The sequence below is a fragment of the Rhodococcus sp. 14-1411-2a genome (genome assembly GCF_002259485.1).
Taxonomy (GTDB): domain Bacteria; phylum Actinomycetota; class Actinomycetes; order Mycobacteriales; family Mycobacteriaceae; genus Rhodococcoides.
Genome location: NZ_NPGA01000020.1, coordinates 633593 through 691263, shown reverse-complemented (window position 1 = coordinate 691263; position 57671 = coordinate 633593). Strand labels below are relative to the sequence as shown.

General features: G+C 65.3%; 56 protein-coding genes and 1 pseudogene (2 of these 57 running past the window's edge). 50 read left to right on the top strand and 7 right to left on the bottom strand.

The genetic code is table 11. The features are described 5' to 3' along the window. From CH291_RS24205 to smc, 14 genes are all read left to right on the top strand, one after another. On the top strand, nt 1-904 hold the 3' portion of the coding sequence (locus CH291_RS24205; protein WP_094688807.1) for a DAK2 domain-containing protein. It extends 776 nt beyond the left edge of the window; only the last 904 of its 1680 coding nucleotides appear in the window; its start codon lies off the left edge, out of view; the stop codon is at nt 902-904. Between the two features lie 13 nt (nt 905-917). Then, the gene (recG, locus tag CH291_RS24200) at nt 918-3194 is read left to right on the top strand and encodes an ATP-dependent DNA helicase RecG (protein ID WP_094688806.1); all 2277 of its coding nucleotides are present in this window, start codon (nt 918-920) and stop codon (nt 3192-3194) included. A 257-nt stretch (nt 3195-3451) separates the two neighbouring features. Beyond that, on the top strand, nt 3452-6868 hold the full coding sequence (locus CH291_RS24195) for a pyruvate carboxylase (protein WP_094688805.1): 3417 nt from the start codon (nt 3452-3454) through the stop codon (nt 6866-6868). Next, nucleotides 6865-7419: a 16S rRNA (guanine(966)-N(2))-methyltransferase RsmD gene (rsmD, locus tag CH291_RS24190; protein WP_094688804.1), complete on the top strand. Its 555-nt coding sequence runs from the start codon at nt 6865-6867 to the stop codon at nt 7417-7419. Before CH291_RS24195 ends, rsmD begins: the two co-directional genes overlap by 4 nt. 36 nt (nt 7420-7455) lie before the next feature. Then, complete coding sequence (gene coaD / locus CH291_RS24185) at nt 7456-7944, top strand: pantetheine-phosphate adenylyltransferase (RefSeq protein ID WP_094642224.1); 489 nt, start codon at nt 7456-7458, stop codon at nt 7942-7944. A 119-nt stretch (nt 7945-8063) separates the two neighbouring features. Continuing rightward, nucleotides 8064-8855 carry a DivIVA domain-containing protein gene (locus CH291_RS24180; protein ID WP_094642222.1) on the top strand — a complete coding sequence of 264 codons (792 nt, stop codon included), beginning with the start codon at nt 8064-8066 and terminating at the stop codon, nt 8853-8855. Between the two features lie 91 nt (nt 8856-8946). Beyond that, a complete protein-coding gene (locus tag CH291_RS24175) occupies nt 8947-9555 on the top strand; it encodes a YceD family protein (RefSeq protein WP_179276646.1) in 609 nt (202 codons plus the stop codon). After that, the gene (gene rpmF / locus CH291_RS24170; RefSeq protein ID WP_032397784.1) at nt 9556-9738 is read left to right on the top strand and encodes a 50S ribosomal protein L32; all 183 of its coding nucleotides are present in this window, start codon (nt 9556-9558) and stop codon (nt 9736-9738) included. Nucleotides 9739-9764: 26 nt separating this feature from the next. Then, nucleotides 9765-10547, top strand: a complete 783-nt coding sequence (gene rnc, locus CH291_RS24165; protein WP_094688803.1) for a ribonuclease III — start codon at nt 9765-9767, stop codon at nt 10545-10547. Continuing rightward, on the top strand, nt 10547-11413 hold the full coding sequence (gene mutM, locus CH291_RS24160) for a bifunctional DNA-formamidopyrimidine glycosylase/DNA-(apurinic or apyrimidinic site) lyase (RefSeq protein WP_094688802.1): 867 nt from the start codon (nt 10547-10549) through the stop codon (nt 11411-11413). Before rnc ends, mutM begins: the two co-directional genes overlap by 1 nt. Nucleotides 11414-11504: 91 nt before the next feature. Beyond that, entirely contained in the window at nt 11505-11933 is a 429-nt protein-coding gene (locus tag CH291_RS24155) for an OsmC family protein (RefSeq protein WP_094642218.1), read from the top strand. Further along, entirely contained in the window at nt 11933-12199 is a 267-nt protein-coding gene (locus CH291_RS24150; RefSeq protein ID WP_094688801.1) for a hypothetical protein, read from the top strand. Before CH291_RS24155 ends, CH291_RS24150 begins: the two co-directional genes overlap by 1 nt. Further along, complete coding sequence (locus CH291_RS24145) at nt 12196-12471, top strand: acylphosphatase (protein ID WP_094688800.1); 276 nt, start codon at nt 12196-12198, stop codon at nt 12469-12471. Before CH291_RS24150 ends, CH291_RS24145 begins: the two co-directional genes overlap by 4 nt. Before the next feature lie 60 nt (nt 12472-12531). Next, nucleotides 12532-16194 (top strand): chromosome segregation protein SMC, encoded by a 3663-nt coding sequence (smc, locus tag CH291_RS24140; protein ID WP_094688799.1) that lies wholly within the window; start codon nt 12532-12534, stop codon nt 16192-16194. A 16-nt stretch (nt 16195-16210) separates the two neighbouring features. Here the strand turns inward: smc and CH291_RS24135 are convergent, their stop codons facing one another. Continuing rightward, nucleotides 16211-16843, bottom strand: coding sequence for a pyridoxamine 5'-phosphate oxidase family protein (locus CH291_RS24135; RefSeq protein ID WP_068049570.1), 633 nt, complete (start codon nt 16841-16843; stop codon nt 16211-16213). A 104-nt stretch (nt 16844-16947) separates the two neighbouring features. Between CH291_RS24135 and ftsY the strand changes: the two genes are divergently transcribed. From ftsY to trmD, 12 genes are all read left to right on the top strand, one after another. Continuing rightward, the gene (ftsY, locus tag CH291_RS24130; protein WP_094688923.1) at nt 16948-18357 is read left to right on the top strand and encodes a signal recognition particle-docking protein FtsY; all 1410 of its coding nucleotides are present in this window, start codon (nt 16948-16950) and stop codon (nt 18355-18357) included. Between the two features lie 202 nt (nt 18358-18559). Continuing rightward, on the top strand, nt 18560-19849 hold the full coding sequence (locus CH291_RS24125) for an ammonium transporter (RefSeq protein WP_179276672.1): 1290 nt from the start codon (nt 18560-18562) through the stop codon (nt 19847-19849). 72 nt (nt 19850-19921) lie between these two features. Continuing rightward, nucleotides 19922-20260 carry a P-II family nitrogen regulator gene (locus CH291_RS24120; RefSeq protein ID WP_019664269.1) on the top strand — a complete coding sequence of 113 codons (339 nt, stop codon included), beginning with the start codon at nt 19922-19924 and terminating at the stop codon, nt 20258-20260. Further along, nucleotides 20250-22781: a [protein-PII] uridylyltransferase gene (locus CH291_RS24115; RefSeq protein WP_094642435.1), complete on the top strand. Its 2532-nt coding sequence runs from the start codon at nt 20250-20252 to the stop codon at nt 22779-22781. Before CH291_RS24120 ends, CH291_RS24115 begins: the two co-directional genes overlap by 11 nt. A gap of 272 nt (nt 22782-23053) precedes the next feature. Next, entirely contained in the window at nt 23054-23974 is a 921-nt protein-coding gene (locus tag CH291_RS24110; RefSeq protein ID WP_094669803.1) for a M23 family metallopeptidase, read from the top strand. Nucleotides 23975-24101: 127 nt separating this feature from the next. After that, nucleotides 24102-25661 carry a signal recognition particle protein gene (gene ffh, locus CH291_RS24105; RefSeq protein ID WP_068049621.1) on the top strand — a complete coding sequence of 520 codons (1560 nt, stop codon included), beginning with the start codon at nt 24102-24104 and terminating at the stop codon, nt 25659-25661. 17 nt (nt 25662-25678) lie between these two features. Next, on the top strand, nt 25679-26785 hold the full coding sequence (locus CH291_RS24100; RefSeq protein ID WP_094688797.1) for an amidohydrolase family protein: 1107 nt from the start codon (nt 25679-25681) through the stop codon (nt 26783-26785). Continuing rightward, a complete protein-coding gene (locus tag CH291_RS24095; RefSeq protein ID WP_179276644.1) occupies nt 26782-27612 on the top strand; it encodes a CPBP family intramembrane glutamic endopeptidase in 831 nt (276 codons plus the stop codon). Before CH291_RS24100 ends, CH291_RS24095 begins: the two co-directional genes overlap by 4 nt. 188 nt (nt 27613-27800) lie before the next feature. After that, nucleotides 27801-28277 (top strand): 30S ribosomal protein S16, encoded by a 477-nt coding sequence (gene rpsP / locus CH291_RS24090; RefSeq protein ID WP_094688796.1) that lies wholly within the window; start codon nt 27801-27803, stop codon nt 28275-28277. Further along, nucleotides 28274-28516: an RNA-binding protein gene (locus CH291_RS24085; protein WP_027496687.1), complete on the top strand. Its 243-nt coding sequence runs from the start codon at nt 28274-28276 to the stop codon at nt 28514-28516. Before rpsP ends, CH291_RS24085 begins: the two co-directional genes overlap by 4 nt. A gap of 14 nt (nt 28517-28530) precedes the next feature. After that, the gene (gene rimM, locus CH291_RS24080) at nt 28531-29073 is read left to right on the top strand and encodes a ribosome maturation factor RimM (protein ID WP_094688795.1); all 543 of its coding nucleotides are present in this window, start codon (nt 28531-28533) and stop codon (nt 29071-29073) included. Nucleotides 29074-29076: 3 nt separating this feature from the next. Beyond that, nucleotides 29077-29757, top strand: a complete 681-nt coding sequence (trmD, locus tag CH291_RS24075) for a tRNA (guanosine(37)-N1)-methyltransferase TrmD (protein ID WP_068049592.1) — start codon at nt 29077-29079, stop codon at nt 29755-29757. Nucleotides 29758-29762: 5 nt separating this feature from the next. On the opposite strand, the gene CH291_RS24070 is transcribed toward trmD, so the two are convergent. Continuing rightward, nucleotides 29763-30716, bottom strand: coding sequence for a serine hydrolase (locus CH291_RS24070; protein ID WP_094688794.1), 954 nt, complete (start codon nt 30714-30716; stop codon nt 29763-29765). A 68-nt stretch (nt 30717-30784) separates the two neighbouring features. On the opposite strand from CH291_RS24070, the gene CH291_RS24065 reads away from it, so the two are divergent. The 13 genes and pseudogenes from CH291_RS24065 to CH291_RS24005 all read left to right on the top strand — a co-directional run bounded on the left by CH291_RS24065 (nt 30785) and on the right by CH291_RS24005 (nt 43988). Continuing rightward, a complete protein-coding gene (locus CH291_RS24065; RefSeq protein ID WP_094688793.1) occupies nt 30785-33124 on the top strand; it encodes a Tex family protein in 2340 nt (779 codons plus the stop codon). Nucleotides 33125-33241: 117 nt separating this feature from the next. Beyond that, nucleotides 33242-34096, top strand: coding sequence for a hypothetical protein (locus tag CH291_RS24060; protein WP_094688921.1), 855 nt, complete (start codon nt 33242-33244; stop codon nt 34094-34096). Between the two features lie 132 nt (nt 34097-34228). Next, nucleotides 34229-34570, top strand: coding sequence for a 50S ribosomal protein L19 (gene rplS, locus CH291_RS24055; protein ID WP_027496692.1), 342 nt, complete (start codon nt 34229-34231; stop codon nt 34568-34570). Nucleotides 34571-34778: 208 nt separating this feature from the next. Continuing rightward, nucleotides 34779-35531 carry a signal peptidase I gene (lepB, locus tag CH291_RS24050; protein ID WP_256980973.1) on the top strand — a complete coding sequence of 251 codons (753 nt, stop codon included), beginning with the start codon at nt 34779-34781 and terminating at the stop codon, nt 35529-35531. Continuing rightward, complete coding sequence (locus CH291_RS24045) at nt 35528-36289, top strand: ribonuclease HII (RefSeq protein WP_218829054.1); 762 nt, start codon at nt 35528-35530, stop codon at nt 36287-36289. Before lepB ends, CH291_RS24045 begins: the two co-directional genes overlap by 4 nt. Before the next feature lie 37 nt (nt 36290-36326). After that, nucleotides 36327-36632 (top strand): DUF2469 domain-containing protein, encoded by a 306-nt coding sequence (locus tag CH291_RS24040; protein WP_008717288.1) that lies wholly within the window; start codon nt 36327-36329, stop codon nt 36630-36632. Nucleotides 36633-37043: 411 nt separating this feature from the next. Next, the gene (locus tag CH291_RS24035) at nt 37044-37388 is read left to right on the top strand and encodes a histone-like nucleoid-structuring protein Lsr2 (protein ID WP_068049609.1); all 345 of its coding nucleotides are present in this window, start codon (nt 37044-37046) and stop codon (nt 37386-37388) included. Nucleotides 37389-37748: 360 nt separating this feature from the next. Beyond that, a complete protein-coding gene (locus tag CH291_RS24030) occupies nt 37749-38105 on the top strand; it encodes a YraN family protein (RefSeq protein ID WP_094688919.1) in 357 nt (118 codons plus the stop codon). Beyond that, a pseudogene (locus tag CH291_RS24025) lies at nt 38105-39609 on the top strand (YifB family Mg chelatase-like AAA ATPase). Before CH291_RS24030 ends, CH291_RS24025 begins: the two are co-directional and overlap by 1 nt. Continuing rightward, nucleotides 39606-40727 carry a DNA-processing protein DprA gene (gene dprA / locus CH291_RS24020; protein ID WP_068282569.1) on the top strand — a complete coding sequence of 374 codons (1122 nt, stop codon included), beginning with the start codon at nt 39606-39608 and terminating at the stop codon, nt 40725-40727. The pseudogene CH291_RS24025 and the gene dprA overlap by 4 nt, the downstream one beginning before the upstream one ends. Before the next feature lie 95 nt (nt 40728-40822). Beyond that, a complete protein-coding gene (locus CH291_RS24015) occupies nt 40823-41605 on the top strand; it encodes a siderophore-interacting protein (protein ID WP_094669808.1) in 783 nt (260 codons plus the stop codon). Between the two features lie 69 nt (nt 41606-41674). Further along, on the top strand, nt 41675-42601 hold the full coding sequence (locus tag CH291_RS24010) for a tyrosine recombinase XerC (protein ID WP_094642201.1): 927 nt from the start codon (nt 41675-41677) through the stop codon (nt 42599-42601). Between the two features lie 208 nt (nt 42602-42809). Next, nucleotides 42810-43988, top strand: coding sequence for a MinD/ParA family ATP-binding protein (locus tag CH291_RS24005; RefSeq protein ID WP_306437692.1), 1179 nt, complete (start codon nt 42810-42812; stop codon nt 43986-43988). A gap of 13 nt (nt 43989-44001) precedes the next feature. Here the strand turns inward: CH291_RS24005 and CH291_RS24000 are convergent, their stop codons facing one another. Beyond that, nucleotides 44002-44499: a M23 family metallopeptidase gene (locus CH291_RS24000; RefSeq protein ID WP_094688791.1), complete on the bottom strand. Its 498-nt coding sequence runs from the start codon at nt 44497-44499 to the stop codon at nt 44002-44004. A 346-nt stretch (nt 44500-44845) separates the two neighbouring features. Between CH291_RS24000 and rpsB the strand changes: the two genes are divergently transcribed. The 6 genes from rpsB (at nt 44846) to CH291_RS23970 (ending at nt 49924) form a co-directional block, all read left to right on the top strand. Continuing rightward, nucleotides 44846-45733, top strand: a complete 888-nt coding sequence (gene rpsB / locus CH291_RS23995; protein WP_068050290.1) for a 30S ribosomal protein S2 — start codon at nt 44846-44848, stop codon at nt 45731-45733. A gap of 160 nt (nt 45734-45893) precedes the next feature. Beyond that, nucleotides 45894-46718 (top strand): translation elongation factor Ts, encoded by an 825-nt coding sequence (gene tsf / locus CH291_RS23990; RefSeq protein ID WP_068050288.1) that lies wholly within the window; start codon nt 45894-45896, stop codon nt 46716-46718. Nucleotides 46719-46894: 176 nt separating this feature from the next. Further along, the gene (pyrH, locus tag CH291_RS23985; RefSeq protein ID WP_032397808.1) at nt 46895-47623 is read left to right on the top strand and encodes a UMP kinase; all 729 of its coding nucleotides are present in this window, start codon (nt 46895-46897) and stop codon (nt 47621-47623) included. 55 nt (nt 47624-47678) lie between these two features. Further along, nucleotides 47679-48236: a ribosome recycling factor gene (frr, locus tag CH291_RS23980; RefSeq protein ID WP_094642199.1), complete on the top strand. Its 558-nt coding sequence runs from the start codon at nt 47679-47681 to the stop codon at nt 48234-48236. A gap of 36 nt (nt 48237-48272) precedes the next feature. Next, a complete protein-coding gene (locus CH291_RS23975) occupies nt 48273-49187 on the top strand; it encodes a phosphatidate cytidylyltransferase (RefSeq protein ID WP_068050284.1) in 915 nt (304 codons plus the stop codon). After that, nucleotides 49160-49924, top strand: coding sequence for a class I SAM-dependent methyltransferase (locus CH291_RS23970; protein WP_094688790.1), 765 nt, complete (start codon nt 49160-49162; stop codon nt 49922-49924). The genes CH291_RS23975 and CH291_RS23970 overlap by 28 nt, the downstream gene beginning before the upstream one ends. Before the next feature lie 46 nt (nt 49925-49970). Here the strand turns inward: CH291_RS23970 and CH291_RS23965 are convergent, their stop codons facing one another. Both CH291_RS23965 and CH291_RS23960 read right to left on the bottom strand, forming a co-directional pair. Further along, nucleotides 49971-50813: an HpcH/HpaI aldolase/citrate lyase family protein gene (locus tag CH291_RS23965; RefSeq protein ID WP_094642195.1), complete on the bottom strand. Its 843-nt coding sequence runs from the start codon at nt 50811-50813 to the stop codon at nt 49971-49973. Nucleotides 50814-50915: 102 nt separating this feature from the next. Then, on the bottom strand, nt 50916-51335 hold the full coding sequence (locus CH291_RS23960; protein ID WP_094688917.1) for a LapA family protein: 420 nt from the start codon (nt 51333-51335) through the stop codon (nt 50916-50918). A gap of 159 nt (nt 51336-51494) precedes the next feature. Between CH291_RS23960 and rlmN the strand changes: the two genes are divergently transcribed. Then, a complete protein-coding gene (rlmN, locus tag CH291_RS23955; RefSeq protein ID WP_094642194.1) occupies nt 51495-52646 on the top strand; it encodes a 23S rRNA (adenine(2503)-C(2))-methyltransferase RlmN in 1152 nt (383 codons plus the stop codon). Nucleotides 52647-52654: 8 nt separating this feature from the next. Here the strand turns inward: rlmN and CH291_RS23950 are convergent, their stop codons facing one another. Beyond that, a complete protein-coding gene (locus tag CH291_RS23950) occupies nt 52655-52924 on the bottom strand; it encodes a DUF2631 domain-containing protein (RefSeq protein WP_068050271.1) in 270 nt (89 codons plus the stop codon). A gap of 216 nt (nt 52925-53140) precedes the next feature. Between CH291_RS23950 and puuE the strand changes: the two genes are divergently transcribed. After that, the gene (gene puuE / locus CH291_RS23945; protein WP_176460507.1) at nt 53141-54040 is read left to right on the top strand and encodes an allantoinase PuuE; all 900 of its coding nucleotides are present in this window, start codon (nt 53141-53143) and stop codon (nt 54038-54040) included. Between the two features lies 1 nt (nt 54041). On the opposite strand, the gene CH291_RS23940 is transcribed toward puuE, so the two are convergent. After that, nucleotides 54042-54563 (bottom strand): DUF1990 family protein, encoded by a 522-nt coding sequence (locus CH291_RS23940; protein WP_068050280.1) that lies wholly within the window; start codon nt 54561-54563, stop codon nt 54042-54044. On the opposite strand from CH291_RS23940, the gene dxr reads away from it, so the two are divergent. The 3 genes from dxr to ispG form a co-directional block, all read left to right on the top strand. Beyond that, nucleotides 54562-55824, top strand: a complete 1263-nt coding sequence (gene dxr, locus CH291_RS23935) for a 1-deoxy-D-xylulose-5-phosphate reductoisomerase (RefSeq protein ID WP_306437466.1) — start codon at nt 54562-54564, stop codon at nt 55822-55824. The two genes, CH291_RS23940 and dxr, sit on opposite strands and share 2 nt — an antisense overlap. A gap of 5 nt (nt 55825-55829) precedes the next feature. Next, nucleotides 55830-57041, top strand: coding sequence for a M50 family metallopeptidase (locus tag CH291_RS23930; protein WP_094688789.1), 1212 nt, complete (start codon nt 55830-55832; stop codon nt 57039-57041). Nucleotides 57042-57102: 61 nt separating this feature from the next. Further along, nucleotides 57103-57671, top strand: the beginning of a protein-coding gene (gene ispG / locus CH291_RS23925) for a flavodoxin-dependent (E)-4-hydroxy-3-methylbut-2-enyl-diphosphate synthase (RefSeq protein ID WP_068050276.1). 571 nt of this gene lie beyond the right edge of the window; the window shows 569 of its 1140 coding nt (coding positions 1-569); its start codon is at nt 57103-57105; its stop codon lies off the right edge, out of view.

Here is a 57671-nt window from a genome sequence, read left to right as displayed (position 1 = left end):
GCACGGCCCGAACGACGCGAGGGCGGCGAAACTTCGACGCGATCTGGCCGACATCGGAGACTCCGTCGTGGTCGCCGGAGACGGTTCCGGGGCATGGTCCGCCCATGTTCACACCACCGACCCCGGCAGTGCCGTCGATCTCGGCATCGCAGCCGGAGACGTTCGCGGAGTGCGTATCTCGTGTTTCGGATTCTCCGAGTTCGACGCAGCGGTGAGCCCCCGGGCGCACGACGAAGCAGCGTTGTCGGTGGGTCGCGATATTTTGGCGCTGGTGGCCGGTGAGGGTGCCGCGGATCTCTACGTTCAGGAAGGCGCGACGGTGGTGCGGTGCGACGAGGCGATCGACTCCTCGGTGCTGCATCGTGCGATCGTCGGGATGAAGCACCGCGAGGTGTTGGTGTTGCCGAACGGCGCGTTGTCCGCGCAGGAACTGGTTGCCGTCGGCGCAGCTGCCCGAGCGGACGGCAAAGACGTGGTGATGTTGCCGTGCTCGGCCATGGTGCAGGGTTTGGCCGCGCTCGCGGTGCACGATGCGGCGAGGGCTGCGGTCGACGATGCATTCACGATGTCCGAGGCGGCGGCGGGCACGAGATGGGGATCTCTGCGTATCGCGCGGGAGCGATCGCTGACGTGGGTCGGCACGTGTGAGCCGGGCGACTGCATCGGGCTCGCGGGGCAGGAAGTGGTGATCGTCGCCGCTCGTCCGCTCGATGCGGGGTGTCGGTTGATCGATCAGCTCCTGGCGACGGGCGGGGAGATGGTGACAGTGCTCGTCGGTGCCGAGGCCTCGGAGGATTTCGGCGATCAGTTGGCCGAGTACGTGGCGGGCGCACACCCCGGGGTCGACGTGGTGGTCTATACAGGTGGGCAGCCGGGGGATCTCGTGCAATTCGGAGTGGAATAGGGAATCTCGGACAATGGCAACGTTGGTGGACCGGCTCGATCACGTCCTCGGAGCCGCGGCGGCGACGCCGCTGGCCGACGTCTTCGGTATTCACACCGTCGAGGATCTGCTTCGGCACTATCCGCACCGCTACATGACGCACGGTTCGGAGCTGGGGGAGAAGGAGCCGCCCGAGGGCGAGCACATCACCATCGTCGCGACGGTCGAGTCCGCGACGCTGCGGTCGATGAAGAACCGCAACGGCCAGTTCCTCGCGGTGACACTCGCCGCCGACGGACAGCGCATCGAAGCCACCTTCTTCAGTCCGCACAAGCTCAAGCATGTGGTGGTGCCGGGGCGACGCGGGATGTTCTCCGGCAAGGTCAAGTACTTCGGCAAGCGGTGGAATCTCACGCACCCCAGCTACGTGATTCTCGGTGGCGACGACAACGACGGTGCCGTCGTGCCCGCAGGTCGAATCGTCGGCGGCGGCACCCTGGCCGGACTCGCTCGTGGCTCGGTCGATTCCTCCGGAGCCGTCGACATGTCGGTGTTCGATCGAGCATTCGTGCCCATCTACCCGGCCGCGAAGGACGTCGAGAGCTGGACGTTCATGCGCTGCGTGCGGCAGGTGCTCGACCAACTCGACGCAGTGGTCGATCCGCTGCCCGAGTCGGTACGTGCGCAGCGCGGTCTCGTCGACATCGACACCGCACTGCGGTCGATCCATTTCCCGGACACCGCACAGGACAAGGACTCCGCGCGCGAGCGGCTCAAGTTCGACGAGGCGCTCGCCGTTCAACTCGTCCTCGCCGACCGCCGACGCGACGCATCCACCCGGGTGGCAGCGCGATGCCCACCTATCACCGACGGTATCGCGGCGGAGTTCGATCGGCGTCTTCCGTTCGAGTTGACGGCCGGTCAGCACCAGGTCGCGGCCGAGATCGCCCACGATCTGTCGGCACCGCATCCGATGTCGCGGCTGCTGCAGGGTGAGGTCGGCTCGGGTAAGACGATCGTCGCGTTGCGGGCGATGCTGCAGGTCATCGACGCCGGACACCAGTGCGCGTTGCTGGCACCGACGGAGGTGCTCGCCTCCCAACATGCGCGTTCGATTCGCTCAATGCTCGGAAGCCTCGCAGCCGGTGGGGAACTCGGATCGCACGAGCTGGCGACCAAGGTCGCCTTGTTGACCGGCTCGATGTCCACTGCGGCCAAGCGGTCCGCGTTGCTCGATGCGGTCACCGGTGACGCAGGCATCGTGATCGGTACCCACGCCCTGATCGAGGACCGAGTGGAGTTCCTCGATCTCGCGATGGTCGTCGTCGACGAGCAGCACAGGTTCGGTGTCGAGCAACGAGATGCGTTGCGCGCGAAAGCTCGCGACAACACCAGTCCGCACTTGCTGGTGATGACCGCCACCCCCATCCCGCGCACCATCGCGATGTCGACCCTCGGCGACCTCGAGACGTCGGTGCTCACCGAACTGCCCCGCGGCAGATCGCCCATCGTCAGCAACGTGGTGCCCGCCAGGAGCAAACCGGGCTGGGTCGATCGAGCGTGGCAGCGTATTCACGAGGAAGTGGCAGCAGGTCGGCAGGCGTACGTGGTGTGCTCCCGCATCGGTGACGACGAGGACACCGAGACCGGGAAGAAGAGCGCTGCGAAGAAGAAGAGCGCGAGCGCGGAGGACGGCCCCGAGACGACCGCTGCGGTGGACCTGTACGAGACCCTCTCCTCCGGGCCGATGCACGATCTGCGCGTGGGGCTGCTGCACGGACGATTGTCGGGGGACGACAAGGACATCACCATGTCCGAGTTCAACTCCGGCGAGATCGACGTCCTGGTCTGCACCACGGTGGTCGAAGTGGGAGTGGACGTTCCCAACGCGACGGTCATGGTCATCGTGGACGCGGATCGATTCGGCGTGAGCCAACTGCATCAGTTGCGAGGCCGAATCGGCCGAGGCGGGCACCAGGGCCTGTGCATCATGATCAGCTATCTCAGCCCCGCGGGCGGCTCCTTCGCCCGGCTCGAGGCGGTGGCAGCGACCAACGACGGCTTCGAGTTGGCCAAGCTGGATCTGGCCACTCGTCGCGAGGGCGACGTTCTCGGTGCCGCACAGTCGGGCACGGTCAGCGGGTTGCGACTGCTCTCGTTCATCGACGACGAGGACATCATCGCCGACGCGCAGGACTGCGCACGATCGCTGTTCGCGCGGGACCCGTCGCTGGCGAACGATCCCGGCATCGCGTCGATGATGCGGTCGGCCTGGAGATCGGATCGAGTCGACTACCTGCAGAAGTCCTGACGGGGCAGGAGTGGAGCCTGCAGGAACGACAGGGGAAGGCAGGAGTGGAGCCTGCAGGAACGACAGGGGAAGGCAGGAGTGGAGCCTGCAGGAACGACAGGGGAAGGCAGGAGTGGCGCCTGCAGGAACGACCGGGAACGATCGGGAACGGCCGTCGGGACGCACTGCACCGTTTCAGAGGGCCGATTCGACCAATTCGTCTCGAATGGTGAGATCAGTACACCTCGGTGGCTCACTCTGCCGGGTAAGTTGAGCCAATGTTCTCCAAAGTTTTGGTTGCCAACCGCGGTGAAATCGCTATCCGCGCCTTCCGCGCCTCCTACGAACTCGGTGCCTCGACCGTTGCGGTGTTCCCGTTCGAGGACCGGAACTCGGTGCACCGGACGAAGGCCGACGAGGCGTATCAGATCGGGGAGAAGGGTCATCCCGTTCGCGCGTATCTCTCGGTCGACGAGATCGTGGCCGCTGCCAAGCGCAGCGGTGCGGACGCGGTGTACCCCGGATACGGATTCCTTTCCGAGAACCCGGATCTGGCCGCCGCGTGCGCCGAGGCGGGCATCACCTTCGTCGGCCCGTCGGCCGACGTGCTCGAACTGACCGGCAACAAGGCGCGGGCCATCGCGGCAGCCAAGGCGGCGGGACTTCCTGTGCTGGCGTCGTCGGAACCGTCGTCCGACGTGGACGAGCTCGTCGCGGCGTCCGAGACCATGACGTTTCCGTTGTTCGTCAAGGCGGTCGCCGGTGGCGGCGGTCGCGGCATGCGTCGGGTGGCCGAGCCCGAGCAGCTGCGCGAATCCATCGAAGCTGCTGCGCGCGAAGCGGAATCGGCCTTCGGTGATCCGACGGTGTTCCTCGAACAGGCCGTGATCGATCCTCGGCACATCGAGGTTCAGATCCTCGCCGACGGCCAGGGCAACGTGGTGCACCTGTTCGAGCGCGACTGCAGTGTGCAGCGTCGGCATCAGAAGGTCATCGAGCTCGCTCCGGCTCCCAATCTGCCCGAAGGATTGCGAGAGAAGATCTGCGCCGATGCCGTGGCGTTCGCGAAGCAGATCGAGTACTCGTGTGCCGGTACCGTCGAGTTCCTGCTCGACACCCGCGGCAATCACGTCTTCATCGAGATGAACCCTCGAATCCAGGTGGAGCACACCGTCACCGAAGAGGTGACCGATGTGGATCTGGTGCAGTCCCAGCTGCGGATCGCCTCGGGGGAGACGCTCGCGGATCTGGGTCTGCAGCAGGAGAACATCGTGTTGCGCGGTGCGGCGCTGCAGTGCCGCATCACCACCGAGGATCCGGCGAACGGATTCCGTCCGGACGTCGGGCGCATCACTGCATACCGCACGCCGGGCGGTGCCGGAGTGCGTCTCGACGGCGGAACCACGTTGGGTGCCGAGGTCGGGGCCTACTTCGACTCCATGCTCGTCAAGCTCACCTGCCGTGGCCGTGATTTCGACACCGCTGTGGCTCGTGCCCGACGAGCGTTGGCGGAGTTCAGGATTCGCGGTGTGGCCACGAACATTCCGTTCCTGCAAGCGGTTCTGGTCGATCCCGACTTCACGGCCGGTCGCGTCACCACCTCGTTCATCGAGGAGCGCCCCGAACTGCTCACCTCGCGATCCTCGGGCGACCGTGGCACGAAGATCCTCGCCTACCTCGCCGATGTGACGGTCAACAAGCCGCACGGCGAGCGTCCGTCTCCGGTGTACCCGCACGACAAGCTCCCCCCGGTCGACTTCTCGGCACCGATTCCCGACGGTTCGAGGCAGCGTCTGCTGGCGCTCGGACCCGAGGGCTTCGCTCGCGATCTGCGGAACCAGAAGGCTCTCGGCGTCACCGACACCACGTTCCGTGACGCACATCAGTCGTTGTTGGCGACGCGAGTGCGGACGAGCGGACTGCTCGGCGTCGCCCCGTACGTGGCGCGCACGACGCCGCAGTTGCTCTCGATCGAGGCGTGGGGCGGTGCCACCTACGACGTGGCACTGCGATTCCTGCACGAGGATCCGTGGGAGCGACTGGCGAGCCTGCGAGAGGCCGTGCCCAACATCGCAATTCAGATGTTGCTGCGCGGCAGGAACACCGTCGGCTACACCCCGTATCCGGAGAAGGTGACCCGCAGCTTCGTTGCCGAGGCCACCGACACCGGCATCGACATCTTCCGAATCTTCGACGCGCTCAACAATGTCGATCAGATGCGTCCGGCCATCGATGCCGTGCGCGAGACCGGCACGGCGCTCGCCGAGGTGGCACTGAGCTACACCGGTGATCTGTCGAACCCGAACGAGAACCTCTACACCCTCGACTACTACCTGAAGTTGGCCGAGCAGATCGTCGACGCGGGCGCGCACGTGCTCGCGATCAAGGACATGGCAGGACTGCTTCGCGCACCCGCAGCCAAGACCCTGGTGACGGCGCTGCGCTCGAATTTCGATCTACCCGTCCACGTCCACACGCACGACACCCCCGGTGGGCAGCTCGCGACGTACCTGGCGGCCTGGGAGGCCGGGGCGGACGCCGTCGACGGTGCCAGTGCGGCGATGGCAGGCACCACCAGCCAGCCCGCGTTGTCTGCGATCGTCGCGGCGGCGGCACACACCGAGCGCGACACCGGTCTGAATCTGCAGGCCGTCTGCGACCTGGAGCCGTACTGGGAAGCCGTGCGAAAGGTGTACGCGCCGTTCGAGTCCGGGCTGCCGGCACCGACGGGTCGCGTCTACACCCACGAGATTCCAGGTGGACAGCTCTCGAATCTACGGCAGCAGGCGATTTCGCTCGGGCTCGGTGATCGGTTCGAGACCGTCGAGGCCAATTACGCTGCAGCCGACCGCATGTTGGGCCGCCTGACCAAGGTGACCCCGAGTTCGAAGGTCGTCGGCGACCTGGCTCTGGCTCTGGTCGGTGCAGGTGCGTCCGCCGAGGAGTTCGCCGAGAACCCCGGTCGTTACGACATCCCCGATTCGGTGATCGGCTTCCTGCGCGGCGATCTGGGTACGCCTGCGGGCGGATGGCCGGAACCGTTGCGGACGAAGGCGCTGGAGGGGCGCGGCGAAGGCAAGCCGGTGACACCACTCACCGAGGAGGACGAGAAGAGCCTCGACGGAACGTCGGCTCAGCGCCGCGAGACTCTCAACCGTCTGCTGTTCCCCGGTCCCACAGCCGAACTCGCTGCTCATCGCGAGAAGTACGGCGATACGACGCGGCTGTCGGCCAATCAGTTCTTCTACGGCCTGCGGCAGGGCGAGGAGCATCGGGTGGCACTGGAGAAGGGCGTCGAACTGCTCATCGGGCTCGAGGCTATCTCCGACCCCGACGAGCGCGGGATGCGTACCGTGATGTGCATTCTCAACGGACAGTTGCGTCCTGTCTCGGTGCGTGACCGGTCCATCTCGAGTGAGGCACCCACTGTCGAGAAGGCGGACCGTTCCAATTCCGGTCATATTCCGGCACCGTTCGCCGGTGTCGTGACGCTCTCTGTCGAAGAGGGACTGAAGATCTCGGCCGGTGACACCGTCGCCACGATCGAGGCCATGAAGATGGAGGCCGCGATCACTGCACCTCGCGGCGGCACCGTGACCCGTCTGGCGATCTCGGGCGTGCAGCAGGTGGAGGGCGGCGATCTGCTCGTCGTCATCGGTGGGGGGTCGACGGGCGAAGAGGCCGGCAGCGAATGACGCGGATCGTGGCGGGTGTGGCGGGCGGTCGACGTTTGTCGGTACCCGGCCAGGGCACCCGCCCCACCTCCGAGCGAGTGCGCGAGGCGCTGTTCAGCTCCCTGGAGAGTCGGATGGAACTGGGTGGTGCCGCGGTGCTGGATCTGTTCGCGGGATCGGGGGCACTGGGGCTCGAAGCACTCTCGCGCGGCGCGTCGTCGGCGCTGTTGGTCGAGTCGGACGCCCGAGCGGCAGCGGTGGTGCGAAAGAACATCGAATCCGTGGGTCTGCCCGGTGCGTCGGTCCGGTGTGCCCCGGTGGCCTCGGTACTGGCCGGGGCCGCGGACGCGGCGTACGACCTGGTGTTGGCCGACCCGCCGTATGCCGTCACCGACACCGCCGTCGCCGGTCTGCTGGACAGGCTTGTCACCGGGGGGTGGCTCACCCCCGACGCGGTCGTCGTCCTCGAGCGCTCGTCGCGGTCGCCGGAGACCCGATGGCCGACCGGACTCGTTCCGGAGAAGTCGAAGAAGTACGGCGAGAGTCGAATCGAGATTGCGGCACGCGCGTGACGGGTGAGCCCGGGATCGGCTGATAGGTTCGCGGGCATGACTGGCGCACTCTGCCCTGGATCCTTCGACCCGGTGACCAACGGTCACCTCGACATCTTCGAGCGCGCAGCCGCCGCCTTCGACGAGGTGGTGGTCACGGTGATGGTGAACAAGAGCAAGAAGGGCATGTTCAGCATCGACGAGCGGATCGAGATGCTCGAGGTCGCCACGGAGCATCTGCCCAACGTCAGAATCGGTTCTTGGTACGGCTTGTTGGTCGATTATGCTCGGCAAGAAGGCTTTTCGGCGATCGTCAAAGGTCTGCGCAGTGCCAACGACTTCGATTACGAGTTGCAGATGGCGCAGATGAACAGAACGTTGACCGGTGTGGACACGCTGTTTCTTCCGGCGAATCCTGCGCACAGCTTCCTGTCGAGTTCGTTGATCAAGGAGGTCGCGACCTTCGGGGGAGACGTCACCGGCATGCTGCCGCCGTTCGTTCAGGACCGACTGCTGGCCCGTATCGCCGAGCGGGCGGCAGACTAGTTCGAGGAGCGACACACCGGGCCGGTATAGCGCAGACGCGCGCGTCGGCGGGCAGACTGGGTAGCGCAGCACTGCGAGTGAAGACCGCGCAGTGGCAGATTCGACGATTGGGGTAACCGGTGTACCGCGTATTCGAGGCGCTCGACGAGCTCGTCGCCATTGTCGAGGAGGCGCGCGGCGTTCCGATGACTGCCGGGTGTGTCGTCCCTCGCGGCGACGTCCTGGAACTGCTCGACGACGTCCGAGACGCCATCCCCGGCGAGCTGGACGACGCCCAGGACGTACTGGACCATCGCGACAAGCTCGTCGGCGATGCCAGGGCCACCGCGGAGAAGACGGTGAGCACCGCCAATGCCGAGGCCCAGGACACGGTCGAGAACGCCAGGGATTCGGCCGATCGCATTCTCGCCGACGCCAAGGCTCAGGCGGATCGCATGGTGTCCGAGGCGTCGGCGCACGCCGACCAGCTCGTGGCCGATGCCGAGGCAGAAGCAGAGCGCACGGTGCTGGAAGGCCAGCGTGAGTACGAGGCACTGACCGTTCGCGCCCGCACCGAAGCCGATCGGATGATCGAGTCCGGTACGGCGTCGTACGAGCGGTCGGTCGCAGACGGCACCGCCGAACAGAACCGTCTCGTGTCGGAAACCGAGGTCGTTCAGGCGGCCCACGCCGAGTCGGCTCGGGTGATCGACAGCGCGCACGCCGAATCGGATCGGATGCGCAGCGAGTGCGACGTCTACGTCGACACCAAGCTGGCAGAGTTCGAGGAGTTCCTCAGCGGCACCATCCGTTCGGTGGGCCGTGGGCGTCAGCAACTGCGAACCGGCTCGGGTGTACCGGAATACGGCAGCGAGCCGTACGGCGAATCGGCGTACGGAAGCCCGGAGCAGGGGCGTCGAAGCCGCCACTGAACGGCAGCAATTTGCCCTCGTATGCGTGTATGCGTATCGTTGTGAGGTTGCTTACCGACAGTAGGCATACCGACAGTAAGGAAGATCAGCCGTGCCCCCGCCCAAGAGAACGACCCGTCCGGAATTGGACGACGGATTCGTTCTGGACATTCTCAACCTCGGTCGTCGACCCGGGTCTACGAAGGCCATCGAGCGGACGGTTCCGGCTCCTTCCCGAATCGGCCTCGATGCCATTGCCATCGAAGCCGGTGTACCGGTCTCGCTCGATCTGCAGTTGCAGGCGGTCTCGGAGGGCGTTCTCGTCACCGGCTCCGTACTAGCAGCCACGGCCGGAGAGTGCACACGGTGCCTCGACCCGGTCAGTGGCAACGTCGACGTCTACCTGACCGAGTTGTTCGCTTACCCGAACAGCATCACCGAGGAGACCACCGATGCGGACGAGATTCACCGCATCGCCGACGACCTGATAGACCTCGAACCCGTCATCGTCGACGCGGTCGGTCTGGAGCTTCCACTCCACCCCGTCTGCAGTGACGAGTGCGAGGGATTGTGCCCAGAATGCGGCGTTCGCCTGGCGATTGCTGAATCCGGCCACTCTCACGATACAATTGATCCTCGCTGGGCTGGTCTTGCAGCCAAATTTGGCGTGGATCCAGAACCGAGCACAGAACTTGTGAACAACGAAGCCGAGGAGAAGTAAGTGGCTGTCCCGAAGCGCAAAATGTCGCGTTCCAACACGAGGTCGCGTCGTGCACAGTGGAAAACCACTGCGCCCACCCTCGTGACGTGCCCCAACCGCGGTTGTGGCGAGAAGACCTTGCCCCACATCGCGTGCCCCTCGTGCGGCACCTACAAGGGCCGCCAGGTCGTCGCAGCGGTCTGATTTCCGCTTACGTGACACACGAAGTAGTGGATCGGCACAACAGCGGTTCACAGAAGAATAGCTCCACTGCCGTCAGCGGCGGGGACGACCGAGAGTCGCTCCTCGCCGCTATCGGTGTTTCCCTGTCGGAACCGTTGTTGACATTGGCTCTGACGCACCGATCGTTCGCGTACGAACACGGTGGTCTGCCGACCAACGAGCGTCTCGAGTTCCTGGGGGACTCCGTCCTCGGTCTTGCTGTCACCGAGCACCTCTACGCGGTGCACCCCGCGAAGTCCGAAGGTCAGCTGGCCAAGATCAGGGCGAGCGTGGTCAACATGCATGCGCTGGCCGAGGTCGCGCGTGGACTCGGCGACGGCGGCCTGGGTCGCCACCTGCTGTTGGGCAAAGGTGAGGAGCAGACCGGTGGACGCGACAAGCCGAGCATCCTTGCCGACGGCATGGAGTCGTTGCTCGGTGCAATTCACCTGCAGCACGGCATCGACGTTGCGCGCACCGTCGTTCTGACGTTGTTCGCAGGCCTCCTCGACCGGGCTCCCAAGCTCGGTGCAGGACTGGACTGGAAGACGAGCCTCCAGGAATTGACCGCCGAACGTGCACTCGGCGTTCCCGCGTACGAAATCTCGTCCACCGGGCCCGATCACGACAAGGAATTCACTGCGACCGTGCTGGTCGGTGGATTCCCCCGCGGCGTCGGTATCGGCCGATCGAAGAAGGAAGCCGAACAGAAGGCTGCCAGTCTGGCGTGGAATGCGTTGTCGAACAACGACACTGCGATTCCGGCCGAGTCGGCCCCAGACCCTTCCTGATGCCGGAACTACCCGAGGTCGAGGTCGTCAGGCTCGGTCTGGAATCTCATGTCGTCGGCAAAACGATGCGGTCGGTGGAGGTGTTGCACCCCCGCGCCGTGCGGCGTCACGATCTCGGTGGTCTCGATCTGATCGGCCAGTTGCGCGGTCGACGCATCTCCTCCGCTCGACGGCGCGGAAAATACCTCTGGCTGGTGATGGAACCCGGCGATTTCGCGACCGTCGTGCACCTGGGTATGAGCGGGCAAATGCTGGTGCAGCCGCCGTCCGCCCCGGACGAGAGGCACCTGCGCATTCGTGCTCGACTCGACAACGGCACCGATCTGCGCTTCGTGGATCAGCGCACGTTCGGCGGCTGGGCACTCGCCCCGATTGTCACCGTGGACGGCACCGAGGTACCCGAACCGGTCGCACACATCGCCCGCGACCCGATCGATCCTCTGTTCGACGCCGAATCGGTGGTGAACGTGTTGCGCGGCAAGCACACCGAGATCAAGCGGGCACTGCTCGATCAAACCGTGCTCTCGGGCGTGGGCAACATCTATGCCGACGAGGCGCTGTGGCGTGCGAAGATCCACGGCAATCGAATCGCGGAGACTCTGACACGGCCGGCGCTGCGGCGCCTTCTCACAGCGGTGCACGCGGTGATGGGCGAGGCCTTGGCACAGGGCGGAACCTCGTTCGACGCGCTGTACGTGAACGTCAACGGTCAATCCGGCTACTTCGATCGATCCCTCGACGCCTACGGGCAGGAGGGCCTGCCCTGCTCGCGATGCGGAGCCCCGATCAGACGCGAGAAGTTCATGAACCGCTCGTCGTTCAGCTGCCCCACCTGCCAGCCGCGACCCCGACACGTGCGCGGCTGACCGGACGCAGGTCATTCCGCAGGCTCCTGTCCTGTCTTAATGGGTCATTCCGCAGGCTCCACTTCTGAACCGCCCGCCTAGTATTTCGGTCATGGCAGAACAGAGCACGCCGACCAACCTCTGGGTCGAGCGCACAGGCACACGTCGTTACACCGGCCGCAGCTCGCGAGGAGCCGAAGTGCTCATCGGGTCCGAGTCGGTCGAGGGCGTCTTCACCCCCGGCGAGCTGCTCAAGATCGCCCTCGCAGCGTGCACCGGGATGAGCTCGGACCTACCGCTCTCGCGTCGACTGGGAGACGACTACTCCGCCACCGTCGAGGTGTCAGGGGCCGCGGATCGGGAAAACGAGTTGTACCCGGAACTGAACGAGATTCTTCGGGTCGACCTGAGCGAAATGGACCCCGAGGCACAGGAGCGGCTGCTCACCGTCGTCCAGCGCGCCATCGACAAGGTCTGCACGGTGGGCCGGACCCTGAAGGCCGGCACGACTGTCACCCTGGACATCGACGTGGACGCCTGATGAAAGCCAGAGCAGCCGTGGACGTCACGGGTCTGCTCCTCGGCGCGGCGACTGCTCCGGCTCCCGCCGGATCGGGCGCTCTGCGTACCGCCGCTCCGAGCGGTGACCGGGGCACACTCGTTGCCGACGTCGATTCGCCGGGCAGACTGGTCACCGACGGTGACACGCTGTGTTTCACGACCGGAAACAGCGCTGCCGCAGGGCTTTTCGATACGCGAACCGGCACCGGTTTCGACGGAAACGTCCGAAAGTTGGCTCGCGAATGAGCGAAGAACGGCTGACGGCGTGGGTGCACGGGCTCGTTCAGGGCGTCGGGTTCCGGTGGTGGACGCGCTCGCGCGCACTCGAACTCGGACTGGTCGGTCACGCGACCAACCACGCGGACGGACGGGTCCTGGTGATAGCGGAGGGCCCACGTGAGCGTCTCGAGGCACTGCTGGCCTTGCTCCGAGGCGACCGGACGCCGGGAACGGTCACGCTCGTGGTGGAGAGTTGGGACAACGCCCGCGGAGATCTGGCGGGGTTCGTCGAACGCTGATCGTCCGTTGCGGGAGGCTCGGCGCGCTTTTGCGCAGCGTGCCGGTAAAGTACGGACGCTATGTATCTCAAGAGTCTGACGCTGAAGGGCTTCAAGTCCTTTGCTTCGGCGACGACTCTGCGTTTCGAGCCGGGAATCACCTGTGTCGTCGGCCCCAACGGCTCGGGTAAATCAAATGTCGTGGACGCCCTGACCTGGGTGATGGGTGAACAGGGTGCCAAGGCGTTGCGCGGCGGGAAGATGGAAGACGTCATCTTCGCGGGCACCTCGGGGCGCGCCCCGCTGGGCCGCGCAGAGGTCACTCTGACGATCGACAATTCCGACGGCGCACTTCCGATCGATTACTCCGAGGTCTCCATCACTCGGCGTATGTTCCGCGACGGCGCGGGCGAGTACGAGATCAACGGCAGTTCGTGCCGTTTGATGGACGTCCAGGAACTGCTCAGCGACTCCGGCATCGGCCGCGAGATGCATGTGATCGTAGGGCAGGGCCGGCTCGCCGCGATCCTGGAATCGCGGCCCGAGGACCGGCGAGCCTTCATCGAAGAAGCAGCCGGGGTACTCAAGCACCGCAAGCGCAAGGAAAAGGCCGTCCGCAAGCTCGACGCGATGCAGGCCAACCTGGCGCGGTTGACCGACCTGACGACCGAATTGCGCCGCCAACTCAAGCCTCTCGGCAGGCAGGCCGAGGTTGCGCGCCGCGCGCAGACCGTCCAGGCCGACCTACGTGATGCCCGATTGCGACTGGTGGCCGACGATCTGGTGGCCAGGCGCGAGGAATTCGCGAACCAGACCCAGGACGAGGAAGCGGCACGCGAGCAGTACGCGATGGTGCAGGACGCCCTCGAAGCCGGCTCGGTGGCACTCGGCGAACACGAGCAGGCGGTCGCCCGGCTGACCCCCAGTGCCGAAGCGGCCGGGCAGACGTGGTTCCGCCTGTCGGCCCTGGCCGAGCGCGTCAACGCGACGGTGCGCATCGCACACGAACGGGCTCGGCATCTCGACGCCGTTCGATCCACGGGTCGAGGGCAGGACCCGGACGAGCTCGAAGCGCAGGCCGAGCGGGTCGCCGAAGAAGAGATGGAACTCGTCGAAGCAGTCGAGATGGCACGTGAAACCCTCGAGGCGGCACGCGAGCAGCTGGCCGAGCGCGAAGCGGCCGCTGCGGCCGCCGAGCGCGCCCACCTCGCCGCTGTACGCGCGGTGGCCGACCGCCGTGAGGGGTTCGCTCGCCTGTCCGGCCGAGTCGACACCTTCCGAACCAAGGTCGAGTCGATCGACTCGGAGGTGGAGCGCTTGTCGGTGGCCATCGACGAGGCCCGAGAGCGGGGCGAATCGGCTCAGCGTGAGTTCGAGAGTGTGCAGGATCAGATCGGTACCCTCGATGCGAGTGAACTGAGCCTCGACACCAATTACGAACGAGCCGTCGCCGCGCTTCGACATGCCGACGCTCGAGTGACCGAACTGCAGGCCGAAGAACGCATCGCGGGCAAGAAGGTGGCGTCGTTCGAGGCCAGGATCGAAGCGCTCACGATGGGCCTCGAACGCAAGGACGGTGCCGGGTGGCTGGTGGAGAACCAGCAGGACGGTCTGTCGGGTCTGCTGGCCGGCCATCTCACGGTCGTGCCTGGCTACGAGGTCGCGGTGGCAGTGGCCATGGGTCCGGCCGCCGATGCCGCACACGCCGAGTCGTTCGACGCCGCGCGGGATGCCGTGCTGGCGCTGCGTGCGGCCGACGGCGGGCGCGCGTCCATCGTGCACGGCAGTGTCGCTGCAGCGCAGTCGTTTTCACGTCCGGAACTGCCGGACGGCGCTCGATGGGTGCTGGACCTGATCGAGTATCCGGACCGGTTGGCCGGAGCCATGGCGGCCCTGCTCGACGGTATGGTCGCCGTCGAATCGCTCGACGCTGCACACCGTCTCGTCTCCGAATCCGGTGATCTGCGTGCGGTGACCAAGGACGGCGACGTCGTCGAACCGGGTTGGGTCACCGGCGGCTCGGATCGTCGACCCAGCACTCTCGAAGTGCAGTCGGCGATCGATACGTCGACGGTCGAGTTGGCTGCGGCCGTGCGCCGTTCCGAGGAGCTCGATGCAGCACTCTCGGGAGCGTTGGAGGAGCAGCGCGACCGGCGCGAATCGGCTGAACAAGCGCTCGCAGCGCTGAACGAATCCGATGCCGCGATGGCCGCGGTGTACGAGCAATTGGGCCGATTGGGGCAGCTGGCGCGTTCGGCTCATGCGGAGTCGGCGCGATTGACGACGCAGCGTAGCTCTGCCGAGGCCAGTCGAGAAGAAGCGATTGCGCGGCTGGCCGAGCTCGAGGAAAACCTGCGGACGGCCGAGGACGAGCAATCGGGCTTCGCGGGAGACGGCGAGAGCGGTGACGCTGCGACCACCATGGAACGGGAGATGGCGGCAGCGGCGCTGACCGAAGTGCGTGCCGTGGAGGTCGAAGCTCGGTTGAACGTGCGGACCGCCGAAGAGCGCGCACAGTCCGTGCGCGGCAAGGCGGATTCGCTTCGACGGGCGGCGCGAGCCGAGCGTGAGGCCAGGGCGCGAGCCGAGCGTGAGAGCGCGGCGCGTCGGCATGCGGCCGCAGTGGCGGCGGCGGTCGGAGAATCGGGCGAGGAAGTCGCTGCGCGGTTGGCCACGGTCGTGGCAGCCGCTGCACGCAGGCGCGACGAGCTCTCTGCCGAACGTGCAACGCGCACAATCGAACTCGACAAGGTGAAGGAGCAGGTTCGAGCCCTGCAGGGGCAGCTGGCGTCGATCACCGACGCCGTGCACCGGGACGAGGTGGCCCGCGCCCAGGCCGCGCTGCGGATCGAACAACTCGAGACGACGATTCTCGAGCAACACGGCATCGGCCTCGACGATCTGGTGGCCGAGTACGGGCCCGACGTGGCCCTGCCACCCACCGAACTCGAGATGGCCGAGTACGAGGCAGCCAAGGAGCGAGGCGAGCAGGTGGTGGCACCGGCCCCGATGCCGTTCGACCGCGCCACTCAGGAGCAGCGCGCCAAACGCGCCGAGCGTGACCTCGCGACACTCGGCAAGGTGAACCCGCTCGCTCTCGAAGAGTTCGCCGCCCTCGAGGAGCGCTACAACTTCCTGTCCACGCAGCTCGAAGACGTCAAGTCCGCGCGCAAGGACCTGCTCGGCGTGGTCGCCGACGTCGACGAACGGATTCTGCAGGTCTTCACGGAGGCGTGGCTCGACGTCGAACGAGAATTCACCGGGGTGTTCGCCAAGCTTTTCCCCGGCGGCGAAGGACGACTGATCCTGACCGACCCGTCGGACATGCTCACCACCGGAATCGAGGTCGAGGCCCGCCCACCCGGCAAGAAGGTCAAGCGGCTCTCGCTGCTCTCCGGTGGCGAGAAATCGCTGACCGCGGTGGCCATGCTGGTGGCCATCTTCCGCGCCCGACCGTCACCGTTCTACGTCATGGACGAGGTCGAGGCAGCACTGGACGACACCAACCTGCGTCGACTGATCGGACTGTTCGAGCAGCTCCGCGAGAAGTCGCAGTTGATCGTCATCACGCACCAGAAACCGACGATGGAAGTGGCCGATGCGCTGTACGGCGTCAGCATGCGCGGCGACGGAATCACCACGGTCATCTCGCAGCGGTTGAACCGAGAACGCGTCGCAGTGGACGCAGTACAGCCGGACCCGACCGAGCCGGATGCGGTCGCTGAATCCGACACCGTCTCCTGAGCAGCGTCCTCCGTGGCTACTGCTTCGGGTAGAGCTGTTCGGCGTAGGACGGACCGTAGTATTCCCGCAGTTCCTCCACCGTCTCGGGAGCCTGAGGAATCAACGCTTTCGTCAGCGTCGCGACGTCGGGGATGGCGTCGGCATCCCAGGTCTCGGGCTGCCACAGCTTTGACCGCATGAACGCCTTCGCGCAGTGATGGAATACCTGCTCGATGTCGACGACCAGACACATGATCGGGCGGTGGCCCTTGACCTGCAGTTCGTCGAAGAACGGGGCGTCGGTGACCAAGGAAGCGCGACCGTTGACGCGGAGGGTGTCACCGCGACCGGGGACGAAGAAGTTCAGCCCGACGAACGGGTTCTCGAGAATGTTGCGATAGCCGTCCATCCGGCGGTTGCCCGGCCGTTCGGCGAGAGCGATCGTGGCGTCGTCGAGGACGTGCACCAGGCTCCCGGGCGGATCGCCCTTGGGCGAAACGTCGCATCGCCCGCTCGCGTCCGAGGTCCCGATGAGGCAGAACGGGGAGGCAGCGAGCCACTGCACGTCCAGAGGGTGCAGCGTGCGCCGGTCCTTGTTGGCGGCTCGGAAGCTCGGCTCTCCGAACATCTCGGTCAGTTCGGCGGCGTCGCGCACCGTGGTCCACTCCATGACCGTGAATGTTATCGACACGGACTTGCGGGCGGGAAGCGCATTTTCACGGTCGGTGCACCACCGGTGACGAACGGCCGCGATCGCCTGAGAGGATGTTCCACGTGAGTAACCAAGCGTGGATCATCGTCGCGGCGATCGCTGCCGTCCTGCTCGTCGTCCTCGTCGTCGGGCTGGTTCTCTCCCGTCGCCGGAGAGTGTCCCTCAAGTCGGACGAGGCAGCGCGAATCGAGGGCGCGGCCACCAAGGACAAATCCGGTGGCTACACCGCGGGTAGCGGCTTCTCGTTCAGTCAGGGAACGGCGACAGCCGAGCCTGTTGCCCCGAAGGCCCCCAGGCCCGAGCCGAAGCCGGTCGTGCCGAAGCCTGCCGAGGCGAAGCCGGTCGAGAACATTCCCGTCGAGTCCACGCCGGTCGAGCGGCCGCCGGTGGTACCCACGCCTGAACCGGTCGAATCGGAGACCGTCTGGATCGAACCGGAGGTGTCCGAGCCGGAGGCCCCGGCAACCGATGCCACCGTCGAAGATCCCGTTGCTCCCGAGCCGTCGGTGGCCGACACCGTTGCTCCCGCGCCTCGCCGCTTGGACACCATCGAACCGACCGAGGGACGACTCGACCGTCTCCGTGGCCGGCTGGCACGATCTCAGTCCGCGGTGGGCAAGAGCCTGCTCGGCCTCCTCGGCGGCGGCGACCTGGACGAGGACTCGTGGGAAGAGGTCGAGGACACCCTCCTGATCGCCGATATCGGTTCGGCCACCACCGCGGAGATCATGCGGACGCTGCGTGAGCAGATGGCGGCGCGCAGTATTCGCACCGAAGCCGACGCCAGGGCTCTGCTGCGCGAGATCCTCGTGGCGCAGCTGCACCCCGAGTTCGATCGTTCGATTCGCGCGTTGCCGCACGACGGCGCGCCCGCGGTGTTGCTGGTGGTGGGGGTCAACGGAACCGGCAAGACCACGACCACGGGCAAACTGGCTCGCGTGCTGGTCGCGGACGGGCGGCGGGTGTTGCTCGGTGCCGCCGACACGTTCCGCGCCGCTGCGGCCGATCAGCTGCAGACCTGGGCCGAGCGAGTGGGTGCCGAGGTGGTTCGCGGCAGGGAGGCCGCGGATCCGGCTGCTGTCGCCTTCGACGCGGTGAGCAAGGGGATCGAGAACGGCGTCGATGTGGTTCTGATCGACACCGCGGGACGATTGCACACCAAATCGGGTCTGATGGACGAACTGAGCAAGGTCAAGCGAGTCGTCGAGAAGCGTGCCCGCGTGGACGACGTTCTGCTCGTTCTCGACGCAACCGTGGGCCAGAACGGACTGACGCAGGCCCGTGTCTTCGCCGAAATCGTGAACATCACGGGAGTCGTGCTGACCAAGCTCGACGGAACCGCGAAGGGTGGCATCGTTTTTCAGGTGCAACGTGAACTCGGAGTGCCCGTCAAGCTCGTCGGTCTCGGCGAGGGTGCCGACGATCTGGCACCGTTCGAGCCGGGTGCCTTCGTCGACGCGTTGCTGGGCTGATCTCGACTCGGGGGCAGTTCCCGAACCGGGGCAAAAGCACAAACGCCAGCACGAAACCTTTTTGCAACAGAATTCGGTCATGCGTTCACATGCCCGAAACACCCGAGTGTCACGGATGAAACTTCGTGAAACCACTCTTCTTGCGTAACGGCGCGCCAACCGGTGTGCAGGAGAATGGAGGGTGTACGTGAGTCCCGAGGATATGTTGGCCAACTCCGGCAACGCCGCGTGGATGCTGATGGCAGCATCGCTGGTACTGCTGATGACGCCGGGCTTGGCGTTCTTCTACGGCGGTATGTCGCAGTCGAAGTCCGTGTTGAACATGATGATGATGTCGTTCGGAGCAATGGCCGTCGTCTCGATCATCTACTTCCTGTGGGGATGGTCGATGTCCTACGGAACCCAGGACATCGGCGGTGTCTTCGCCAACCCGTTCGAGTTCTTCGGACTCAAGGATTCGATCACCGATGCCGACGGTAACTACATCGCCGGCGCATGGGGCTACGCCAACATCATCGACGTGGCATTCCAGGTCACCTTCGCCATCATCACGGTGGCACTGATCAGCGGCTCGATCGCCGGCCGTGTCAAGTACGGCACCTGGCTCGCCTTCGCCGGTATCTGGGTCACCCTCGCCTACTTCCCGCTGGCTCACATGGTCTGGGGCGGCGGACTGCTCTCCGGATCCGAGAACGGGCTGGCGGCAATGATCTTCGGAACCACCGACGACGGAGAGGGCGGACTCGTCGCCAGCGTCGCTCCGATCGACTTCGCCGGTGGCACGGTGGTGCACATCAACGCCGGTATCGCCGGCCTGATTCTGGCGATCATCATCGGCAAGCGCGCAGGCTTCGGCAAGGTCGCCTACCGCCCGCACAACCTTCCGTTCGTCATGCTCGGCGCAGCGCTGCTGTGGTTCGGCTGGTTCGGATTCAACGCAGGCTCCGCCTTCGCCGCCGACGGCATCGCCGGCGTGGCCTGGGTCAACACCACCGCCGCCACGGCAGCCGCGATCGTGGGCTGGCTCATCACCGAGCGCATTCGTGACGGTCACGCCACCAGCCTCGGCGCCGCCTCGGGCATCGTCGCAGGTCTGGTCGCCATCACTCCGGCCGCAGGCACGCTCACGCCGGTCGGTGCCATGATCCTCGGCGTCGTCGCCGGTGTGCTCTCCGCACTCGCGGTCGGACTGAAGTTCAAGTTCGGCTACGACGACTCGCTCGACGTCGTGGGCGTTCACCTCGTCGCAGGACTGTGGGGAACGATCGGAATCGGCTTCCTCGCATCCGAGACCGGCCTGTTCTACGGCGGCGACTACAAGCAGCTCGTCGTGCAGATCGTCATCGCACTGTTCGCGCTGGTCTTCACCGCCATCGTCACCGCGGTCATCGCGTTCGCGCTCAAGCCCCTCGGCTGGCGCGTCTCCGACGAGGAGGAGACGAACGGCATCGACGAAGCCGAGCACGCTGAGACTGCATATGATTTCGCCTGACAAGGTAGAGATAGACGTGAACGCTGCACCGTACGACAACGGGCACTCGAGGTCTTGTGAAGGGAAGCAAAAATGAAGCTGATCACGGCAATCGTCAAACCGTTCACCCTGGAGGACGTCAAGACGGGGCTGGAGCAGGCCGGCGTACTCGGAATGACAGTCAGTGAAGTTCAGGGATACGGCCGCCAGAAGGGCCACACCGAGGTGTACCGAGGTGCGGAGTACTCCGTCGACTTCGTCCCGAAGGTCCGTGTCGAGGTAGTCGTCGACGACGCCGCTGTGGAGAAGGTCGTCGAGGTCATCGTCGAGGCTGCACGCACCGGCAAGATCGGTGACGGCAAGGTCTGGGTTTCCCCGGTCGACTCGGTCATCCGAGTCCGCACCGGAGAACGTGGCGCTGATGCACTCTGACCCCAAAGGGTCTCGGGCCGTGGGCCCCGGTTCTGGCGCGAAAGCGTCAGGATCGGGGCCTTCGGTCTCCATGGGCTCCGCATCGAAGGGCACGAGCGATGCTGCAGCAGATCTCGCTCGGGCCAGAAAACAATTGCTCGACGGCGGAACACGCAATCGTCGACTCGATGCACCCTCGCTCCGGCAGGCTCTGGTCGATCTGCACGAGTTCTGGCTGACCACCAAAGGTGCAGAGCTCGGGATCAAACCGGACTCCGGTTTCGCGATCGTCGCCGTAGGCGGTCTTGCTCGACGCGAACTGCTGCCGTACTCGGATCTGGACCTGATACTGCTGCACGACGATCTCGAACCACGCATCGTCTCCGATGTCGCCGACAAGCTCTGGTACCCGTTGTGGGACGCACACATCAAGCTCGACCACAGCGTGCGAACGGTGCCACAGGCTCTGCAGGTGGCGGCGGCCGACATGACGGCATCTCTCGGCATGCTCGAGGCGCGGCACATCGCCGGCGACGTCGAATTGAGCAACCTCCTCATCGGCGGCGTACGTCGCCAGTGGCGCAACGGTATTCGAGGGCGCTTCGACGAGCTGATCGAGCAGACCCGCGGGCGGTGGTCGCGCAGCGGTGAGATTGCACACCGCGCCGAACCCGATCTCAAGAGCGGCCGCGGAGGGCTGCGTGATGTTCAGTTGCTCGACGCCCTCTCCATCGCGCAGTTGACCGACGGCATGCCCGGGCTCGGGCCCGAATCGCCCGGTGGCGGTTTGGCCTTCGCACACGGACGCCTGTTGGACGTGCGCACCGAACTGCACCGCGTCGCCGGTCGAGCACGGGATCAACTGCGGGCGCAGGACGCCGACGAGATCGGTGCCGCGCTGCGGATCGGAGACCGCTTCGATCTCGCTCGCGTACTGAGCGATTCGGCCCGCACCATCAGCTACTCGGTCGACGTCGGACTGCGCACCGCCGGCAATTCGCTTCCCCGAAAGGGTCTTTCACGCCTTCGTCGAGTTCCGATCCGGCGGCCGCTGGACGAGGGGGTCGTCGAACACGGCGGCGAGGTCGTTCTCGCCCGCGACGCGCGGCCGAACAAGGATCCGGGTCTGATCATGCGTGTCGCTGCGGCGTCGGCGCAGACCGGAATGCCGATGTCGGCCTCGACCCTGAACCGACTGTCCGACAGCGCGCCCGAGCTCCGCGAACCCTGGCCGAAGGAAGCCCTCAACGATCTGCTCGTGTTGCTCGGATCGGGTCGCAAAGCCATCGCGGCCATCGAAGCTCTCGATCGAACCGGACTGTGGGGCAGGCTCATTCCGGAGTGGGGCGCGGTACGCGATCTGCCACCGCGAGATGCCGTGCACACGTGGACAGTCGATCGGCACCTGGTCGAAACTGCAGCCTACGCAAGCGCATTGACCACCCGAGTTGCGCGTCCGGACCTGTTGGTGCTCGGCGCGCTGATCCACGACATCGGCAAGGGACGCGGCGGCGACCACAGCGTCGTCGGTGCAGATCTGGCCATCCAGATCGGCAACAGGCTAGGACTGTGGCCGTCCGACGTGGCACTGCTGACGTCGATGGTGAGATACCACCTGCTGCTGCCGGAGACCGCCACCAGACGCGACCTCGACGACCCGGCAACCGTGCAAACCGTCGTCGACGCCCTCGGTGCCGACACCATCTTGCTCGAGCTGCTCCACGCACTGGCGGAGGCGGATTCGCTCGCCACCGGACCGGGGGTGTGGGGCGACTGGAAGGCCTCGCTCATCCGCGAGCTCGTGCGCCGTTGCCGATTGGTGATGGCGGGGGAGAGTCTGCCCTCTCCGGATCCACTCGACCCTGCGCACGTCGAACTCGCAGCGCGGGGAGGCGTCCATGTCGACATCGCGCCGACCGACGGGCTGCACACCTTCGTCGTCACCGTCATCGCCCCCGACACGCCCGGGCTGCTCTCCGACGCCGCAGGAGTCCTCGCGCTGCATTCGCTTCGCGTTCTCTCGGCCTCCCTCGGAAGTCACGAGGGATCGGCGATCAACTCGTTCGACGTCGCGCCGCTCTTCGGATCCCCGCCACAGGCCGGTCTGCTGCGGCAGGAAATCATCCGAGCCCAGGCCGGCGAACTCGACCTCGTCGCCGTGCTCGACGCCAAGGAACGCGACGCCAGAGCCGAAACCGTCGAGGACGATGCCGAGGATTCTGCAGTCCCGGTTCTCTACGCCCAAGCTCCGCCTCGGGTGCTGTGGTTCGACGACAACGAACCCGGGCAGGTGGTGCTCGAGCTACGAGCAGAGGACCGGCTCGGTCTGCTCTGCCGACTGGCCAGTGCGATCGAACAGCAGGGATCGGACATCCGGTGGGCCCGCGTCTCGACCCTGGGTAGCTCGGTGGTCGACTCCTTCTGCATCGACCTTGCGGGAGCCGACAGCAGGGCGGTTCGCGAGGACCTCGAGCGCGCGATCCTCGCGGTGGTACCTGCCCCGGAACCGCCCAAGCCCCCGGAAAAGCCCGAAGGCACCTGACCGCGGGTCGGAATGCGAGAGCAGACCGACTCGCGCTGGTGACTATTCACGAACTTCCGGCCACCGGGCCTTGCGCCGATGCCGATTTGTTACATTCGTCCCAGACGCAGAAACGACACTCTCGACCGTTCGAGCGACCACCACACTGCTCGAACCACGTCGTTCCTGCAGGCTCCACACTGCTCGAACCACGTCGTTCCTGCAGGCTCCACACTGCTCGAACCACGTCGTTCCTGCAGGCTCCACTCCTGATCTTTCGAGAGGCACCAACTGTGGGATCCCACCGACGGTCGACCGTCCACACACCGACCGACATCGCGGCGCGTCCGACGAGCGGCAGACACCGCGCCGTACAGGACACACCCGACCTCGGCCGACGGGCGGCAACCATCGTCGCCGCGACCGGCGCGATCGTCGTCGGCGCGACGACGATGGGTGCCGGTACCGCAGGTGCCGCGCCGATCCCCGAGGCACCCGCAGCAGGACTGCCGTTCGCCGTACCGGAGGGTCTGCTGCCCGCGGGATTCGAGCTGCCCCAGTTCGAGCTCCCGCAGTTCCTTCCCCCACAGTTCGCGCCCCCGCCCGCACCGTCGCAGCCGGCACCGCCCGAGGCCGCGCCTACCGCACCCGCGCCTGCACCGGCACCGGCACCGACCGCCGACCCACTGGCCTCGTTCGGAGTCGCCGATCCCGGTGCTGCCGCCCAGCAATGGCTCGACGACGTCGGCCTGGGGCAGTTGGGTGCGGAGTCTCCTCTCGACAGCCTGCGCTCGCTGAAGAAGGGCACAGTGCAGCCCGTGGCAGGAGTTTTGACGTCCAACTTCGGCTCGCGATGGGGAACCCAGCACAGCGGCCTCGACATCGCGGCACCCATCGGAACGCCCATCTACGCCGCCGCTGACGGCACCGTGTCCGACGCAGGACCGGCATCCGGCTTCGGTCTCTGGGTCAAGGTGCGGCACGACGACGGCACCGAGACGGTCTACGGGCACGTCAACGACTTCTCGGTTCAGCCCGGTCAGCGCGTGGCGGCCGGTGAGCAGATCGCAACCGTGGGCAACCGCGGCCAGTCGACCGGCCCACATCTGCACTTCGAGGTACACGATCCCTCCGGCGTCAAGGTCGACCCCGCGCAGTGGCTCGCGACGCGGGGAGTTGCAGTGACGTGGAACGATTCCGCGCGCCTGGCCTGACTCGACATCGCCACGTTCGACACGACAGTCGAACGCCCCAGAGACGGCGCGGCGTGCTGCCGCTAGTGTGGTGACCGTGCCGGATTCGGCTCGTTTTCGGTGATCGGCTAGCTCAGGAGTGCAATCGGTGTTCGAATCCCTTTCCGACAGGTTGACCGGGACTCTCAAGGACCTGCGTGGCAAAGGTCGACTGTCCGACGCGGATATCGACGCCACCGCCCGTGAGATCCGTCTTGCCCTGCTCGAAGCGGACGTGGCACTGCCCGTCGTACGTGAGTTCATCAGCCGAATCAAGGCCCGGGCCAAGGGTGCCGAGGTCTCGGGCGCGCTCAACCCCGCCCAGCAGGTAGTCAAGGTCGTCAACGAGGAACTGGTCGGCATCCTCGGCGGCGAGACTCGCAGGCTCGTGTTCGCCAAGAACCCGCCAACGGTGATCATGCTCGCCGGTCTGCAGGGTTCGGGTAAGACGACGCTGGCGGGCAAGCTCGCGAAATGGCTCAAGGGCCAGGGCCACACCCCACTGCTCGTCGCGTGCGACCTCCAGCGTCCCGGTGCTGTGAGCCAGCTGCAGATCGTGGGCGAGCGCGCCGGTGCCGCCGTCTTCGCGCCGCATCCGGGCACGTCCATCGGTGGCGGCGACAATGCACTCGGAGTCTCGGCCGCGGATCCCGTCGAGGTCGCTCGGGCCGGCATCGCCGAGGCTCGAAGCAAGCAGTACGACGTGGTCATCGTCGACACCGCTGGTCGCCTCGGCATCGACACCGAGCTGATGAGTCAGGCCGCGGGAATTCGTGACGCGGTCCAGCCGGACGAGACACTGTTCGTTCTCGACGCGATGGTCGGCCAGGATGCCGTCAGTACCGCCGAGGCGTTCCGTGACGGCGTCGGCTTCACCGGTGTCGTTCTCACCAAGCTCGACGGCGATGCTCGCGGCGGTGCCGCGCTGAGTGTCCGCGAGGTCACCGGCCAGCCGATCATGTTCGCGTCGACCGGTGAGAAGCTCGAGGACTTCGACGTCTTCCACCCCGATCGCATGGCCAGCCGCATCCTCGGCATGGGCGACGTGCTGAGCCTCATCGAGCAGGCCGAGCAGCACTTCGATGCCGAGCAGGCCGAGGCGACGGCCAACAAGATCGGCTCGGGGCAACTCACGCTCGACGACTTCCTCGAGCAGATGATGGCCGTCCGCAAGATGGGACCCATCGGAAACCTGCTGGGTATGCTGCCCGGTGCCGGGCAGATGAAAGAGCTCGCCAACGTCGACGAGAAACAACTCGACCGCGTGCAAGCGATTATCCGCGGCATGACGCCACAGGAGCGGAACGACCCGAAGATCATCAACGCGTCGCGTCGACTCCGTATCGCGAACGGCTCGGGCGTCAAGGTCTCCGACGTCAATCAGCTCGTCGACCGATTCTTCGAGGCGCGCAAGATGATGTCTGCGATGGCCGGTCGGATGGGAATGCCGGGCGCGCGCAAGCAGGTGCGGAACAACAAGAAGGGCAAGAAGGGCAAGAAGGGTGCACGCGGCCCGACGCAGCCGAAGATCCGCGGTGGATTCCCGGGCATGCCGGGCGGAATGCCTGCCGGAATGCCCGACCTGTCGTCCATGCCCAAGGGCCTCGACCAGTTGCCACCGGGGCTCGAAGGCATCGATCTGTCGCAGCTGAAACTACCCAAGAAGTAAGCGCGCACGTGTCGGCGATGCGGGTGCGGGGCCGCGGACTGCCGGACGGGTCCGAGATCGATCTGTGGATCGAGGGTGGCGTCCTGTCCACGGAGCCGATCGCGGATGCCGATCTCGTTCACGACGGCGGCTGGATTCTGCCCGGTCTGGTGGACGCCCACTGCCATGTCGGAATCGAGTACGGCGGGGGACACACGGACCTGATCGGGTCGATCCGCCAGGCCGAGACCGAGCGAGGCGTCGGCGCGCTGCTGTTGCGCGACGCCGGGTCTCCGGTGGACACGCGCGAGCTGGACGAATACGAGGACCTTCCCCGCATCATCCGAGCGGGCCGTCACATCGCATCACCGAAGCGCTACATCCCGGGTCTGGCAATCGACATCGAGGACGAATCGCAGCTGCCCGAGGCGGTGGCCCAACAGGCACGATTCGGCGATGGCTGGGTCAAGCTCGTCGGCGACTGGATCGATCGTTCGGTGGGAGATCTCCGACCGCTGTGGAACGACTCGATCCTCGTCGACGCCATCGCCGCTGCCCACGCCGAGGGCGCGCGGGTGACCGCACACGTCTTCGGTGAGGATGCCCTGCCCGGATTGATCGCGGCGGGAATCGATTGCATAGAACACGGCACCGGCCTGACCGACGAGACCGTCGAGATGATGGTCGATCACGGCACCGCACTGGTACCGACGCTGATCAACATCGAGACGTTCCCCGGCATCGCCGACTCCGCCACCCGGTATCCCGTCTACGCCCGGCACATGCGGGCGCTGCACGAACGCGTCGCCGATACCGTCGGACGAGCTCACGACGCAGGCATTCCGATCTACGCAGGCACCGACGCAGGCGGTTCGATCGCGCACGGTCGTATCGCCGACGAGGTCGCCGCACTCGCGGCCGTCGGACTCTCACCGACCGATGCACTCGGTGCCGCCTGCTGGGAGGCCCGGTCGTGGCTGGGTCGACAGGGGCTCGAACACGGCGCGCCCGCCGATCTCGTGGTCTACGTCGAGGATCCGCGAGGCGGACCGGATGTGCTGTCCAACCCGGATCTGGTGATCCTTCGCGGACGAGTGACCGACCGGCGTGGTCGCACGACGAGTGGATCGACGGTCCGGGGGTGACCGACCCGGGTGACGGCGCAGGACGAGCCGATCCCGACCGCCCCAGCTGGGCCGGTCTGGCTCCGATGAATCACGTTCATCAGCAAGGATCGGGACTGTCCGAAACCTACTGGCGCGCCGAGCAGGCCGCGCTCGAACGCAGACGCGGCCAACGGTGGGGACTGCCGGCCGCGGCACTGGTGCTGGGGCTCAATCTGGCCGGATTCCTGGTGCTCGGCCTCGTCGTGACGTCGGACGCCTCGGCCGTCTTCGTGGTGGGCATCATGATCCCGAGCCTGCTCGCCACGGGAGTGGCGGTGGCCATCTCGAAGTCGCGGGGCAACGGCCCCGTCGTCGACTTCGGCCTCCCCAGATCCATCCCCGAATTTCTCGGGCACCTCCGATCCGGGTTGGCGTGGGGTGGCGTCGCCGTGGTCGGCGGCATAGTGCTGGCTCTGATTCTGTTGTCCCGTATCGAAGTCGGCGACCCGACGCCCCTCGGCGCGGTCACGGATATGGCAGTCGGCTTGAAAATCGTTCTGGCCCTGTGGATTTGGCTCGGTGCACCGATCTGCGAGGAAACGATGTTCCGCGGCATGCTGTGGGGAGCGCTCGAGAAACGCACCCGCCCGATGCCGATGGCCTGGTTGGGCAACCGATGGGTGGTCCTGGCGATCACCGCGGTGTTGTTCGCGGTGTGGCACCGAGAGTGGTGGCGCCTGGTGGTGCTGTTGTGGGGAGGATTCGCAATCGGAATCGCTCGAATGCGTTCCGGTTCGATCGTCGCGTCGATCACGGCACACTCGTTGAACAACACCCTTCCTGCCCTGGTGGTCCTGCTCGCCTGACGGGAGTGGTTCTGCGGGCCCGATTCACCGATAGTGCGACCCGTCTGGCACAATGAACAGCTGTTCGCCCGTCATCCGGTTACGTACCGAGCGGCGGTCACAACACCCTTCAACGCAAAACCGGGTTCGCATGCCGTGCGGACCGCTGAATTGCGCCGTGACCAACTTTCGAAAGGCTCCACCAGAACATGGCTGTCAAGATCAAGCTCATGCGTATCGGCAAGATCCGCACCCCGCACTACCGCGTCGTCATCTCCGATGCCCGCACCCGTCGTAACGGCCGTGCGATCGAGACCATCGGCACGTACGAGCCCAAGCAGGACCCCAGCATCATCGAGATCAACTCCGAGCGGGCGCAGTACTGGCTGAGCGTGGGCGCACAGCCGACCGAGCCGGTCGAGGCTCTGCTCAAGATCACCGGCGACTGGCAGAAGTTCAAGGGCCTCCCCGGTGCCGAGGGAACCCTCCGCCTCGCCGAGCCCAAGCCGTCCAAGCTCGACCTGTTCAACGCCGCACTGGCGCAGGCCGACTCCGAGCCCCAGGGCGAGGCCACCACCGCCAAGAAGAAGAAGGCTCCCAAGGCCGACGACGCCGCTGCGGAGACCACCGACGCTGCAGCAACCGAGACGGCAAACGCGCCGGCCGCCGAGGCTGCTGAGAAGTGAGTGCCGTTGTCGCCGATGCCGTCGAACACCTCGTTCGCGGCATCGTCGCCAATCCCGATGACGTTCGCGTCGAGATGATCACCGGCCGTCGGGGCCGCACCGTGGAGGTCCACGTGCACCCCGACGATCTGGGCAAGGTCATCGGCCGTGGCGGTCGTACCGCTACGGCACTGCGCACTCTCGTCTCGGGAATCGGTGGTCGCGGCATCCGCGTCGACGTGGTCGACACGGACCAGTAGGTCACGTACCCATCATGGAGCTGGTCATCGGCCGTGTCGCGAAGTCGCACGGCATCAAAGGCGAAGTCGTCGTCGAGGTTCGCACCGACAACCCCGACGACCGCTTCGCCGAAGGAACCGTTCTGTCGGGCCGCAAGCCTCGATCGAACGCCGAGCCAGCCTCGTACACAGTGGACGCCGTCCGGGAACACTCCGGGCGGCTTCTGCTGCGTCTGAACGGTATCGACGACAAGACGGCCGCAGACCAACTCAGGGGCATTCTGTTCGTCGTCGAATCCACCGATCTTCCGCCGTCCGACGACCCGGACGAGTTCTACGACCACGAACTCGAAGGCCTCACGGTGATCCTGACCGACGGCACCGTCGTGGGAACGGTCCGCGAAGTTCTCCACTCCGCAGCGGGGGAGCTGCTCTCCATCACGCCGAATCCGAGTTCCGGCGAAGCAGCACGCGCCGAAATCCTCGTGCCGTTCGTAGCGGCCATCGTGACGACGGTGTCGTTGGCAGACAAGACGATCGAGATCGATCCGCCCGAGGGTCTGCTGGATCCGGAGTAGATCGTGCGCCTCGACGTCGTCACCATCTTTCCCGAGTACCTCACGCCGCTCCGAACCGCGTTGCTGGGCAAAGCAATCGACCGCGGCCTGGTCTCGGTCGAGGTCCACGATCTGCGGTCGTGGACTCATGACGTGCACAAGGCCGTCGACGATTCGCCCTACGGCGGCGGACCGGGAATGGTCATGAAGCCGACCGTCTGGGGAGACGCACTCGACGACGTGCTGACCGACGATTCTCTCCTCGTCGTTCCGACGCCTGCCGGCGTCCCGTTCACCCAGCGGACAGCCGAGCGGTGGTCCTCCGAAAAGCATCTCGTATTCGCCTGCGGCCGATACGAAGGCATCGATCAACGAGTGTTCGACGATGCCGCACGTCGGGTCCGTGTCGAGGAAGTCAGCATCGGCGACTACGTGCTCATCGGCGGCGAAGCGGCTGTTCTCGTCATGGCCGAGGCCGTGGTGCGGCTGATGCCAGGGGTTCTCGGCAATCAGCAGTCGCACCAGGAGGATTCGTTCTCCGACGGTCTGCTCGAGGGGCCGAGTTACACGCGTCCCGCACAGTGGCGTGATCTCGACGTTCCGCAGGTACTGCTCTCGGGTGATCACGCCAAGATCGCTGCGTGGCGCCGACAGCAGTCACTGGACAGGACCGCCGAGCGTCGTCCGGACCTGTTGCAAGACTGACGAATTCAGCTGACGGTGCCGTCGGGGAAGAGCATCGAGACGAATCCGGTGAGAGTGTCCCTGGCATGCAGCGCGCTGGCGTCGTCACTGACGTCGACCACCGCGGTGTCCGGATAACTTTCCAAGTCGTCGGCGTAGAAGATGTCCTCGCGTGACGACAGAGCCAGAACGTAGCGGTTGTCGACACCGATGGTGCCCGTCGACAGGTGTACCCACCGATCGGACACGCAGCACATCCAGCCCTGTTTCACAGCGTGCACACTCTCGCCGGGCAAACCGTCGACGATCCCGAAGTGCTGCTTGTAGCCGTCCGCGGCAATCGGTGCCGAACGGCGCAGCATTCCGATCACGATGTCCGTGGATGCAGTGGTCAGACCGCCGCTGCCGTTGAGCAACCCCGCGTAGTAACCGACCAGGTCGCTGGGCGTGGTCTCGGTGTTGTACCACTCGTCGTCCCCGGGCGGCGTGGTGCTCGTCAAGCCGTAGCGAGCCGCGACCGTGCGCACGATCTCCGACGAGCCGTAGCGATACCAGAGCGTGTACGCGGCGTTGTCGTCGGACAACTCGAGCATGCTCGTCATGGTGGTCAGGTCGTCGGCAGAGACAGGACGGTTCTCCGACTGTGCTCGGAACAACACCTCGTCGGCGATGAACAGCTTGGATACCGATGCGGTTTCGACCTGGATATCGGCATTGCTGCTGTAATAGGAGCCCGTCCGACGATCCAACAGTGCGAAATCGACGTCGGCACCGCGGGCCTGGGCCGACGCGATCGCCATCGGGATACGAGCTTCGAGGGCTACGCCGTCGACCTTTTTCATGTCGGGAAAGGGCGACGCCGACGTCTCGGCGGTGTCCTTCGAGTCGGAGTCGCCGACCTGGTCGTCGGGAGGAGCCGAGCATCCGGCCAGTATCAGGGAGGCGCAGGCTGCAGCCAGGAACCGAGACCCCCTGACCATCCGCGTATCTCTCCCACACGTTGAACCGCTGACCGACTTGTCCCACGTTAGCGGTAGGGTCCATCGCCGTGACCACTGCTCTGAAATCTGTGAACAAGCGCATAGCCGAAGAACTCGACGTTCGTGAAGAACAGGTTCGTGCCGCCGTGGAACTGCTCGACGGCGGGTCGACGGTCCCGTTCATCGCGCGCTACCGCAAGGAAGTCACCGGCACTCTCGATGACACGCAACTGCGTCAGCTCGATGAGCGACTTCGGTATCTGCGCGAGCTCGACGAGCGCAGAGACGCCGTCATCGAGTCCATCCGCTCGCAGGGCAAGCTCGACGACGCGCTGGAGCAGTCGCTGATGCTGGCCGACACCAAGGCGCGCGTCGAGGACATCTATCTGCCGTTCAAGCCCAAGCGTCGAACCAAGGCTCAGATCGCGCGTGAGGCCGGGCACGAGCCCGTCGCCGACGCTCTGTTCTCCGACCCCACCACCGACCCGGCCCAGTTCGATCAGGAGCAACTCGACGGCGCACGGGCGATTCTCGTCGAGCGCTTCGCCGAGGACGCGGACCTGGTGGGCGAGCTGCGCGAACTGATGTGGACATCCGGCAAGCTCGTCGCGTCGGTTCGCAAGGGCAAGGAGGAGGAGGGTGCCAAGTTCTCCGATTACTTCGAGTTCTCGGAACCGTTCACGAGCCTGCCCTCGCACCGAATCCTCGCCACGCTCAGAGGCGAGAAGGAAGAGGTGCTCTCGCTCGGCTTCGAGCCCGAGCGCGACGAACCGACCCCCGGGGTGCCGAGCGTCTACGAGGGTCGGATCGCCACCAAGTTCGGAATCGCGAATCGCGGCCGGCCGGCCGACAAGTGGCTGCTCGATACCGTCCGATGGGCGTGGCGCACCAAGATGCTGGTGACCGTCTCCCTCGACACTCGTATGCGACTGCGTCAGTCGGCCGAGAAGGACGCCGTCGACGTCTTCGCGAGCAACCTCAAGGACCTGCTGCTCGCCGCTCCGGCAGGCAACCGCACCACCATGGGCCTGGACCCGGGCTTCCGTACCGGCACCAAGGTCGCCATCGTCGACGCCACCGGCAAGGTCGTCGACCACGACACCATCTACCCGCACAAGCCGCAGGGCAAGTGGGATCAGGCGGTGGCCACCCTCGCCGGCCTGGCCGCCAAGCACAAGGTCGAACTGATCGCCATCGGCAACGGCACCGCATCGCGTGAAACCGACTCGCTGGCAGCAGAATTGATCGCCAAGTTCCCCGCCGCCAACCTGACCAAGGTGGTGGTGTCCGAGGCCGGCGCGTCGGTGTACTCCGCCTCCGCGTACGCCTCGAGCGAGCTGCCCGAACTCGACGTCTCGATCCGCGGTGCCGTCTCGATCGCCCGCAGGTTGCAGGATCCGCTGGCCGAGCTGGTCAAGATCGATCCCAAGTCCATCGGCGTCGGGCAGTACCAGCACGACATCTCCGAAACCCTGCTGGCCCGTTCCCTCGGGGCCGTGGTGGAGGACGCGGTGAACGCTGTCGGCGTCGATGTCAACACCGCGTCGGTACCGTTGCTCTCGCGGGTCTCCGGTATCGCAGGCTCTCTCGCCGAGAGCATCGTGGCGCACCGCGACCAGAACGGTCCGTTCGCCAGCCGTAGCACCCTCAAGGACGTTCCGCGATTGGGGCCGAAGGCTTTCGAGCAGTGCGCCGGGTTCCTGCGAATCTCGGGCGGCGAGGACCCACTCGATCGGTCGAGCGTGCACCCGGAGGCGTATCCGGTGGTGCGCCGCATCGTCGGCAAGGCCGGCGTCGGGGTGCGCGACGTTGTCGGCAACACCTCGCTGCTGCGGGGTCTCGATCCCGCCGAATTCGTGGACGAGCGATTCGGACTGCCCACTGTCACGGACATCATCTCCGAGCTCGAGAAGCCGGGCCGCGACCCTCGTCCGGAGTTCAAGACCGCTACCTTCGCGGCCGGCATCGAGAAGGTCGCCGATCTGAAGCCGGGCATGACGCTCGAGGGCGTGGTGACCAACGTGGCCGCCTTCGGTGCCTTCGTCGACGTCGGTGTGCACCAGGACGGTCTGGTTCACGTCTCGGCGATGTCGCACAACTTCGTCAAGGACCCTCGTGAGGTCGTCAAGTCCGGTGACGTGGTGCGCGTCAAGGTCATGGAGGTCGACCTCCCGCGGCAGCGCATCGGCCTGAGTCTGCGGCTGGACGACGAGCCCGGTGCCGGTGGCGGCAAGGACGCCTCTCGCGGACAGCAGCCCGACCGGCCCCGAGGCCAGGGCAGAGCTGCGGGCAGCGGCCAGAGCAACCGAAGTCGAGACGCGCGCCCACAGCGCGGCGGCGGCCAGTCGGCAGCACCGGCGGCCGGTTCCATGGCCGATGCGCTTCGGAAGGCGGGATTCGGAAAATAGTGGGCGGATCCTCGGGTCGATGCTGCCCTGGGCGGTCCCGAACACGAATAGTGTGAACGGTGATTCACCGGTCGTTCGGCCGTTCGGCAGGAAGGACGTGAGCCACACGTGAGGTGGTTGCAACACGGGGTCATCGATCACGGCCGCCTGCCGCTGCTGTGCTTCCTACTGGGGCTGTTGCTGGGGTTCCTGCTGATCCGACTCAGCGTCAGGATGATTCGCGCAGATGTGAAGTGGTGGCCGGGAAACATCACGCCCGGCGGTCAGCACATCCACCATGTCGTCTTCGGGATCGTGTTGATGCTGCTGGCGGGGATCGGCTTGATCGCGGTGTACGTCGACGGTTCCGAGTCGGTCGGGGCGATGCTGGCCGCGATCTTCGGTATCGGGGCAGCTCTCGTCCTCGACGAGTTCGCGTTGATCTTCTATCTCCGCGATGTCTACTGGTCCGAACAGGGGCGCACGTCGGTGGACGCCGTGTTCGCGGCAGTGGGATTCACCGGCCTGCTGCTGCTCGGCTTGCACCCTCTGGAGCTGCTCAGCCCGGCCGGCTTCCGGTCCGATCCCGACCCGTGGGTGCGCGGCACCCTTGCGGTGTTGGCCCTGGCCAATCTCGCGCTGGGTGTCGTCGTACTGCTCAAAGGAAAGATCTGGACCGGACTGCTCGGGCTGTTCGTCCTGCCGATCCTCGTTCTGGCCGCAGTGCGGTTGAGCAGGCCGAGTGCCCCGTGGGCGAGGTGGCGCTACACCACCAGGCCGAAGAAGATGGAACGCGCACTGCGCCGGGAGAAGCGGTGGCGACGGCCGATCATTCGGGCCAAGATCTATCTTCAGGACGCGATCGCAGGCAAGCCGAGCATCGTGCATGCACGTGAGGCCACGGAGCAAGAATTGGCGCGGACGGTACTGCCTGCGCCGATGCCGAGCGGGACGGCGGCGAGCCGAGAAGCGCCGATTTCGTCGAACGCCTGATGGTCTGGCACAATGGTCGGGTTGCCTCTAGCAGGCACGGACCTCACTCGGAGTACGAACCAGTCGAGCCGCTGTGTCAGCGAGCCGCTCGGTTCCTCTACTCATGCGCAGAACGCAAGGATGGCACAACCGATGAACACTCTGGACTTTCTCGACAATCAGTCGCTGCGTAGCGACATCCCCGATTTCCGCCCCGGCGACACGCTGAACGTGCACGTCAAGGTCATCGAAGGCTCGAAGGAGCGCATTCAGATCTTCAAGGGCGTCGTCATCCGACGTCAGGGCGGTGGCGTTCGCGAAACGTTCACGGTCCGCAAGGTCTCGTTCGGCGTCGGTGTCGAGCGCACCTTCCCGGTGCACAGCCCCAACATCGCCCAGTTCGAGGTCCTCACCCGCGGTGACGTCCGTCGCGCCAAGCTCTACTACCTCCGCGATCTGCGTGGCAAGGCCGCCAAGATCAAGGAAAAGCGCTGACCGGTTCCGCCCGGACACATCAGTTCACACCATGCCGCGTTGCCCGTCAGGGCGACGCGGCATGGTGCGTTCTGCCCGCGATCGGCCCGCATTCAACCCTGCCGACGGGCGGATCGAGAGCCGCGAACCGCCCATGCGCAGACCGTCCGGCCGTGCGGGCGACGGTTCCGGCTAACCTGATCACGTGACGCAGTCCCCACAGGATCCAATCGACGAGCCCGACGACGAGTCTTCACGGAAGAAGCGTCGGGAACGCAAGCCCCGATCGTTCTGGCGTGAGCTCCCCATTCTGATTCTGGTAGCGCTGGTACTGAGTTTTCTGCTCCAGACATTCGTCGCACGGGTGTATCTGATCCCGTCCGAATCGATGGAGCCGACCTTGCACGGCTGCACCGGCTGCACCGGTGACCGCATCGTGGTGGAGAAGATCGGATACCGGTTCGGCGACCCGAAGCCCGGCGACATCGTCGTCTTCCGTGGCCCGGATTCGTGGAACGACGAATTCGTGTCACAGCGGTCCGACAACTCGGTGATTCGTGGCGCACAGGAAGTCGGCTCGTTGATCGGAGTCGTCGCGCCCGACGAGAACGATCTGGTCAAGCGCGTCATCGCCACCGGCGGTCAGACCGTCGAATGCTGTGACGATCAAGGTCGAGTGCTCGTCGACGGACAGCCGTTGGACGAGCCGTACATCCAGATGGATTTCCCGTTCACCCCGGGAACGATGACGTGCGACACCGAACTGAAGTCCGGACGATGCTTCGACCCCGTCACCGTGCCGGAGGGCAACGTCTGGGTCATGGGCGACAACCGGAGCAACTCGCGAGATTCCCGGTATCACGTCACCGACGAATTCACCGGAACCGTTCCCCTCGACAACGTGATCGGGAAGGCCGTGTTCATCGCACTGCCGCCGTCACGAACCGGCATCCTGGATTCTCCCGACATCCAGGGTCGATGACGGCAACCCCGCGACGTGCGCCGCGTGCGCGCGCAACTTTGACTCGGTCGTCGTGGCCGCCGCGTCCGATCATCCGACGAGCGGCCGGATTACGGACGATGGAATCGGCGTTGGAGCGGAGCGGACTCGGGCCGGTCGCAGGAGTCGACGAAGCGGGAAGAGGAGCCTGCGCCGGTCCGTTGACGGTCGCAGCGTGTGTTCTCGGGGCGCGAGCACATGCCGCCCTGGCGGATCTGGACGACTCGAAGAAGTTGACCGAGCGACGGCGCGAAGAGCTCTTTCCCAAGATCCAGAGGCTGGCACTGGCATGGAGTGTGGTGTCGATCGATGCGGCCGAGGTCGACCGCATCGGGGTCCACGTGGCGAACATCGAAGGAATGCGACGCGCTGTTGCCGGGCTCGGCATGACCCCGGGCTACGTACTCACCGACGGCTTTCGAGTGCCCGGCCTTCCGGTTCCGTCGCTACCGGTGATCGCCGGTGACGCCACCGCAGCGTGCATCGCCGCGGCGAGCGTGCTCGCGAAGGTCTCCCGGGACCGATTGATGGTGCAGTTGGACGAAACGATTCCCGGCTACGGATTCGCCGTGCACAAGGGGTACAGCACCCGTGCTCACTCGGCCGCCATGACCGCTCTCGGGCCCAGCCGCGAGCATCGAATGTCCTACGCGAATGTCGCAGCGGCCGCCGCGGGGCTTTCTCCTGACGCCGTCGACGCCCTGGGGCGAATGGACTGCCGCGACGCCGGTACGCGATGATTGCTGTTCACGCCCGACTGGAGGATGAAAGAGACCGATGAGTGCCGAAGATCTCGAAAAGTACGAAACCGAGATGGAGCTCTCGCTGTATCGCGAGTATCGGGACATCGTGGGTCAGTTCAACTACGTCGTCGAAACCGAGCGGCGGTTCTATCTGGCGAACTCCGTAGAACTCATTCCGCACAACGCCGACGGTGAAATCTACTTCGAATTGCGCATGTCCGACTCGTGGGTGTGGGACATGTATCGCCCCGCCCGTTTCGTCAAGCATGTCCGGGTGATCACCTTCAAGGACGTCAACATCGAAGAGTTGGACAAACCAGATCTTCGTCTGCCGGAATAGCTCCTCGTCCGAGGCTGGGGCCTGACGGAGTCGCCCTGAGCGTCGGATGTCGGATCAGCCTGCTGCGAACCACCCGATGCGATGCGGTCGTGCTGTACCGATCGTTTTGCCACCCGAAAAATTGGACGCCCGGCCAAATCGGTCCGCATGTCCTGTTTCCGTGTTCGGTGTCACGGAAAGTTGTTCCCCGTCCAATGGTGCACGGCGGTTGCGATCGGTTTTCCCGTGTGAAATCGATTGCGCAACAAAGCTATTCGAATTGGTCGATTAGTCGCTCGAAATGCTGGACAATTTCTGCACCGATATTCGTCGATTCGACACGTCACGAAACGCCTGCAGTTCTTTGCGTGGATACGAGAATGGGTGGTAGAACTTGAATATCACATCCCCCAGACGTGTAAGAGGTACGAGATGGCACGCAAGACGCTTGTGCAGATGATCGACGATGTGGACGGATCGGTCATCAAAGACGGCCAAGGTGAATCCATCGAATTCGGCATCGGTGGAAACCAGTACCGCATCGATTTGAACCTCAAACATGCCAACGAATTGCACGAACAGTTGGCATTCTGGATCGAGCACGCCGAGAAGATTTCCGGACGCCGCACCCGTAAGGGCGGCGCTGCATCGGCACCGGCTCGCGGCAAGGTGGATCTGCAGGACATTCGAGCATGGGCCCGCGAGAACGGTCACGAGGTCAGTGCCCGCGGCCGTATCAGTCAGGATGTGCAAGCGGCCTACGAGGCTGCTCACTGACCGTCCTTTCGCGAACCGAGGCTCGGTGTCTCGGCAGCACGTTTTGCGTATCGGCACTTTCGATGTCGGTATCGACAAGCCGCATCAGCTCCGTCCGATTCTTTGAATCAGGACGGAGCTTTTTGCGTATGGAGTCCGCTTTCGCCCGGCGGCTCGGACACGCTACGAGCCATAGCACGGCGGTCCGACACGGTGGACTGATCGCCGCCGACAATCGGACCGTTCGTCCACAGTCGAGCAGTTGTCCACAGGGCAATTTCCCACCTGCGCTTTCTTCGCTTCTCCTCTTTCGGGTCGTGCCACCGTCGAGACGACCGAATCGGCCGCAATGCACGGTCGGAGAGTGGAGGAATGGCGGACATGGCAACCAACCAGGAACTCGGTGCGCGCGGTGAGGAACTCGCGGTGCGCCATCTCGAGGACATCGGTCTCGAGGTGATCGAGCGGAACTGGCGGCATCGTTCCGGAGAACTCGACATCATTGCGCGCGAGGGCGAGACGGTGGTGTTCGTCGAAGTGAAGACTCGATCGGGAATCGGATACGGAACACCCGCCGAAGCGGTGACGTACACGAAACAGACTCGAATCAGAGGGCTGGCGCTGCGGTGGCTTTCGCTGCAGCAGGGACCGTGGGTGCAGATCAGATTCGACGTGATCGCGATCGTGGTCGGTCGCCACGAGGAACCGGTCATCACGCACGTTCGGGCCGCGTTCTGATGCCACTCGGGAGAGCGCATTCGGTGGCGGTCAACGGGGTCGACGGTGTGCTGGTGGAAATCGAAGCCGATATCGGGCAGGGCCTACCTGGCACACATCTTGTCGGTCTTCCCGATACTGCGCTGAACGAATCGCGTGACCGAGTCAAAGCCGCTGTGAAGAACTCGGGCGGTACCTGGCCGGACAGTCGGGTGATTCTCGCTCTGTCGCCCGCGACGTTGCCCAAGGGCGGATCGGTGTACGACCTCGCACTCGCGTTGTCGGTTCTCGATGCCGCGAAGGCGATTCCGCGTGGATGCCTGTCCGAGACCGTGTTTCTGGGTGAGCTGGCACTCGATGGGAGGCTGCGCGCAGTCCGTGGGGTCCTGCCCGGGGTGCTCGCGGTCAAGAGTGCGGGCTGGCAGCGAGTGGTCGTTCCGCTGCAATGTCTGCCCGAGGCGGGTCTGGTGGACGGAATCGAGGTGCTGGGTGCGGGTTCGCTCGGGGACGTGGTGGCCTGGCTTCGTGGTGAGCAGGCCCTCGAATCACCCGTCCCGACCGAATGGCACGAGGAGATCTATCCGGACCTCAGTGATGTTGCCGGACAGGCCGATGCGCGATGGGCTCTGGAGGTCGCCGCCGCAGGCGCACATCACATCATGTTGACCGGGCCACCGGGCATCGGAAAAACGATGTTGGCGCAACGTCTTCCGGGGATTCTGCCGCCGCTGACCGAATCCGAAGCGCTCGAAGTGACAGCCATCCACTCGGTGGCGGGCCTGTTGACCACGGCGCGGCCGCTCATCACGTCACCGCCGTTCATCGCGCCGCATCATTCGACCTCGGTGAGTGCCTTGGTCGGGGGCGGAACCGGAATGGCCAAACCGGGGGCAGTCAGCCGCGCACATCGCGGAGTCCTGTTTCTGGACGAGTGCGCCGAGATGAGCGTCCGGGTACTCGAGGCGTTGCGTACTCCGTTGGAGGACGGAGAGATTCGTATTGCCCGTCGTGACGGTGTGGCCAGGTATCCGGCCAGGTTTCAGTTGGTTCTCGCAGCCAATCCGTGTCCGTGTGCGCCTGCGCGGCAGGTCGACTGCGTCTGCCCGCCCACAGCGCGACGCAAATATCTCGGCAAGCTGTCCGGGCCATTGCTGGATCGCGTCGATCTGCGAATTCAGATGATGGGTGTCGCGACAGGTGCACTGGTCGACGAGGTGGGGGAGGGTACGAGCGAAATTCGCGCACGCGTGACGGGGGCCAGGGACGCCGCCGCGCAGCGGTGGCGAGAGTTCGGCTGGAGGACCAATGCGGAGGTTCCCGGACCCGCTCTGCGCCAACGATTTCGATTGGCACGCTCGACGCTCGCTCCGGTCGAGCGTGCGTTGCGCAACGGATCGCTGACCGCGCGCGGCGCAGACCGAGCCATTCGGTGGCGTGGACGCTGAACGATCTCGCCGGTGGTTCGGTCCCCGGTGCCGACGAGGTCGGAGCCGCGTTGGATTTCCGTGACAGGGGAGTGGCATGACGCACGACGCGCGTCGACTCGCCTGGGCGTATCTCTCTCGCGTGGCGCAGGGTCCGCATCGGCCGGTGGTCGATCATGCTGCAGCGCACGGTCCCGAAGCGACGGCAGAAGCCGTGCGGGCGGGCAGGTTGGGGGAGCGGCTCGCGGTCCGCGCCCACATCGACACCGCGGCAGCAGATCTCGATCACATCGCTGCGCTCGGTGGTCGGTTGATCACGCCGGACGACGACGAGTGGCCGGCGTGGCGATTTCTCGGATTCGACGGACCGGGTATGACCGCAGGGGTGGATACCTGCCCACCGATTGCGTTGTGGGCACTGGGAACTCGGCCGGTCGCAACGATCACCGAGCGTTCGGTGTCCATCGTCGGGACACGCGCCTCGAGTCCCTACGGTGATCATGTGACGGCGGAGATATCCGCCGATCTGGCGCTCGACGGGTGGACCGTCATTTCGGGAGCCGCTTTCGGTATCGACGCCGCGGCGCACCGGGCGGCTCTCGGAGTCGAGGGTACGACGATGGCGGTACTCGCCTGTGGCGTCGATCGTGCGTATCCAGCGGGCCATTCGCGGTTACTGCGGCAGATCGCTGCCAGTGGCCTGGTTCTCAGTGAATACGCGCCGGGTACGACACCGGCGAAGCATCGTTTCCTCGCTCGCAACAGGCTCGTCGCGGCACTCGGATCGGCTGTGGTGGTCGTCGAGGCCGGGTGGCGCAGCGGTGCTCGCAACACAGCGGCGTGGGCGGCGAAATTGGGTAGGCCCGTGCTCGCGGTCCCTGGGCCGGTCACCTCGCCGACGTCCACGGGCTGCCACCGCATGATCCGGGACGGCGAGGCCGTGCTGGTGTCGAGCTCGCACGATGTGGTCGCCGAGGCGGGTGCACTCGGGTCCCCGGAGGAGCCTCGACCCGACCTCTTTCGGGAGACCGATGCGCTGTCGGACACCGCCCTGCTGATCTACGACGCGTTGCCGGCAACCGGTTCGGTATCGAGTAGAGAGCTGTCCGAGCACTCCGGTGTTCCGCTGAACAAGGTGCGCGCATCCCTGCCGGTACTGGAGATGGACGGTTTCGTCGCCAGCGACGAGACCGGATGGTTCCGCGTCGTGCGTGGGTGAGCGCACCACGATTCGAGAGCCTAACGGTAGGGTGTTAGGTAATGCTTAGTCGACGCATCGGCTGTCGGCGTCGTTCACTCGAAGAGGGGTCAGAAGTGCCACGCAAGAAAACCACCCTGTCCGTCCTGCGCACCGAAGCGCTCACCCCGCACATGCACCGGGTCTACCTGGGTGGGGCCGGTTTCGACGACTTCGATGCGATCGACGAGACCGACGCCTACGTCAAGTTGTTCTTCGGGACCGATGACGAACCGATCATGCGCACGTACACCGTTCGCTCGGTGGATACTCGCGCTCGGGAGATCGCCATCGACTTCGTGGTGCACGGAGACGAGGGAGTCGCCGGGCCGTGGGCCACCCGGGCGAAGCCGGGGGACGAGATGTCGTTCTTCGGCCCGTCGGGTGGGTACGCCCCGCGCCCCGACGCGGACTGGCACCTCTTCGCCGGCGACGAATCGGCGATTCCGGCGATTTCGGCTGCTGTCGAAGCACTCCCGGAGGATGCCGTCGCCAAGGTCTTCATCGAAGTTGCCGACAGGCACGACGAGATCTACATGGAGACGCTCGCTGTCGTCGACGTGACCTGGATTCACCGGGGTGCGTCCTCGAACGAGGTCGGAGACGACCGAGCCGGAGACAACGCACCGCTGATCGCAGCGGTGAAGGAAACGGAATGGCTGCCGGGGCAGGCTCAGGTCTTCGTGCACGGCGAAGCCCAGGCCGTCATGCACAACATTCGGCCCTACATCCGTAAGGAGCGGGGTGTCGGTGCCGAGTGGGCCTCGATCTCGGGCTACTGGCGTCGCGGCCGAACCGAGGAGACGTTCCGAGTGTGGAAGCGCGAACTCGCGCAGGCCGAATCCGGTGTCGACGCCTGATCCCGCGACGACCCACCCCGAACGGCGTGTCCGGTTGTCGCGCGGCCTGCCAGAGCCCAAGCTGACCCGATGACCGATTCGCTGCCGCCTCACCTCGGCATTCACGTCGAGGAGTTCGCCGAGCATCTTCGACTCGGTCGAGAGCGATCCGAGCACACCATTCGGGCCTACGTCTCGGACGCTCGTTCGTTGCTCGCGCACTTCGCGGAGTGCTCGCCGGATGCGACCATCGCCGACCTCGACCTCCGCGCGGTGCGCTCGTGGTTGGCCACGCACTCGGCCGCCGGATCCGCCAGGACCTCGATGGCGAGACGCACCTCGTCGGCGAGGACGTTCGGGAAGTGGCTCGAACGGGTGGGAGCGGTGGCGGTGGCACCGGCGGAACGGTTGGCCGGTCCGGCCGGCCACCGCACGCTGCCCGGTGTTCTTCGCCACAGCCAGGCGGAGCACGCGCTGGCCGCGGCCGAATCGGGTGCCGCCGAGCTCGACCCCATCGCGCTGAGGGACAGGCTCATCGTCGAGTTGCTGTACGCGACCGGGGTGCGCGTGGGGGAGCTGTGCGGACTCGACGTCGACGACGTGGACACCGAGCGTCGCTTGATCCGTGTGCTCGGCAAGGGCAACAAGGAACGCTCGGCACCGTACGGTGCGCCGGCAGCGCATGCGGTCGAGAACTGGCTGGTCAGCGGCAGGCCCGAACTGGCCTCCGATCGATCCGGTGCGGCATTGCTGCTGGGACGGCGAGGTGGACGGCTCGATCAACGGCAGGCCAGAACGGCGGTGCACGAGGTACTCGACACCGTCCCCGGTGGTCCCAGCCTCGGTCCGCACGGCCTGCGCCACACCGCAGCGACACATCTGCTCGAAGGTGGGGCCGATCTGAGAGTGGTGCAGGAGCTGCTCGGCCACGCCTCTTTGGCGACCACCCAGATCTACACACACGTGTCGGTGGAACGGCTGCGTGCCGTGCACGATCAGGCTCATCCCCGGGCATGAGCCGAGCGTCGGCGGCGCAACGTTTGGTAGCGTCGTGGACGACTTACGACACCGAATACGGGGGACCGTGGACCGCGACCGACCGCAAGGTACTTCGGAAACGTGGTCCATGCATGTCCGCGACGGCTCGGCCGCCGACCATCGGAATCCCCCTGGGCGATCGGACAACGCACGCGACAACGGCAGCGGGCCCGTATCGTCGGGCTCGATGTCCACTCCTCGTTCGACGCCTCGGCAACCTCCACCCTGGCAGACGCCCGACTCGGGCGACCGACAGCCGTTGCCGCCGAGGTACAGCCCGCCGGTGCCGCTCGAGCCAGGGCCGCCGGCAGCGCAGCCGGACCGGTACCTGCCGGTACCGCCACACACCGAGGATTCGCGAACGCAGCCGGATCGGTGGTCGCCGCAACCGTGGTCGGGGGCACCCAACGCCTACCGACCCAACAGTCAGGATCTGGGCGCGGATTCGTTGCTCAAGCGTCCCAAGCGAGCGTCGAACTCCGGTTGGCGGCGAGGAGTGCACCGACTCACCGGCGGAGTCATCAACCCCGGCGAATCGACGGCGGAAGAGCGGTACCGAAACCAGGTCGAACGTATTCGGCAGCCGGTGCTCGGCGACTACCGGATCGCGTTTCTGTCGCTCAAGGGTGGCGTCGGCAAGACGACGACCACGCTGGGTCTCGGTTCGACTTTCGCGTCGCTGCGCGGAGATTGCGTCATCGCCGTGGACGCGAACCCCGACTTCGGCACCCTGGGTGAGCGAGTTCCGCGGCAGACGTCGTCGACCGTGCGTGATCTGCTCGCCGCGGCACCACACATTCGTCGTTACTCCGACATCCGCGAGCACACCTCGCAAGCACCGAGTCGACTCGAAGTGTTGGCAGGCGAGCGCGATCCCGCAGCGTCGGAGATGTTCGGCGAGGAGGACTACCGCGCCGTCATCGACATGTTGCAGGTGTACTACAACCTGATCCTGACCGACTGCGGTACCGGGATCATGCACTCGGCGATGAACGGGGTGCTGCAACTGGCGAACGCACTGGTTCTGGTCAGCTCGCCTGCAGTCGACGGCGCGCGCAGTGCTGCGGCGACGCTGGACTGGTTGGAATTGCACGGCTACGGACATCTGGTGGAGCGGACCGTCGTGGTGATCAGTTCGGTTCGCCCGGGTTCGTCGGCGGTGGACATGAACCTGCTGCAACAGCACTTTCTCGAGCGCTGCCGTGCTGTGCTGGTGATTCCGTTCGACGAACACCTGGCCGAGGGTGCCGTGGTCGACCTCGACCTGTTGCGTCCCCAGACTCGAAGCGCGTTCGTCGAGCTCGCCGCGATGGTGGCCGACGATTTTCCTGCGGCGTCCGGCAGGCATTCCGGCACCCAGCGCTGACGGTCATCTGCCGTCATTCGTCGAGGGGTTTCAACCTGATCGGGCTTGCGCGCACCGTCGCCGTGGGATCGAGGTAGTCCCGGCCACGTCTGATGCCCCAGTGAAGGCACGTCGACGAGCAGCCCTCGTGCCCCGATGTCACCGAACCCAGCACGGTCCCTCGCCGAACCCGCGTGCCGACGGCAACCGACGCCGACACCGGTTCGTACGTCGATCTCAGTCCGCCCGGATGATCGACCGATACGACGGGCTTTCCCGCGACCGACCCGGCGTACACCACGATTCCGTCGGCGACGGCGAGAACCGACTGGCCCTCGCGGGCGGCGAGGTCGACACCACGGTGGCCGGGCAGCCAGTTCTGCTCGGGACGGTCGAACGGGGTGACGACCTGCGGTTTCGGCTGCAGCGGCCAGGCGAATGCGCCTGGCTGCGCCGAGGCGACCGGCGTCGAGATCGTTACCGCGGTGACGAGGCACACCGCGAGTGCGCGGAGCGCGAGAGAGATGTTCACCCGTCGACCATGTCGTGGATATGAGCAATCGAACGAACCCGGACGCGATTTGTGGACAAGAAGTTTCTTTGTCCACAGGCATCGGAATCCCTTGACAGTCGGGCCTGGTTATGACGGGGGACGTGGCAGGTCTACACTCGTCACTTGCGGCCTGTGCGTGCACGGGTCGACTTCGCGCGTCCGCGTCATCGCATCGTCTGCCTCGCGCAGAATCACCGATACGAGAACCGGTTGTCGGCGGTCCCGAGATCTTCGTGATGTCGGGTCCGGCAACTTCAGCGGGCGCCAGGGCAGAGGTCACCGACACTCTGCGTCAACCGCACCATCGAAAGAGAGTTCTTCAGCCATGGCTGTAGTAACAATGAAGCAGCTGCTCGACAGCGGCACACACTTCGGACACCAGACCCGTCGCTGGAACCCGAAGATGAAGCGATTCATCTTCACCGACCGCAACGGCATCTACATCATCGACTTGCAGCAGACTCTGACCTTCATCGACAAGGCCTACGAGTTCGTCAAGGAGACCGTCGCCCACAACGGCACGGTTCTGTTCGTCGGCACCAAGAAGCAGGCGCAGGAGTCCATCGCCGCTGAGGCAACCCGCGTGGGCATGCCCTACGTGAACCAGCGCTGGCTCGGTGGCATGCTCACCAACTTCCAGACGGTGCACAAGCGTCTGCTCCGCCTCAAGGAGCTCGAGGCCATGGAGCAGACCGGTGGCTTCGAGGGACGCACCAAGAAGGAAATCCTCATGCTCACGCGTGAGATGACCAAGCTCGACCGCACCCTCGGTGGCATCCGGGACATGTCCAAGGTTCCGTCGGCCATCTGGATCGTCGACACCAACAAGGAGCACCTCGCGGTTGCCGAGGCTCGCAAGCTGAACATCCCGGTCATCGCGATCCTCGACACCAACTGCGATCCCGACGTGGTCGATTACCCGATCCCGGGTAACGACGACGCGATCCGTTCCGCTGCGCTGCTGACCAAGGTCGTCGCATCCGCAGTCGCCGAGGGCGTGCAGGCGCGAGCAGGTCAGAACACTGCATCCGACGCCAAGCCCGAGGTCGGCGCAGGCGAGCCCCTCGCCGAGTGGGAGCTCGAGCAGCTCGCTCAGGCTTCACCGGCAGCAGAGGCTCCCGCAGCGGACGCCCCGGCAGCGGACGCTCCCGCAGCCGATGCCCCGGCAGCAGAAGCACCGGCAGCAGAAGAAGCACCGGCCGCTCAGGCTTGATCGAATTCGGTCCCGGTTCACCCTCAGGGGTGGGCCGGGGCCGCTTCGGTATGTCAGGGTCGAGGTCGGCACGGCTCCGCAACGAGTCCGTCGATCACGCCCTGAGAACAGCATTTTTCGTCAACGCCCGTACCCAGACATTTGAGGAGGCTCGCCCACGATGGCGAACTACACTGCCGCCGACGTCAAGCGGCTCCGTGAGCTCACCGGCTCCGGAATGATGGACTGCAAGAACGCGCTCGCCGAGAACGACGGCGACTACGACAAGGCCGTCGAGTACCTGCGTATCAAGGGTGCCAAGGACGTCGGCAAGCGCGCCGAGCGCAACACCGCCGAAGGCCTCGTCGTCGCCGAGGGTGGAGTGCTCGTCGAGATCAACTCCGAAACCGACTTCGTGGCCAAGAACGACGAGTTCCAGACGTTCGCCGCATCCGTTGCAGCGACGGCTGCAGCAGGCAAGCCTGCCGACGTCGATGCCCTCAAGGCGCTCGACCTCGACGGCAAGACTGTCGAAACGGCTCTGAACGAGCTGTCGGCCAAGATCGGCGAGAAGCTCGAGCTGCGTCGCGTCGTGTCCTACGACGGCAACACCGCGACGTACCTGCACAAGCGCAGCGCGGACCTGCCGCCTGCCGTGGGCGTGCTCGTCGAGTACACCGGTGACGGCGACGCCGCAGGCGATGCCGCGCGCGCAGCTGCGATGCAGATCGCCGCCCTCAAGGCCAAGTACGTCACGCGCGACGAGGTCCCCGAGGACCTGGTGGCCGCCGAGCGTCGCATCGCCGAGGAAACCGCTCGCGAAGAAGGCAAGCCGGAACAGGCACTGCCGAAGATCGTCGAAGGTCGCGTCAACGGATTCTTCAAGGACGTCGTTCTCACCGAACAGAAGTCGGTGCAGGACGGCAACAAGACCGTCAAGGCCATTCTCGACGAGGCCGGCGTCACCATCACCCGCTTCTCGCGCTTCGAGGTCGGTGCCAGCTAGTCTGCGCACCGGTTCGGTCGAGCGATGCCGTTCATTCGATTCCATCGAGTGGGCGGCATCGCTCGTGCGCGGGGCAGGTGGGTGTGCAGGCCGGAGCCCTGTCCACCACCCGGGCCTCGATAGGGCAGGATGATCCGAGAGGAAACCGTAGTGTTCGACGAGTACCGAGGAGAGCTATGACCGATCCGGCCCCTGACCGTCCCGGGTTCCGACGCGTGATGCTCAAACTGGGTGGGGAGATGTTCGGAGGCGGCCAGGTCGGTCTCGATCCGGATGTCGTGAACAACGTTGCCGAACAGATCGCCGAGGTGGTGGCCACCGGGGTCCAGGTCGCAGTGGTGATCGGCGGTGGCAATTTCTTCCGTGGTGCCGAACTGCAGCAGCGCGGCATGGACAGGTCCCGTTCGGACTACATGGGCATGCTCGGAACCGTCATGAATTGTCTTGCGCTGCAGGACTTCCTGGAGAAGCAAGGCGTTGCCACCAGGGTGCAGACCGCGATCACGATGGGTCAGGTCGCAGAGCCGTACCTCCCGCTCCGCGCACGACGTCATCTGGAGAAGGGGCGCGTGGTGATCTTCGGAGCCGGCATGGGTATGCCGTACTTCTCCACCGACACCACGGCTGCGCAGCGCGCGCTGGAAATCGGTGCCGAGGTGTTGTTGATGGCCAAGGCGGTCGACGGCGTGTATTCGGCCGATCCGCGACTGGACCCCGATGCGACGATGTTCGACACCATCACGCACCGCGAGGCCATCGAACAGGGACTCAAGGTTGCCGATGCGACGGCCTTCAGTCTGTGCATGGACAATCAGATGCCGATGCTGGTGTTCAATTTGCTGATTCAGGGAAATATCGCTCGCGCCGTTTCCGGTGAGAAGATCGGCACGCTGGTCACGTCGTGATCGTTGCCGACAGTGACGTGAGCAAATCGAAGACGAAGACGATGGAGGACAGATCGTGATTGACGAAGCTCTCTTCGATGCCGAAGAGAAGATGGAAAAGGCCGTATCGGTTGCACGTGACGATCTGTCCTCGATTCGCACCGGACGTGCCAACCCCGGGATGTTCTCCCGCATCGTCATCGAGTACTACGGTGCTCCGACACCGATCACTCAGCTGGCAAGTATCAGCGTCCCCGAAGCGCGCCTCGTGGTCATCAAGCCGTACGAGTCCAATCAGCTGGGACCGATCGAAACCGCCATTCGCAACTCCGATCTCGGTGTCAATCCCACCAACGACGGCAACCTCATTCGAATCGGAGTTCCGCAGCTCACCGAGGAACGTCGCCGCGAATTCGTCAAGCAGGCCAAGGGCAAGGGCGAGGACGCGAAGGTATCGATTCGCAACGTTCGCCGGAAGACGATGGAAGAGCTCAAGCGCATTCAGAAGGACGGCGAAGCAGGCGAGGACGAGGTCGTCCGCGCCGAGAACGATCTGGACAAGACCACTGCCAAGTACACCGCTTCCGTGGACGAACTCGTCAAGCGTAAAGAGGGCGAGCTGATGGAGGTCTGACCCGACCTCGACAGCTGCTTTTCGCGACGGACGACGATGAATTTCGAGGAGATGACGACAGTGGTGGGACCGGATCGGCAGGAGGGCAGCGGTACGCCCGCTGCCTCGTCCGGGGTCGCCGCAGCGAAGTCGACGGGCAAGGCAGGTCGTAATCTTCCTGCCGCGATCGGAGTCGGCGGGTCGTTGGGAATCGGCCTGATTCTCGTCCTGGTCTTCGTGCCGCTGGTGTGGATCGGCGTGGTGGCCGTCGCGTTGGCCGTCGCTACCTACGAGGTGTCCAAGCGCCTGCGCGAGGGTGGGGTCCTCGTGCCCCGCATCCCCCTGATCCTCGGCGGTCAGGCGATGATCTGGCTCGGCTGGCCGTTCGGGGCAGTCGGTGTGCTCAGCGCGGCGGTGGGCACCGTCCTGGTGTGCATGGTGTGGCTGCTGCTGCGGCAGGGATTCGGCACCGCTCCGAAGAACTACCTCGAAGAACTCTCCGTCACCGTCCTCGTGGCATGTTGGTTGCCGCTGCTGGCCTCGTTCACCGTTTTGATGGTGCTGCAGGACAACGGCGCAGGCCGCATCCTGGTGTTCGTCATCGGCGTCGTGTGCTCGGACATCGGCGGATACATCGCGGGTGTGTTGTTCGGAAAGCATCCGATGGCACCCGCCATCAGCCCGAAGAAGTCATGGGAAGGGCTCGCCGGTTCGCTCATCTTCTGCATCATCGGATGTCTGCTGACGGTGACGCTCATCCTCGAGGCCAACTCGATGATCGGCATCCTTCTCGGCGTGGTTCTGGTGGTGACCGGCACGTTGGGTGATCTGATCGAGTCGCAGGTCAAGCGTGACCTCCGCATCAAGGACATGGGCACCCTGCTGCCCGGCCACGGCGGCATCATGGACAGGCTCGATTCGCTGCTGCCCTCGGCGTTCGTGGCATGGCTCGTCTTCACCGTTCTCCTCTGAGCAGACTGTTCTCGGGCGTACGCAGCGAAGTCACCGGGGTGATTCCCAGCCCGAACATCTGGAACTGGCCTCACCTGTACGAGGCGGAGAACCGTGCTCAGGACGTCGACGGTGCTCTGTTCGACGCGATCCGTTCGGTGGCTGACTGGACGGCCAAGACGGTCGTCGACGTCGGTTGCGGAAGCGGCTTTCATCTTCCGGTGTTCGCGGCCGACGCGGACCGGGTGATAGGCGTCGAGCCGCACGAACCACTCGCTGCTGCGGCGAGACTGCGAGTCGCGAACCTGCCGAATGTCGAGGTGAAGATCGCCCAAGCGGATTCCCTCCCGATCGACGACGGCACCGTGGACATCGTCCATGCGCGCACCGCGTACTTCTTCGGACCGGGCTGCGGGCCGGGAATCGTCGACGCCATGCGCGTGCTCGGGCCGGGAGGGGCGTTGGTCGTCGTGGATCTGGACGCGACCGCGTTGCCGTACGGGGATTGGATGCGGGCCGATCTGCCGCATTACGACCCGGCAACAGTCGAGGCGTTCTTCGAGGCACAGGGTTTCGCACTCACCCGTGTCGACACGAGATGGTCGTTTCCGAATCGACGCATGCTGCGCGATGTGCTGGGAATCGAGTTCGGTCCACGCGTCGCACGTGAGGCCGCGAAGTCGGTGGACGGTGTCTCGTTCGACGTGCGGTATCGAGTCCACGTCCGGTACAAACCGACCGGAATCGAGCTGCATTAGCGAGCCGATGGGCTTTTCGCCGAACGCACCTCGACCCCAGGTGATTTCAGGAGGCGGCGGAAATCCCGAAGATCTCGGCCAGCTCGTTGATCTTGAGCGCCTTCGCCAGGCGGGGCAGGTCGCTTCCGTCCTTGACGTGCGCGCCGTCGGCACCGAGGGCATCGATGACGTCACGGGCCCACGACACATCCGTCGGTGACGGCGCGAGCTCGCGGTTGACGATGGCAGCCTGCTCCGAGTGCATGCACAGCTTGCCCGTCATGCCCATCGACAGGGTCAGAGCTGCGTCGCGTCCGAGGATGCTGTCGTTGGCCGTCAGCGTCGGTCCGTCGATCGGTCCCGGAATGCGCGCTGCGCGTGAGGAGACGACGAGGCGTGAACGGGGGTACGCCATAGCCAGCGGGTCGTCGCTCATACCCGTGTCGCGGCGGAAGTCGCCACTGCCGAAAGCGAGACGGAAGGTCGACTCTGCGCGGGCGATCTCCGTCGCGGCTTCGAGGCCCATCGCGGACTCGACCAGTGCCAGGATCGGAGTGCCTGGTGCCAGGCGAGCAGCTGTGGCCTCGACCTGACCGCCACTCTCGGTCTTCGCGAGCATGACGCCGACCAGTCCGGGCAGACCGGACAACGCGGCGAGGTCATCGGCCCAATACGGCGTCGTTGCATCGTTGATGCGTACCCACGCAGAGTTTCCTTCGCCGAGCCACTGCACGACGGCCTCGCGCGCGGCCGGCTTCTTGGCCGGAGCGACTGCGTCCTCGATGTCGAGGATGACGGCATCGACTCCCGACGCGACGGCGTCGCCGAAGGTCTCGGGCTTGGTGGCCGGCACCAGCAGCCAGGACCGGGCTCGGTCCGGGGCAACGCCGGATGCCACAGGTGTCTCCATGAAAGTTGTCACGTCATGCTCCTCGAGTGAAGTGGGGCACCCCAAGCCTGATCGATTCAGTGAGTCAGCGCCAGCTTCTGTACATAGTGTTCACGAGTGGCGCTACTTCTTCTTGGCCGAACGTCGCACCTGAAGGATTCGAGCGCCGCCCACCATTGCCATCACCAGCGCGCCGGCGATCGCGGCCAGCAACATACTGATGCCGAGGGGCAGATCGAGCTGCCACGCGAAGATCTGGACCGTGACGGAGTCGAGATTCTGCACGATGAACACCAGCAGGATCACCAGGACCACAGCTCCGACCACCAGGCCGGTCCACAGGGCGGCGGTGCGAGTGTGGGCGATATCGGTCGGAGCGGCAGCCTGTCGCTCGGGAACGAACTCGGGATCGGGAGCGGAATGGCCGTCCGAATCCGGAGTAGTGATCGGAGCGAGGTCGCCCGAGGCGCTGGGCTCGCCGGGGTGCGCTGCGCCCGATTTGTCCAGCGATGTCTCGTGATTGTCGTCAGCTCTGGTGGCCATGTCGATGATCCTTCCGCACGTGTTGGCCGAATGCACGTGCATCCGGCCACGACCTCGATACCCATCGGATAACGGACGGAAACAGTCGCGAATAGGACTGCGAGGCGATGGGGTGGACAATGGAGGAATGCAGTGTCACCGAAAGATGTGGGGTGGAGTATGAGCGACTCCGTCGAGGCAACGAACACGTCGACCGAGCAGAAGAGGCCCAATCTCCCCTTGGTCTTCACTGCGCCGCGTCGCGGTATGCCGTCGCGCCACCTCGCCGACCTGGACAAAGAGGGTCTGCGGGATGCGGTGAAGGCGCTCGGTCTACCTGCGTTTCGCGCCGATCAGCTGGCCCGGCACTACTACGGGCGTCTCGAGGCCGACACCACCAAGATGACCGATCTTCCGGCCGAGGCCCGCGAAAAGGTCGGTGCCGATCTCTTCCCCACGCTGCTGACGCCGATCAAGCACCTGGCATGTGATGACGGTGACACTCGCAAGACCCTGTGGAAGGCCAACGACGGAACCTTGCTCGAGAGCGTTCTGATGCGGTACCCGGATCGGGCCACTCTGTGCATCTCCAGTCAGGCCGGCTGCGGAATGGCCTGTCCCTTCTGCGCGACCGGCCAAGCGGGTCTGACGAGGAACCTGTCGACGGCCGAGATCGTCGACCAGGTCCGTTCGGCTGCAGCCGACCTGCGCGACGGCGTGGTCCACGGGGGTGAAGGTCGACTGTCGAACGTGGTCTTCATGGGGATGGGCGAGCCCCTGGCGAACTACAAGAGGGTCGTCTCCGCGGTGCGCAAGATCGTCTCGCCCGCACCCGACGGACTCGGTCTCTCGCAGCGCTCGGTGACGGTGTCGACGGTCGGTCTGGCACCGGCAATCCGCAAGCTGGCCGACGAGGGACTGTCGGTGACGCTTGCGGTGTCGTTGCACACGCCCGACGACGAACTCCGCGACACGCTGGTGCCCGTGAACAACCGTTGGTCGGTGGCAGAGGTGTTGTCGGCGGCAAGGTACTACGCAGACCAGACCGGTCGTCGTGTCTCGATCGAGTACGCAATGATCCGAGACGTCAACGACCAGCCGTGGCGAGCAGACATGCTGGGCAAGAAGCTGCACAAGGCACTCGGCTCACGAGTTCACGTGAACCTGATCCCACTCAATCCGACTCCGGGTAGCGAATGGGACGCCAGCCCGAAGCCGGTGGAGCGAGAGTTCGTCCGACGGGTGATTGCGCAGGGCGTCTCGTGCACCGTCCGAGACACCCGCGGTCAGGAGATCGCCGCAGCGTGCGGTCAGCTGGCAGCCGAGAACTGACTCGGTTGCTAGCGGGGCTTGCGGCGGACGACGATGTCTCGCACCACGAGCCCGACCAGCATCGCTGCGAATCCGATCAACCACAGATCCTCGACCTTGCCGGTGTGGTTGCCGATCATCATGAACAGCAGGAACACGGCTACGACGATGGCGGCCACCCGCATCGCGCGATTCGATTCACCACTCCACCCCCACTCGGCGGACGGCACGTCCGGCACCTCGTTGCGGGTATCGACGACCGGGTCGTACGAAGCGGATTCCAGTTCGGTATTTGCCACCGGTCGGTCCTCTCGGGTGATGAATTCTCGAAGTCGTACTTCACGAGGCGTCGAGCCTGCGCGTTCGGACAATATTGGCATACGACCGCCCGTCGTAGCCATCAGGGTAGTGTGCTCACCCGGCGCGACTGCCGACTTCGGTGAGAGACTGCGGCGGTGACGTCCGAGCGCCTTCCGCATCCACTGACCCAGTTTCCGCTGAGCTACCCCCGAGACATGGTGGGGTACGGCCGCACGCCGCCGCACGCCCAGTGGCCGGGTCAGGCCAACATCGCCGTCCAGTTCGTCCTCAACTACGAGGAGGGTGCGGAGAACAACGTCCTCGACGGTGACACCAAATCCGAGACGTTCCTCTCGGAAATGATCGGGGCACAAGCCTTTCCGAATCGGCACATGAGCATGGAGTCGCTGTACGAGTACGGCTCGAGGGCAGGCGTGTGGCGGGTGCTGCGGGCGTTCGAGAAGCGCGACCTACCCCTGACGGTGTTCGCTGTCGCGAAGGCCATGGAACGAAACCCGGAAGTGGTTGCCGCACTGTCGGAATTGGGTCACGAGATCGCCTGCCACGGTCTGCGGTGGCTTTCCTACCAGCAGATCGACGAGAACGTCGAGCGCGAGCACATGGCCGAGGCCGTGGCCATCCTTCAGGGCCTCACCGGCTCGGCCCCGCTCGGGTGGTACACCGGACGTGACTCTCCGAACACCCGGTCGCTCGTCGTCGAGCACGGCGGCTTCGTGTACGACTCGGATTCCTACGCCGACGATCTTCCCTACTGGGAGAAGGTCTCTCGTGGCTCCGAGATCGTCGATCACCTGGTGGTGCCGTACACCCTCGATACCAACGACATGCGTTTCGCGTCGCCCGGAGGGTTCTCGACCGGAGACGAGTTCTACGCGCATCTACGGGACGCGTTCGACGTGCTGTACGCCGAGGGGGAGAACGGCAGCCCCAAGATGCTCTCGGTCGGACTGCACTGCAGGCTGGTGGGCAGACCGGCTCGTATCGCCGCCCTCGAGCGTTTTCTCGATCACGTTCAGTCTCACGACAAGGTGTGGGTGGCCAAGCGAATCGACATCGCCGAGCACTGGCGCGCAGTGCACCCACCCTCCTCCTGACTCAGCGCGGCGACCGGCACGCCGACGCCAGCGCCGTCAGATAGCGGTCGGTGAACAGGGCCTGCACCCGCTTGCCCACCGGACCGCCGAGCCTGGTGTACCAGCGGCCGGGGTTCGAGAACGCGGTGATGTGCGCGGAGACCGTCCCGTCCTCGGGGGAGTAGTCGACGTAGAAGAGTTCCTCGCCGGACTCGGGATGGCCGTCCAGGGTGCCGTAGGCGAAGCCCTGTCGGTTGGCTTCGTCGATGACGTAGACGACACGGCAGGGGATGCGGACGGGCCCGAGCGTGAGAACGACCACGGCGTCGGGGACGGCGTTGTCGGCGTCGGAATGGACCTTCAGTCCGGTGCCGCGGTGCATGTCCCAGCGCATCAGCGTGTCGGCTGCGGCCACGAAGTCCTCGAGTCCGGATCCGATCACCCGCGATTTCTCGACGTGGTGGTAGCCGGACGGGAGCCTGCCGCTCGTTGCTCCTACGTCGACGTAGTTGAACGATGCCGCGCGATACTTCGAGACGTCCATGCCCTCCAGCGTGCCAGCTACGGCGGCACATAGGGGTTTCTCAGCCTCGGTAGGCAACAATGGACCGGTGCCAGACCATCGTGAGCGAACGACCTCCTCGGATCGTCCCGAGCCGATTCGAGTGTTGCTGTTGGGCAGCACCGGCTCGATCGGAACCCAAGCGCTCGACGTCATCGCCACCGACCCCGACCGTTTCGTCGTCGTCGGTCTTGCTGCGGGCGGTGGAAACATCGAGCTACTTCGCCGTCAGATCGCCGAGACCGGTGCTCGACGCGTGGCCGTGGCCGACCCCGCCGCTGCCGCCGAGCTCGACTTTCCCGGGGTTCTGAGCGGGCCGCGCGCGGTCACCGAGCTCGTCGAGTCCACGCAGGCGGACGTGGTGCTCAACGCACTGGTGGGCTCGCTCGGTCTCGAGCCGACGTTGGCGGCGTTGAAGACCGGAGCGCGGCTGGCGTTGGCGAACAAGGAATCTCTGGTCGCCGGCGGGGAACTGGTGCTCGCTGCCGCCGCACCGGGACAGATAGTTCCGGTGGACTCGGAGCACTCGGCGCTGGCGCAGTGCCTGCGCAGTGGCCACCGAAGCGAGGTGGATCGACTGATCCTGACCGCTTCGGGCGGACCGTTCCGTGGGTGGAGCGAAGCGGAACTGAAGTCGGTGACGCCTGCCCAGGCCGCGGCTCATCCGACCTGGTCGATGGGTCCGATGAACACATTGAACTCGGCAACCTTGGTCAACAAGGGCCTCGAGTTGATCGAAGCGCATCTGCTGTTCGGGGTGCCGTACGACAAGATCGACGTCACCGTGCATCGGCAATCCATCGTCCATTCGATGGTGACGTTCGTGGACGGATCCACCATTGCCCAGGCCAGCCCGCCGGACATGAAGCTTCCGATCGGGTTGGCGCTCGGGTGGCCCGATCGAGTTCCCGATGTTGCGCGTGCACTCGATTTCACTTCAGCGTTCTCCTGGGACTTCGAGCCACTCGACGATCGAGTGTTCCCCGCCGTGCAGCTGGCCCGCGAGGCCGGAATCATGGGCGGGTGCACGACGGCGGTGTACAACGCGTCCAACGAGATCGCGGCCGAGGCGTTCCTCGCCGGGCGCATCGAGTTCCCGCAGATAGTGCAGACGGTGCGCGCCGTCGTCGATGACGGCAGTGGACAATGGTCGACGGTGCCGACCGACGTGGACGACGTCCTCGCGGCGGATTCCTGGGCTCGCGCACATGCGAGTGAGCTCCTGAAACAGAAGGGCCTCTGAGTTACATGCTGTTCGCTCTGGGTGTGGTGCTGTTCGCCGTCGGCATCGGTGTGTCGATCGCGCTGCACGAGGCAGGACACATGTGGACCGCGAAAGCGCTCGGCATGAAAGTCCGCCGGTACTACATCGGGTTCGGCCCCAAGATCTTCTCTTTCCGACGCGGCGAGACCGAATACGGCCTCAAGGCAATTCCGGCCGGCGGATTCTGCGACATCGCCGGAATGACGGCGATCGACGAGCTCGCACCCGACGAGGTCGAGCGCGCGATGTATCGCCAGAAGACGTGGAAGCGGATCGTCGTCATGGTCGGCGGCATCGCGATGAACTTCGTACTGGGAATCGTGCTGATCTATGCGCTCGTTCTCGGGTGGGGCACGCCCGATCGGGTCACTCCGACCACGACTGTCCAGGGTGTCGGCTGCGTCGGAACGACGCAGACACCGGACGGTGAGATCGCCGATTGCTCGGGTGACGGTCCGGCCGCCGCGGCAGGGCTGCGTGAGGGCGACATCATCACAGCGGTGGACGGCACCCCCACGGAGGTCTGGTCGGATGCGGTTCTGGCCATTCAGGCCTCCACCGGCTCGGTCGAGCTGACAGTGGATCGCAACGGTGCTTCGCAGACCATCACCGTCCCGGTCACACAGGTTCAGCGATACGTCGTCGATCCCGACACCGGAGCGAGGGAATCGACGACGGTCGGGGCGGTGGGTGTCACCGGGGGTCCGCCACCGAACGTCACGTACAACCCGATCGAGGCGGTGCCGGAGACGTTCGCTTTCACCGGCGACATCTTCGTACAGACCGGCAAGGCACTCGTGCAACTGCCGACCAAGGTGCAGGCGCTGTGGGAGTCGATCTTCGGCGGTGAGCGTGGCCTCGACACCCCGATGAGCGTCGTCGGTGCCAGTGTCATCGGTGGTCAGGCAGCGGAGACGGAGAACTGGGCGACGTTCATCGGGTTGCTCGCGTCGTTGAATTTCTTCCTCGGGGCGTTCAACCTCGTGCCGCTGTTGCCGCTCGACGGTGGCCACATGGCCGTGACCATCTACGAGCGCATTCGCAACATCTTCCGAAACCGCCGTGGCCTACCGGACGGCGCGCCGGTGGACTACATGAAGCTGATGCCGGTCACTTACGTGGTCATCGTCGTTTTCATCGGGTTCTCCTTGTTGACACTCACGGCGGACATCGTCAACCCGATTCAATTGTTCTAAGTAGACTCGTCAGTCGTAGCTAGGAAAGAAGGCCACTGTGTCCGTGTCAGTCGGATTGGGAATGCCGGCACCGCCGGTACCGGTACTCGCGCCGCGTCGAAAGACCAGGCAGCTCCAGGTCGGGTCGGTGGGAGTGGGCAGCGACAGCCCCATCTCGGTGCAGTCCATGTGCACCACCAAGACCCACGACATCAACGCCACTCTGCAGCAGATCGCCGAACTGACGGCGTCGGGCTGCGACATCGTGCGTGTGGCATGCCCCACACAGGACGACGCCGATGCGCTGTCGATCATCGCCAAGAAGAGTCAGATTCCGGTGATCGCCGACATCCACTTCCAGCCCAAGTACATCTTCGCCGCGATCGATGCAGGATGCGCCGCTGTGCGCGTCAACCCGGGGAACATCAAGGAATTCGACGGCCGGGTCAAGGAAGTCGCCAAGGCAGCCGGTGACGCGAACATTCCGATCCGCATCGGCGTCAATGCCGGTTCGCTCGATCCTCGCCTGATGAAGAAGTACGGCAAGGCGACACCGGAGGCCCTCGTGGAGTCCGCGCTGTGGGAGGCGGGTCTGTTCGAGGAACACGGATTCGGTGACATCAAGATCTCCGTCAAGCACAACGACCCCGT

Bases quoted from the DNA above. Each gene is read 5' to 3' on its own strand.
- recG (WP_094688806.1), top strand. From the start codon at position 918: ATGGCAACGTTGGTGGACCGGCTCGATCACGTCCTCGGAGCCGCGGCG.
- CH291_RS24195 (WP_094688805.1), top strand. From the start codon at position 3,452: ATGTTCTCCAAAGTTTTGGTTGCCAACCGCGGTGAAATCGCTATCCGC.
- rsmD (WP_094688804.1), top strand. From the start codon at position 6,865: ATGACGCGGATCGTGGCGGGTGTGGCGGGCGGTCGACGTTTGTCGGTA.
- coaD (WP_094642224.1), top strand. From the start codon at position 7,456: ATGACTGGCGCACTCTGCCCTGGATCCTTCGACCCGGTGACCAACGGT.
- mutM (WP_094688802.1), top strand. From the start codon at position 10,547: ATGCCGGAACTACCCGAGGTCGAGGTCGTCAGGCTCGGTCTGGAATCT.
- CH291_RS24155 (WP_094642218.1), top strand. From the start codon at position 11,505: ATGGCAGAACAGAGCACGCCGACCAACCTCTGGGTCGAGCGCACAGGC.
- CH291_RS24150 (WP_094688801.1), top strand. From the start codon at position 11,933: ATGAAAGCCAGAGCAGCCGTGGACGTCACGGGTCTGCTCCTCGGCGCG.
- CH291_RS24145 (WP_094688800.1), top strand. From the start codon at position 12,196: ATGAGCGAAGAACGGCTGACGGCGTGGGTGCACGGGCTCGTTCAGGGC.
- smc (WP_094688799.1), top strand. From the start codon at position 12,532: ATGTATCTCAAGAGTCTGACGCTGAAGGGCTTCAAGTCCTTTGCTTCG.
- CH291_RS24135 (WP_068049570.1), bottom strand. From the start codon at position 16,843: ATGGAGTGGACCACGGTGCGCGACGCCGCCGAACTGACCGAGATGTTC.
- CH291_RS24125 (WP_179276672.1), top strand. From the start codon at position 18,560: ATGTTGGCCAACTCCGGCAACGCCGCGTGGATGCTGATGGCAGCATCG.
- CH291_RS24120 (WP_019664269.1), top strand. From the start codon at position 19,922: ATGAAGCTGATCACGGCAATCGTCAAACCGTTCACCCTGGAGGACGTC.
- CH291_RS24115 (WP_094642435.1), top strand. From the start codon at position 20,250: ATGCACTCTGACCCCAAAGGGTCTCGGGCCGTGGGCCCCGGTTCTGGC.
- CH291_RS24100 (WP_094688797.1), top strand. From the start codon at position 25,679: ATGCGGGTGCGGGGCCGCGGACTGCCGGACGGGTCCGAGATCGATCTG.
- rpsP (WP_094688796.1), top strand. From the start codon at position 27,801: ATGGCTGTCAAGATCAAGCTCATGCGTATCGGCAAGATCCGCACCCCG.
- rimM (WP_094688795.1), top strand. From the start codon at position 28,531: ATGGAGCTGGTCATCGGCCGTGTCGCGAAGTCGCACGGCATCAAAGGC.
- CH291_RS24070 (WP_094688794.1), bottom strand. From the start codon at position 30,716: ATGGTCAGGGGGTCTCGGTTCCTGGCTGCAGCCTGCGCCTCCCTGATA.
- rplS (WP_027496692.1), top strand. From the start codon at position 34,229: ATGAACACTCTGGACTTTCTCGACAATCAGTCGCTGCGTAGCGACATC.
- CH291_RS24045 (WP_218829054.1), top strand. From the start codon at position 35,528: ATGACGGCAACCCCGCGACGTGCGCCGCGTGCGCGCGCAACTTTGACT.
- CH291_RS24040 (WP_008717288.1), top strand. From the start codon at position 36,327: ATGAGTGCCGAAGATCTCGAAAAGTACGAAACCGAGATGGAGCTCTCG.
- CH291_RS24035 (WP_068049609.1), top strand. From the start codon at position 37,044: ATGGCACGCAAGACGCTTGTGCAGATGATCGACGATGTGGACGGATCG.
- CH291_RS24030 (WP_094688919.1), top strand. From the start codon at position 37,749: ATGGCAACCAACCAGGAACTCGGTGCGCGCGGTGAGGAACTCGCGGTG.
- dprA (WP_068282569.1), top strand. From the start codon at position 39,606: ATGACGCACGACGCGCGTCGACTCGCCTGGGCGTATCTCTCTCGCGTG.
- CH291_RS24010 (WP_094642201.1), top strand. From the start codon at position 41,675: ATGACCGATTCGCTGCCGCCTCACCTCGGCATTCACGTCGAGGAGTTC.
- CH291_RS24005 (WP_306437692.1), top strand. From the start codon at position 42,810: ATGTCCACTCCTCGTTCGACGCCTCGGCAACCTCCACCCTGGCAGACG.
- rpsB (WP_068050290.1), top strand. From the start codon at position 44,846: ATGGCTGTAGTAACAATGAAGCAGCTGCTCGACAGCGGCACACACTTC.
- tsf (WP_068050288.1), top strand. From the start codon at position 45,894: ATGGCGAACTACACTGCCGCCGACGTCAAGCGGCTCCGTGAGCTCACC.
- pyrH (WP_032397808.1), top strand. From the start codon at position 46,895: ATGACCGATCCGGCCCCTGACCGTCCCGGGTTCCGACGCGTGATGCTC.
- CH291_RS23975 (WP_068050284.1), top strand. From the start codon at position 48,273: ATGAATTTCGAGGAGATGACGACAGTGGTGGGACCGGATCGGCAGGAG.
- CH291_RS23970 (WP_094688790.1), top strand. From the start codon at position 49,160: ATGGCTCGTCTTCACCGTTCTCCTCTGAGCAGACTGTTCTCGGGCGTA.
- CH291_RS23965 (WP_094642195.1), bottom strand. From the start codon at position 50,813: ATGGAGACACCTGTGGCATCCGGCGTTGCCCCGGACCGAGCCCGGTCC.
- CH291_RS23960 (WP_094688917.1), bottom strand. From the start codon at position 51,335: ATGGCCACCAGAGCTGACGACAATCACGAGACATCGCTGGACAAATCG.
- rlmN (WP_094642194.1), top strand. From the start codon at position 51,495: ATGAGCGACTCCGTCGAGGCAACGAACACGTCGACCGAGCAGAAGAGG.
- puuE (WP_176460507.1), top strand. From the start codon at position 53,141: ATGGTGGGGTACGGCCGCACGCCGCCGCACGCCCAGTGGCCGGGTCAG.
- dxr (WP_306437466.1), top strand. From the start codon at position 54,562: ATGCCCTCCAGCGTGCCAGCTACGGCGGCACATAGGGGTTTCTCAGCC.
- CH291_RS23940 (WP_068050280.1), bottom strand. From the start codon at position 54,563: ATGGACGTCTCGAAGTATCGCGCGGCATCGTTCAACTACGTCGACGTA.
- CH291_RS23930 (WP_094688789.1), top strand. From the start codon at position 55,830: ATGCTGTTCGCTCTGGGTGTGGTGCTGTTCGCCGTCGGCATCGGTGTG.